This window comes from Bacillus sp. FSL W8-0848 (assembly GCF_038007805.1).
Lineage (GTDB): Bacteria > Bacillota > Bacilli > Bacillales > Bacillaceae > Bacillus > Bacillus glycinifermentans.
Genome location: NZ_JBBOYB010000001.1, coordinates 2,686,040 through 2,743,710, shown reverse-complemented (window position 1 = coordinate 2,743,710; position 57,671 = coordinate 2,686,040). Strand labels below are relative to the sequence as shown.

Below are 57,671 nucleotides of genomic sequence, written 5' to 3'. Positions count from 1 at the left end.
CTTTGGAACGGATTTTCTCCTTGACTGATAAAGTTCGCTTTATTCGTGGAAATGGGGATAGAGAAGTAGCAATGGCTTTTGATGGAAAAAACCTCCCATCTACAATGTCAGAAAAGGGTCGACAAAGAACCCAATGGGTCGCTGATCAGTTAACTCGGTCTCAAAGAGACTTTCTATCAAAATTACCCGAAACAGTAACAGTTCATATTAATGGATTGGGAGATGTGCTATTTTGTCACGCTACACCACGTAGTGATGAGGAAATCATTACACCCAATACCTCCCAGGAACGACTTGCCGCTATTTTTTCAGGCGTTCGGCAACAGATTGTTGTCTGCGGACATACCCATATGCAATTTGAGCCGACAAACAGGCAGTATACGCATTGTCAACTCTGGGAGCGTAGGAATGCCATTTGCTGATGAACCAGGGGCATACTGGCTCCTAATTAGTCCAACAGGTTATGAGTTTCGACATACGGCATACGATGTTGAGGCGGCGGCGCAAGAGATTAGAGCAAGTAAAGACCCAGGAGGAAAGGAATTTGCCGATGAGAATGTGATCAAGGTTCCAACTGCTGCAGAAGCATCGGAATTTTTAGAGCGTATTGCAATGAAAAACTCGTAAAATAGCTGGCTTTTTTCAAAAAAGTGTTTAAGGCAGCTCTTATCAAGCATTGATTACGTAACCTAAATATACGAGAAAACGATTGAAAACGATACTATGGAAAAAGCATTTGAAAGCCAAAAAGGAGATGAAAACTCAAGAAGAAATATTAACATTATCGACTGAGCCGGCCGATAGCAAAATGTTTTATGATATAATGGATATGTTTTGCATTAATCAATACAGTTGGCAACAGAGGAAATTGTATGAAGTGGTATTGGAAAGGTTTAAAAAACTATGCAAATTTTGAAGGGAGAGCAAGGCGAAAAGAATATTGGCTGTTTCATCTCTTTAATGGCATCATTTGTTTTCTTTTATTAATACTATCATTATTAATAGCAGGTTTATTTATTGCAGAATTGCTAGGAGAAGGCGGATATCAAGCAGGATATGTAGTCGGGTATGGAGGGGGATTGCTTGCATACATTTTGATCTTTATTTATCAGTTAGCTGTTTTGGTGCCGTCATTAGCTGTCGGCGTCCGCAGATTGCATGACATCGGGAAAAGCGGTTTATGGATACTCATTGGCTTGATTCCGTTTGTCGGTGCTATTATCCTGCTGATCTTCTACTGCCAAGATAGTGAAACACAAGATAATCAATATGGACCAAATCCAAAAGCGAATTTAAATTAATGGTAAATTGCACCCTGATTGTCAGACAATGAATCAAGCGATCGGGGTGTTTTGATTGTCTTAAGATAAATTTAAAACCGGTTTGGTCGTTCTTTCAAAAGAGGCTACCAAATGTCACTTAAACTGCCGTAAATATCAAAAAAAGAGAGGAAACCACAGGGAGAACTTGAAACAGACGCACAACTGACGCTTTGAAAAATAAATATTTACGCTTATTTTTAAATAACATAATTATAATCCGGAATATGGATTTTCAATGTTTCCTTCTAATTCCTCTATAAGCTCTATAACTTCATCACTAATTTTTTCTTCTCTAATCATTTCCTGTAATGCTTGAAAACTTTCCGGAAGTCCAAAATAAGCAATGATTGCTGTAGCATTATCCATTAGGCCATAAGAATTCACATCCAAGATGTTTTTGATTCAAATATCCGCTTTATGTTTAATTTTGCCGTCCAGCATTTTATATGTATGCCATTGTCTTTCTGAAAGCCGGTATATAGCTTCAGATAATTCAATTTTACTGACAGTGTCTTTTGTACTTTCATACATTTCAATCATTTGATTGAAATACTTTTCTAAAGTATCTTGGGATAAAGAATCGGGTAATTCATCAAACTTAGAAAAATCCATGTTGTTACTGGCATGTATGTATATTCCTCGGCTTTTATGGGGTTTACCATCTCGTCCTAGAGGTTTATTTGACAGTCCGCATATGCTTTCCTTTCAGCTCTGTCCATTTTGATCTTTCAAGCGCGTTCATCTGCTTGAGATGTCTAATAAGACGGTCGTTTTAACGTTATGCGTCTGCCTACTTGTTTGATTTTATCTCCCAAAACCCCCGAATCAATTGGAGAGAACCATAAAGCAGAGAGAAAATAAAAAACCCCAGAATCGTCGGTATATCAACAATTCTAGGGTTTCCTTCAATACTCTTTGCAGAGCATTTCCCTTAACGAGAGTAGAACTCAACGATAAGCGCTTCGTTAATCTCAGCAGGAAGTTCAGAGCGTTCTGGAAGGCGAGTGAACGTACCTTCAAGTTTTTCAGCATCGAAAGTCAGGTATTCAGGAACGAAGTTGTTCACTTCAACCGCTTCTTTGACGATTGCAAGGTTTTGAGATTTTTCGCGAAGCGAGATGGTTTGACCAGGTTTTACTTGGTAAGACGGAATGTCAACGCGGCTTCCGTCAACAAGGATGTGACCGTGGTTTACCAGCTGGCGAGCTTGGCGGCGAGTGCGCGCTAAGCCGAGACGGTACACGATGTTGTCAAGACGTGATTCAAGAAGAACCATGAAGTTTTCACCGTGTTTACCGGCCATTTTCGCAGCTTTGTCAAAAAGGTTGCGGAATTGGCGCTCGTTTACACCGTACATATGGCGAAGCTTTTGCTTCTCTTGCAATTGCAAACCATATTCAGATAGTTTTTTGCGTTGTCCCGGACCGTGCGGACCTGGTGCATAAGGACGTTTTTCTAATTCTTTACCCGTACCGCTTAAAGAGATTCCCAAACGGCGGGATAGTTTCCAGCTTGGACCTGTATAGCGAGCCATAATGTGACTCCTCCTTTGGTTTTATTTTGTGAAAATAAAACCCATCTGTTCAATTCAGCCATGTCCATTTTGTTTTCATGTATCCTCGCTCCAGCAGCAAAGAGTTACACGATACACCTTATATAGTATAAGGAACAAAATGAAACACAGTTGCAGAACAAAAAGGCTGCAATATTTCACACAAAGTCGATTATATAATGTTCAAGGATGAAAGTCAACCATAGGTGATGGGAGTCGAAAATACTAGATGGCAACGAGGATAAAGTCCTGGTTTTGTGATATAATCGGGAAAATAAAATGAGATTTTTGTGGAAATTTTCGGGTGATAATCATGAATAAACAAACGGAAGACCTATATTTGTCTTTTCATCAGGAGTTGCTGCAGTTTTTATTGAAAAAACGGGATGCCTCTTACAGTGAGTCAGTCGCCTGGCTCAAGGGGGCGGCAGAGTCTTTTTTTTCGTTTATGTCCTTAACCTTGAAGGTTTCGTCCCAGCCGGATGACTTGAGAGAACAGCACGAACCTGATAAAGACATCGATAAATATTATATCATAATAACAATTGAAGAAAACAGTAAATATATTAAGATTTCTTGTCAAAAGAATCATAAAATTTTAGAGGATTTGACTGAATCCGTCCGCTTGTTTTTGCAGAACTGCCTAAAAACAGAAGCATCTGCGGAAGAAACGCGCCGCCAAGCGAGGATCTATGAGCAGACAGCGTTGTTCCATGAGCTCATGGATCAGGAAAAAGTTCTCAAGACAATGCTTGAAAGCTTACAAGGAGAGTTTCCTTTCTTGTCATACGGCCTTTTTCTGTCTTATGACCAAGACCAGTATTTGCAATTGCCTGCAAAAGAAATCGACGTCAATGGTGAATCGGCCGATTCTTTCGCACTTGAAGCCTACCTGTCGGGGCAGGTGAAGCTGATCAACGGATCTACCGTCTATGTTCCGCTGAAAGGCAGGCAAGGTACGTACGGCGTTTTGCGTACCGAGGGAGAGAACGCAGCCAAAGCCGCTGCTGACATTGGCGTGATTGCCAATGCTGCGGGAATAGCCTTCGAAAACGCGCGGCTTTATGAACAGGCCAAAAACATGATCTCCAATCTGGAACTTATCAATGAAACGTCTCATCAGCTAAATCAGACAAGGCAGCTTCCGGAAATGATGAAATATTTGTCAGAACGGCTGGTCGGGTCATTTGGCGCCGATGAAGTGGGCTTTTTTTATAACAGCTATTTAGAGGAACAGCAGCTCTTGCCTGGGAGCACCGTCTTTTTTCAAACGGGTGCAGCCGATCCGTACATCCGCTATGTCAAAGAGAAAATTTCAGAAGGGGACGGGGTTTTTGTCGGCAGCGGATCATCGATGTTCGGCCCTGACGGCTATGCGTCATTAATGGGCGTTCCGATGATCCAAAACAGTGAATGCATGGGATTTGCGATCGTTCTGAAGAAAAACGCCTATTCATTTTCTTTTGAAATGTTCAAGCTCTTTCAGACGCTGATCAGGCATTCCACTCTTGCCGTGACGAATTCGATGCTCCGTGACCGTCTGAAGCATATGGTTCAGACGGACCAGCTGACAGAGCTGTATTCGAGAGCCTATCTCGACGAAAAAATACAATACAGCATGGAAGCTCATCAGGAAGGGGTGTTTTTGCTGATTGACATTGATAATTTTAAGCGGATCAATGATACGTACGGGCACCAGACCGGGGATTCCATCCTTATTCAGGTTGCCCGGGTGATACAGCAGAACATCCGCGAACAGGATGTAGGAGCCAGATGGGGCGGGGAGGAACTGGCCGTGTACGTTCCGAAAATCGATATGTCCGCCGGGGAAAAGCTGGCTGACCGCCTGATCGCGCTCGTCAGGGAAAACACGAATCCGAAGGTTACGATTTCCTGCGGAATTTCGCACTGGTCAGCGGATGATCCGAAATCTCTGACATCTCTCGTCAAACAAGCCGATATCGCCTTGTATGAAGCAAAGCGAAACGGAAAAAACAAGCTGATGATTTTTGAAGCCAATTAAAAAAGAGCCGGGATTACCGGCTCTTTTTACTGATGCGCTCCCCGAGCTTTTCGGCGAACTTTTTCAAATATAATTCATCTATTTCGTCGAAGCGGTTTGTAATCGGGCTGTCGATGTCAAGCACGCCGATCACTTCGCCGTCTGCTTCAAGCGGAATCACGATTTCGGATTGTGAAGCAGCATCACACGCGATATGACCCGGGAATGCATTGACATCCTCCACGCGTTCGACCTGTTTGTTGGCGTATGCCGTACCGCAGACGCCTTTTCCGAACGGAATCCTGACGCAGGCCGGAAGCCCTTGAAACGGTCCTAACACGAGCTCTCCGTCTTTTGCAAAATAAAAGCCTGCCCAGTTGACGTCCTCAAGCGAATGGTAAAGGAGGCTTGAGGCGTTGGCCAAATTCGCAATCATATCAGGCTCTCCTTCTGTCAGTGCATCCGCTTGTTTAAGCAGGAGCTCGTATTTTTTTTCTTTGCTGCCTTCTGTTTTTTCGACATGAAACATGTTATTTCCCTCACTTTTTATTTGAAAATGCAAAATCGCGGCTTCGCGTGATGTGATTTGTCGAGCACTTTTTACAGGAACAACTCCGAGTGCGTGGAATTGTTTTTGTAAGAAGGGGTGAACAAGATGGGATCAAACTCATTTTTTACCACAAAGGACAGAATTATCGAATCTGCCGTGCAGCTGTTCAACCAAAAAGGGTTTTCGGGAACATCCGTCCGTGAAATTGCAAAAGCAGCGAATGTCAATGTGGCCCACATCTCTTACTACTTTAATGGAAAAGGCGGATTAATGGAACATTTGGTATCCCGTTTTTATGAAGGATATTTGAGAATCCTTGAACAAGGATACGAGCGCCTTCGCGACACAACTGCAAAGGAATGCCTTCTTCAGCTGATTTTTGATATTCTATCGTATCAGCATGAACACCGTCAATTAACTCGATTCGTCTATCGCGAGGTAACGATCGATTCGACGCTGATTCGTGAAGTGATGTCGACATATTTAACAAAAGAAAAATACATTCTCCATTTGATCATTGAAAAAGGAAAAGAGAACAGAGAATTTTCTCATTTTCCCCTTTCGCATTTTATGATCCAGTTGAAATCGCTTTTGACGATGCCCTATTTGCAGCCTCAGTATATTTCTGAGGTGCTGTATTTGCAGCCCCACGAACCTTACTTTTACAGGGCGTATTATCAAGAGGTCAAAACATGGATCATCAGCTTGTTTGACAGGAAACAGGAACAGATTGCCGCTATTTAGCGATTTGTTCAAAACGCTTATAGCCAAACCCGGCATCCTTTGCTTGATGGGCATCAGACCCATAAACAAGCGGGATGTTTTTTTGTTTGGCTTCTTCGATCATCCACTCCTCCAAATAAATGTCCCCGGCATGGGGTTTGCGGAGGCCTGACGTATTGAAGTCGAGTTCAAGCCCGCGTGCTGCCGCTTCTGTCAGACATGAGGACGCCAATTGGCGGACCTTTTCTGACATGGTATATGGAAAAAGTTTTACAAATTTTTTAACCAATGTAATATGACCGATTCGTTTTGGCTTAAAGACGCCGAGCGATGATACAATAGAAGAAAAGATTTCCTGATAGTATGCGAGATACACCTCTTCGATCGTTCCATAATGCCTGATCAGTTGTTGAAACGCGGCTTCATCATAATCAAGGCAGATATGCGACTCACCCGCCGGCAAAAAGTGAACCGACAGGATGCCGTCGTCAAGAACCGGGCCGAAATCATCAAGAAATGACTGGATTTCGCGTTCAAAGGCGCGGATATAGTCGACTTCAAGACCGATTAAAATATCGATTTGCCCTTCATATTCTTTTTTCAGCGCCGCAAGGCTTTTCAAATAGCGCTCCAGTGACGCCATCGGCATGGCGCTGTCCTTCTCGGGTGTCGGGTCAACGAAAGAAGGCGGCAGGGGGGCATGCTCTGTAAAGGTAACGGAATGAAATCCTTTTTTGCATAATTCTTCTATATATTGTCTGAATTCATCCTTTGATCCGTGAGGGCAAAAAGGAGAGTGGACATGAGCGTCTCGTTTCAGCATAATGTCACCCCGTAAAAAAATAGTCAGATGTTGTCACTTTGATGTAAAAAAATTAAAAATTCTGCTCAAAAAATGTTGGTTACATGGTATCATAAGAACAATGAAAACGATAGCTTTACTTCTTTTTTACATAACAATTTTTCAAAATATCATAACCCTGACAGAACAAGTTAAACAGCAAGGGGGCTCATTATGGAGTTTGTCATAGGCTTATTAGCGGCTTTTTTGATTTTATTCGCTGCAGGCTACTTATTCAGAAAAAATATATATAAAGAAATCGACCGTTTAGAAGCATGGAAAATCGAAATCCTCAACCGTTCGATCGTGGAGGAAATGTCGAAAATCAAGCATTTGAAAATGACGGGACAGACCGAAGAATTCTTTGAAAGATGGCGCAAAGAATGGGATGAAATCGTCACATCGCACATGCCGAAGGTCGAAGAGCTGTTGTTCGAAGCGGAGGACTGCGCCGATAAATACCGCTTTCAAAAGTCAAAGCAGGTGCTTGCCCACATCGAAAACCTAATATCTGCGGCCGAGTCCAATATAGAGGACATTTTAAAGGAAATCGCCGACCTCGTTTCAAGCGAAGAGCAAAACCGCAAGGAAATTGAAGATGTGAAAGAACGGTATACAAAGGTGCGCAAAAACCTTTTGGCGTACAGCCATTTGTACGGTGACCTTTACCCGAAAATCGAAGCCGATCTTGACGAGGTATGGGAAGGGATCAAGCGATTCGAGGCCGAAACCGAAGGCGGAAACTACATAGAGGCAAGAAAGGTGCTGCTTGCTCAGGACCGCTTGCTTGAAGAGCTTCAATCACACATAGACGATGTGCCGAAGCTGCTTGCCAGCTGCAAGCAGACCGTACCGCAGGAGCTGCAGAAACTGAGGGCGGGCTACCAGGAAATGATCGACAAAGGCTACAAGCTTGATCACATTCAGATCGACAAAGAACTGGAAAACCTTATGAAGGAACTGAAGCGCGCCGAAGCAGCGCTCATGGCAGACCTCAATCTTGAAGAAGCATCACAGATCGTACAAATGATCGATGAGACGATACAGACGCTGTATAGCGATTTGGAGCATGAGGTCGAAGCTGGACAGCTCGTATTAGGAAAAATGCCGGAGCTGGCTGTCACGCTTGAAAAGCTTGAATCCAGCAAAGAAGAAACAAAAGCCGAAACAGAGCTCGTAAAAGAAAGCTACAAGCTGACGACGGGTGAGCTGGAAAAGCAGCAGTCATACGAAAAGCGGCTTGAAACGATCAACAAGCAGTTTGAGCAGGTGAAGGAAAGGCTTGATCAGAAGCATGTCGCTTACTCCCTCTTAAAGGAAGAGCTGCTGGACATCGAAAAGCAGATCGAAACGGCTCAAAAAGAGCACGATGAATACAGGGAAATGCTCCAATTGCTGCGAAAGGAAGAGCTTCAGGCAAGAGAGCTTCTTGAACAGTTGAAGCACACCGTCAAAGATACGGCAAGACGTCTGGAAAAAAGCAATGTTCCGGGCATTCCCCAGTCATTGACGGAACAGATTCAAGCGTCCCGCTCCGTCGTTTTGAGAGTGAATGAACAGCTTGATGTACTGCCGTTAAACATGGATGCCGTCAATGAGCGGCTGAAAGAAGCCGAAAAACTTGTCACTGACGTGCAAGAGCAGACGGAGGATCTTGTTGAAAAAGTGTTGATGACCGAACGCATCATTCAGTACGGCAATCGCTTCAGAAGCCAGAACCATATGCTTTCAGAGCAGCTGAAAGAAGCGGAAAGGCGCTTTTATTCATACGATTACGATGAAGCGTTTGAGATTGCCGCAAGAGCGGTGGAAAAAGCCTCTCCGGGTTCTGTGAATCGCCTGAAATCGCAGGCCGATCAGCCCGAAAGCTAAAAGCCGGCATTGTTTAAAACGATTCCGGCTTTTGTTTTCACAAAAGGCACAAAAAGCCCCCCTTCTTTTTGGAAGGGGGGCTTATCATTTCAGCTGACTTTCTTTAAACGGTCCGGACTAACAGGGATAAAGAAAGTCAAAATGTAACCGATCGCTGCGCCGATAATGGCCGGGATGAGCCAGCCGATTCCGACGCTGAATAATGGAATGTGCGCGCCTAAAAATTTGTTTAGCGCTCCTAATGGAATGCTCGCGGCATTCAAGCCGTCGATAATGCTGAAAATGCCTGTTGCGAAAAGCGCTCCGATATACACTTCGCGCCGTTCGTTAAACAGTTTGTCGATAAACGAAAGGAATACAACGACGATCGCAAGCGGATAAAGCGCTGAAAGAATCGGCACTGAAAGCGAGATGATTTCATTCAATCCGAAATTCGCGATCACCAGGCTGAACAGCGAGACAATGATTACAACGGTTTTGTAGGAAAGACCCGGAATCAGCTTTGAAAAATATTCTCCGCACGAAGAGACAAGTCCGACGCTCGTTGTCAGGCAGGCGAACAAAATGGCAACCCCGAGGACGACATTACCAAATGAGCCGAACAAAAAGGTGGAAGCCTTAGATAAGACGGCTCCTCCGTTATCGAGTGATCCGACCGTCTCAACGCTTGTCGCTCCAAGATAAGCAAGTGATACATACACCAGCGCAAGTCCAACTGCAGCCACAACCCCGGCTTTGATACAGGAGGCCGCGATTGATTTTGGATTTGTCACGCCGCGCTCTTTTACTGCTGAAATAACGACGATGGCGAAGACGATCGACGCAATGGCGTCCATTGTTTTATAGCCCTCTAAAAATCCGGTGAAGATCGGAGCGGACTTATATGCTTCCGTAACAGGACCAATGCTGCCCATCGGCGTAACGATTGCTTTGATTACGAGTATAGCGATGACTGCCAATAAGATCGGTGTTAAAATTTTGCCGATGCGGTCAACAAGCTTGCTCGGATTTAAAGCCAGGAAAAAAGTGATACCAAAGAAAATCAGGGTAAAAATAAAAAGGTAAATCCCTGATGAATGGCTGCCTAAAAACGGTTCAACGGCAATGACGTACGAAACGGTTCCCGTTCTTGGAATCGCAAACAGCGGTCCGATCGTCAAGTAAATGCAGACAATTAAAATGGTGCCAAAGACGGGGTGAGCTTTATCCGCCAGCCCTTTTGCACTGCCGGTAAGGGCTACGGCAATCACGCCGAGAAGCGGCAGGCCGACGCCTGTCAGCAAAAAACCGATGATGGCCGGCCATACGTTTTCTCCCGCAGCTTGGCCGAGCAGGGGAGGAAATATCATGTTTCCCGCTCCGAAAAAGAGAGCGAACAGCATCAAACCGATCGCTAACGTTTCCTTAGCGGATAGGGCAGTTTTCATTAAAAAGACCTCCTGTTATTGTTAAAATTTTCTGTCAATTATTTTTGCGATATAATATGACAAAAGTCCATAAACTATTATATTTTAAAAATCAGATAAGTCAAACATTTATTTTAATTTTCAATTTCGGGTTGATATGATAACATATACAGTCATGAAAAAGAACGTTCAATTCCAAAGGAGAAGATTATGATTTATCTTGATAACAGTTCGACAACTCAACCTTATCGTGAAGTGTTGCAAACGTATGAACAAGTCAGCCGGCGTTTCTTCGGCAATCCATCCTCGCTGCATCACCACGGCGTGGAAGCCGATCAATTATTGGCTGAAGCAAGAAAACAAATCAAATCGGCTTTGTCTGTCAACAATTATGACGTCGTTTTTACGTCAGGCGCTTCAGAAGCCAATAATATGGCGCTGAAAGGCATTGCGCTTGCACACGGCCAAAAAGGAAAGCATATTATCACTTCTTCCATTGAACATCCTTCTGTTTCCGAATCTTTGGAACAGCTGAAAACCGCGTTCGGTTTTGACATTACGTATCTTCCCGTCGACGGTCAGGGACGCGTGTCGCTTGAAGAGCTCGAAAAAGCGATCACGAAAGATACGATTCTTGTCAGCATTATGCATGTTAACAATGAAACAGGCGTCATTCAGCCTGTCGGGGACATTGGGAACATCGTTAAAAGGACGAGCCGGGCGTTCTTTCACGTCGATTTTGTTCAAGGGATTCACAAGGTTCCGCTGGACATCGCCAGTGCAAAGATCGACCTTTGCACAATATCCGGCCATAAATTCCACGGCTTAAAAGGGACCGGAGCTCTCATACTAAAAGAAGGAATGACCCTTTTTCCGTTAATTTCAGGGGGCGAACAGCAAAACAGCAGAAGGGCCGGGACAGAAAACACAGCCGGCGCGGTAGCGCTCGCAAAAGCAATCAACTTATCAGCAAAGGATTACTTCGATTATATAGAGGAGATGAAAGCGGCAAAAGCGGATTTCATCAAACAGCTTAAAGGTTTGGAAGGCGTGATGTTAAATACGCCTGAAGATGCGAGCGCACCGCACATCATCAACTTTTCCGTTCCGGGAATTAAAGCTGAAGTCCTCTTGCATATGCTCGAGGAACGGGGTATTTTTGTATCGACGACATCCGCATGTTCATCAAAGCAGCATAAGCCGAGCAAGGTGCTGATGGCTATGGGAAAAGGGGAGCAGGCGGCCGAAAGCAGCATCAGAATCAGCTTAACATACCGGGGAAACAAAGGGGTTGTCGAGCCGTTTATGACAGCTCTGACAGAAAGTGTACACAAACTAAAAGGAATTATGAGGTAGAGAAAAAATGAAATATGACTACATGTTAATCCGCTTTGGCGAAATTTCAACAAAAGGAAAAAACAGACGCCTTTTTGTCGATCGTCTGAAAAGAAACATCAAAATGGTTTTGCGAGATTTCAGAAACATCCGTTATGAAGCAACAAGGGACAGAATGACGCTCACATTAAACGGCGAGGATGCCGAAGCCGTAACCGCCCGCTTAAAAAACGTTTTCGGCATTCAATCGTTCAGCCTCGCCGTCAAATGTCCGACAGACTTGGAGAGCATTAAAGAGACGGCCCTTGCATCCATAGAAGAGCAATACAAGGCCGGTGACACGTTCAAAGTATCAACAAAAAGAGCGTATAAACAGTTTGAATTAAACACCAATGAAATGAATTCCGAAATCGGCGGACATATTTTGCGGAATACTGAAGGCCTGACCGTTGACGTTCACTCGCCTGACATTCACTTGCGGATCGAGATCAGGGAAGATGCGACTTATTTGACGTTCCGCGATGAAAAAGGAGCGGGGGGGCTTCCCGTGGGCAGCGGAGGAAAAGCGATGCTGATGATCTCGGGCGGCATTGACAGCCCTGTCGCCGGATTTTATGCGCTGAAGCGCGGCCTTGAAATTGAGGCTATTCACTTTTTCAGTCCGCCGTACACGAGCGAGCGCGCCAAGCAAAAGGTGATCGACCTTACCGAAAAGCTGACGGCGTTCGGCGGGGACATCAAACTTCACATCGTGCCGTTCACAAAAACGCAGGAGCACATTCAAAAGCAAATTCCCGAAAACTATTCGATGACGGCAACCCGAAGGCTGATGCTGCAGATCGCAGACAAAATACGCGAACAAAACAACGGCCTCGCCATTTTTACGGGAGAAAGCCTCGGACAGGTGGCAAGCCAAACGCTTGAAAGCATGTATGCGATCAATGCGGTGACGAATACGCCGGTTTTGCGCCCGCTGATCGGAATGGACAAAACCGAAATCATCGAAAAGGCGAAAGAGCTCGGCACATACGACATCAGCATCAGGCCTTACGAAGACTGCTGCACGATCTTTACTCCGTCAGCGCCGAAAACGCGGCCTAAAAAAGAAAAAATCGAGCACTTTGAAAGCTATACAGACTTCGAGCCTCTCATCCAGGAAGCGGTAGAAAAAACGGAAACGATCGTTTTAAGCGGCAAAACGGAGGCGAAAGAGAAGTTCGCCGACTTATTTTAAAGGCACATTCCTTAAGGTCGATATCGTCTGTTTTGCATACAATTACCAAACATTCTTTGCATGAAGTCATGTGTTTCTACACAATCTATACTCACAAGGAGGTGAGAACACATGGCTCAAAACAACAGACAAAGCAATTCTAACCAACTATTGGTTCCAGGAGCTGCTCAAGCTATCGACCAAATGAAATTCGAAATCGCTTCTGAATTCGGTGTTAACCTTGGAGCGGAAACTACTTCTCGTGCAAACGGTTCAGTTGGAGGAGAAATCACTAAACGTTTAGTTTCTTTCGCTCAGCAACAAATGGGCGGAGGCACACCTCAGTAACTTAAAAATTAAACAAGTAATGGATAATGAGTGGGGTTTTTTCCCCACTCTTTTATTGTGCGAAAAGAACATGTCAGCAGTACACACTCTTTATATCTGCCGAACATACTGTATTTTCATGGGACAAATCATTTTAGAAAATACACAATATTGTTTATAATGAAATGATGGCAAATGTGAGGAGAGGAAATCGTTGAAAAGAGAAGATTTGATTGCTCCAGAGAGGTATAATGCGGTTGATGAGATTGAAAAATTCAATGCTTTTCCAAATAAGACGGCTTTAATCTGGGAAGATGAATCAGGTAGGACAGCTTCCTGGACATATCGGACGCTGAATCGATAAAACAAACAGGATAGCCAGCGTTCTCGCCGACTCCGGTTTGCAAAAAGGCGATAAGCTGATCGTAATGATGCCGCGCGTTTTGGAAACCTATGCCGTATATATGGCGATTCTAAAAGCGGGAATGGTTGTCATTCCTTGTTCTGAGATGCTTCGTGCAAAAGACTTGGACTACAGAATCGGGCATGCCGGTGTGAAAGGCGCCATTATTTATTCTTCGTTTATTAATTCTTTAGAGGGAGTTCAGTCCAAGGAAAAGCTGAATACTTTCTCTGTCGGGGAAAATGAAGCTGGATGGCCGGATCTTCTAAAAGAGATGGAAACGAGGGACGGAGCATCCTTTCAAGCGGCAGATACGAGCCGCGACGATATCGCGTTTTTATCATATACATCCGGAACGACGGGCCAGCCAAAAGGCGTTGTTCACACACACGGCTGGGCGTATGCCCATTTAAGAACGACGGCTTCCGCCTGGCTTGATATCAAAGAAGATGACCTCGTTTGGGCAACGGCCGGCCCAGGTTGGCAAAAATGGCTGTGGAGCCCGTTTTTGGCTGTGCTGGGAAGCGGAGCGACAGGATTTGTCTACCACGGAAAATTCGATCCAGAGACATATTTGTCGTTAATGGAACGTTATCGGATCAATGTGCTTTGCTGTACGCCGACAGAGTACCGATTTATGGCAAAGGTCAATAATCTGTCAGGCTGGGATCTTTCTTCTATCCACAGTGCCGTTTCGGCGGGCGAACCTTTAAACCGGGAAGTCATCGACGCGTTTAAAAAGCATGTAAACGTTGAAGTGCGGGACGGCTATGGACAAACGGAAAACACTTTGCTCGTCGGCGTCCTGAAGGGAATGAAGGTCAAACCGGGCAGCATGGGTAAGCCAACCCCGGGCAACATCGTCGAAATTATAAATGAAGACGGGGACATCTGCGAACCCGGCGAAACGGGGGATATCGCCGTCCATATCAGTACGCCGGCCCTTTTCAAAGAATATTATAATGACCCTGAGCGGACGCTTCTTCAAAGAAGAGGGGATTACTTCATCACCGGCGATAAAGCGAGGAAAGACGAAGAAGGCTATTTTTGGTTTGAAAGCCGAAACGATGATATTATCATCAGTTCCGGCTATACGATCGGCCCTTTTGAAGTCGAAGATGCGCTGATCAAACACTCGCGTGTAAAAGAATGCGCCGTTGTCGCAAGTCCTGATGAAATCAGAGGAGCCATCGTCAAAGCGTACGTTGTATTAAAGGATTGCTCCGGAGACGAAAGCCTGGTAAAAGAGCTGCAAAACCATGTCAAGGCATTAACGGCTCCGTACAAATACCCGCGGGAAATCGAATTCATCGACCAGCTTCCTAAAACCCCTTCGGCGAAAATTAAACGCTTTGAATTAAGAAATCGGGAGCTTGCCCGAAAAACGAAAGGAAACCGCTAAACGGCAAACTTTTAATGACAGGGGGGATCTCCTTTGAGTCGTGACTCACTCCGAAACATCGAGAAGGAAATCGCGCTTCTGGTACGCTTGACCACGGCCTACAGTCCGCGGTTCGGAATGGATCGTTCAGAATACCTGCTTTTGAGCGAACTTGAGAGCGAAAGTCCTCTTGCGATCAATACATTGGCCGACAAGCTGATGCTGAATCTTTCGACTGCAAGCCGGCAAGTTTCGGCCCTTGAGCGGAAAAAACTGATCAGGCGTTTTCCAGATCCGCAAAACGGCCGGATCAGCCTTGTGGAGATGACTCAGGAAGGAATTGATAAGCTGCATAAGGTGCAAAAGGCCCGCTACGATGTGTATGCCGAGGTTCTCCAAGAATGGCCGGACGAAGAGCTTACCGTTCTGGAGGCCAATTTAACCCGGCTGAACCGGGATTTCAAAAAATGGAGCAAATAAAGAAAGACTGCTGATCCAAAAGTCAGCAGTCTTTTTGCTGATTTAAAGATTGATTTATGTGAGAAAGAGAGTATAATTAACTTGTATTATACAACTTGCATCATGAAATATATTGCAGCGAAAGGAGGAAACGGATATGAATCATTCCGATGCTGCTGAACGGGATGCTAAAAACAGCATTCCGAAATATTTAATTATAACGGTATTAACGATATGTTCGATCGGACCGCAATACTTTCTCAATCTTTCATACACCTTGAACCAAATCGTCATACAAAACGGACTTCATTTGACGTCCCGCGATATGCTGATGCCTTCGATTTTGTCAAATCTCGCTTTTGCCCTCGGGGTGCCGCTTGGACGCGTTTTTTCAAAAAGGTACGGGATCAGGTCCATCTATCTGACCTTTGTCTTCGTTTTTTTATGCGGTTCGCTTATTGATGTTTTCTCAATCGGATTAATTTCCCTTATGGCTGGAAGGACGATTCAAGGCTTAAGCGCGGGAATGTTATTTTTGACGATTTTGCCTGTTAAATTGGTTTCATTCCCGAACAAGATCAGAAATCTGTTTTTATTTTTTGTGATCAGCGGCTTGTTCGGTTCATCTGCTGTCGGTGCTTTTTTCGGCTCTTTATCGCTGAGTTATGATGCATGGCGATGGGTATATGTGATCAATATTATATTTCCGGTTCTTTGTCTGGCTGTCGGGTTTTGGACGCTGCCGAAACAAAAACCGGATCAGCGCGAAAAGCAGCCGATTGATAAGACCGGTGTATTTTTGCTGACCCTTCTGATGTCGGTGCTGGCGTTTCCGCTCATTCACCTGCAGGAAGAAGGCTTTTCATCTGTTTATGTATGGCCTTTCTTTATTGGTGCATTCATTTTACTCATCCTGTTTTTTATAACCGATTGGCGCGCAGAGTTTCCTTTGGTGCCATTTCATTCATTATGGTCTGCGAAATCGGTTTCGGGAACGATCATGGCAGTAGCCTCCCATATTGCACTGATCGTCGCCCTGGCCGGAATCAACGGTTTTCTGCAAAACATTGCCGATGTTTCATTTGCATACCTCTCATGGTTTTATATTTGGTTTTTCATCGGCATTTTGACAACTGCCGTATTCAGCACATTGCTTTATGACAGGCTTGGCGCCGGGGTGCTCGGCTGTATCGGCTCGCTTGCGATGATTGCGGTCGGCCTCTCATGGAGAACGGTCGAACCGGAAGTTTCGATGCATACCCTGTATATTCATGCGGCTTGCCTTGGAGGCTGCGTCAGCATGGTATTGGTATCAGGAGCTTTGGGAACGGCGCTTGCAGGCGATATTCATAAAGCCTCAAACCGTTCGGTCTCGCTTCATTTCATTCGGAATTTCGCCGGCGCGGCGGCAGCGCCTGTGCTCGGCTGGTTTGCATCAATGAAAAACGCCGTCCATTATGAAACGATCAGGGATCAAGTCAGCGGGGCCGATCCGGAAATTCAACTGGAATTATCCAAATTGATCCACCGCTTTATGAATAGCGGACTTCCGTTAGGAGAGGCGAAACATACGGCGGCTTATACCGTAGCGGCAAACGCAAAAAAAGCGTCCGCCCTCGGTGCCTATCACGACCTTTTTACGATTTTGCTCTGGCTTGGCGTGATCATGCTGGCTGCTTCAATTGGAAAAGCGGCTACAGGAAAAGGAAGATCGCTCGTTCAAAAAAAGAAACGGCTTCATCTTCCTGATCCAAACATACATCAACATAAGGAGATGGGTTAGAATGAGCAAAGGACGTTTCATCATCACCAATATGATTGGAGTGATCATCATTTTGGCGCTTCTTGCAGGAGGCGGGTATTATTACTATCAAAATCACAACTACGTGACGACAGATGAAGCAACAGTATATGCTGATATGACGAATGTGACGGCTCCGGCATCCGGAACGCTAAAAGGCTGGAAAGCTAAAGAAGGAGACGATGTATCCCGCGGTCAAAATTTGGGGGAAGTATTCGATGGTCAACAGCCGGTTCCCGTCGATTCTCTTTCAGAGGGAAAACTGATTAAAAACAACGCCGTCAATCATCAATCCGTTCAGGCGGGGGAGGTCATCGGCCAAACCGCCGACATGGACCATCTGTATATTATTGCAAACATTAAAGAAACCGAACTGCACGAAATTGAAAAAGGGGATAAAGTGAATATTACCGTTGACGGTGATCAGGACACAACATTCGAAGGGGAAGTGAAGGACATCGCCAAAGCGACAAACTCTGCATTTTCAATGTTGCCGGAGAATACGAGCGGAAACTATACAAAAGTGACTGAGAAAGTGCAGGTTAAGATCTCTATCGATCATCCTTCTTCAAACGTGCTTCCCGGCATGAATGAAGAAGTTAAAATTTCGATATAACCAAAAATAGGCAGGTGCTTGGCACCCGCCTATTTCATCTTGAAAAGGCTTCCAATATTAAAGAAATGTACGCTTTACTTTTTCCCAGAATGAATTGTCTTTCAGCTTGACGGTTTTCATGACTTTTTCGGACAGGCTGACCTCAACCTTTTTTACATTCATCGTGCTGAATGCTTCGTTATCAAGGCCGATGATCGGATAATCGTTGCCGTCCTGGGCGATTTTAAGCGTCAGCTTACGATCGGCGCTTAGGATAAACGGCGAACCGAGCGTCCTGTAGGTGTTGTTGTTTAATGAAGCGAGCTCAGTCACCTGTATGCATGGAAGCAACGGATCGACAACCGCTCCTTCGACAGATTTATTATAAGCCGTGCTTCCCGTCGGGGTGGATACAATCATTCCGTCCCCGCGGAATGTTTCAAAGTGAAGATCGTCAATATATACATCCATCACAAACGTTTTAATAATGCTTGAGCGGATGGATACCTCGTTCAGACAGTGAAATCGGTTCGTCCCGTCAACCGTCACATCGATGAGCGGGTATTTTCTGACTTCGATTTGTTCCGAGTTTGTCGCTTCGATCATTTTATCTGTATCATGAATATTAAAATCAGCGTAAAGGTGAGCCTTCCCCTTTTTGGCTACCCCTACATACAGACAGTCATCCCTGAAATTCGTTTTTCGCACCGCCTGCAAAAAAGTACCATCGCCGCCGATACTTGCGATAATGTTGGCTTGCCGATGATCGTCGACGACTTGAAATCCGTGTTCTTTGGCAAGCTGCTTCAGCATATTGCACTGTTCATCTGTTTCCGCATTTTGTTTGTAAAAGAAATAAATGTTCCGGCGGTCTGTCACAACCATTCTCCCCTTTGTTTGTGAAATTTAGATTTCTCTGCCATCTAACATATGTGTTAAAATGACCTGTGACCCTAGTTTACCATGTCCTCAGGAGTTTGTTGTATATGAAGCGTCATCATATCGAACTTTTTCTCTTCGTATACGTACTATGACATGCAACATTTTTTTAAAAGGAGGAGAACAAATGAATCCTAAAAGGTGGATAGCGCTCGTGATCGCAGTGGGTATTTTCGGCGTTTCTTTGATCATGAGCCTGATTTTGACGGTATTTGAAAGTTTCAGCGATGACAGCAAGATGCAGTTTGGCCTTACTGACGGCCAGGAAGAAACGGTTTTGGAAAACGGGAGCGGTTCAAATAAAATCGCAGTCCTGGAAGTGGATGGAACGATTCAAGACAATGGCGATGGCTCAAGCCTTCTCGGTTCTGACGGATACAACCACAGATCGTTTTTAAAAATGCTGGAGAGGGCGAAAGATGATTCTGCGGTTAAAGGGATCATTTTACGCGTGAATTCTCCGGGAGGCGGGGTATACGAAAGCGCTGAAATACATAAGAAACTCGAAGAAATCAAAAAGGATGCGAAAAAGCCGATTTACGTATCAATGGGTTCGATGGCGGCGTCCGGAGGCTATTACATTTCCACCCCGGCAGATAAGATTTTCGCGGCGCCCGACACCCTGACAGGCTCTCTCGGGGTCATTATGGAAGGCATGAATTACAGCAAGCTTGCCGAAAAGCTTGGATTGAAAACGGAAACGATCAAAAGCGGAGAATATAAAGACATCATGTCTCCGACGCGCGATATGACGAAGAAAGAGCGTGAGATCATGCAGTCCATGGTCAACGATTCTTATGAAGGCTTCGTTGACGTAATTTCAGAAGGGCGCAATTTATCAAAAGCCGATGTGAAAAAAATCGCCGATGGACGGGTTTATGACGGACGGCAGGCGAAAAAGCTGCATTTGGTCGATGAACTCGGCTACTACGAAGATGCAGTAAAAGCAATGAAAAAAGACCATAAAGATTTGGCTAAGGCGTCCGTTGTCAGCTACAAAGAATCGACAGGCCTTTCATCGCTCCTTTCGATGAGCGCGAACAAAATATTTAAAAGCGAAGCTGACTTTTTGAATATTAAAGAAGCCATTTCGCAATCCGGCGCGCCGAGACTGATGTATCTTTACGCTAAATAGGAGGGGGACCGAAAAATGGATGTGACTTATGATGGAAAGGATCATAACGAAATATCTGCGCCCGCTGACGTTTCTCAAGCCAAATCGGCCCCGCCTTTGGAGCATGCATACGCCGGTTTTTGGGTCAGGTTTTGGGCGTTTCTGCTTGACGGGATTGTGATCGGCAGTATCAACCGCCTGCTCGTATCTCCTGTTTTCAGTTTGCTTCATTTGCCGAAAGAAACAGGGCTTTTCACTTTTTCGCTGTATTCGATTACGTCGGCCGTCGTGTTTTTTGCCTATTTTGCCATTATGACGAAGTTTTTCAAACAGACATTGGGCAAAATGGTATTCGGACTCAAGGTAGTTTCACTTGTTCCTGAAAAAGGGCTTACCTGGGATGTGGTCCTGTTCAGGGAAGTTATCGGCCGCTATATCAACAGCGTGTATATCACCTATCTCATTGTCGGTTTTACGCCGAAGAAACAAGGAATCCACGATTATTTTGCCGACACCGCGGTGATTCACGAAAAGCTGTTTCGGAAAAAGTAAATAAACCATTCAGGAGCCCGGCACCCAGACTGCCGGGCTTTCCTGAGCCATGGCGATCTTCCACGTTTATTTTTTTTGCGTTTATCCCATAATGCCTAGTATAAGAGGAAGTGAAAACATGGTTTACATATGGATAGCAGCCGCCATATCTTTGCTTGCGGCTGTTTGGTTTATGAAAATCCGCGTTTCAATCGAATATGTTCATACACATGACGACGACCGGCTGACCGTTAAGATTCGGACGCTTTTCGGCCTCCTTCATATCAAAAGGGAAATCCCTATGATCAAGGTCAATCAAAAAGATATGACCATTGATGTAAAGGAGCGGATGAGCACTGCTGTCAGCAAAGATAAAAAGAAGCGGAAAGTCGGGTTCAAAGACGTGCTCAAAAGTATGCGGCAGATCAAAAACCTTGTCGAACAAATCCGCAATCTTCAGCCGGTCATCCGCAAATTCATGAAGCGCATACATGTAACAAAGCTTGAGTGGACGTCAGTTCTCGGGCTTCCCGACGCGGCTTTGACCGGTATTGCAACGGGCGGTGCCTGGTCCGTCAAATCCGCCTCGATGGCTATGTTGGACAGGTTTTTAAGTTTTGACCGTCGCCCTGAGTATCAGGTGATTCCCGTTTTTAACAGCCCGTCCTCCAAAACGCACCTGACATGTATATTCCATTTTCGCGTTGGACATGCTATAACCGCAGCTTTCAGAATCGTGGTTAATTGGAAAGGGAACATGCGCGGCTTGTTTAAGCTGCCGAAACATCTGTCAGGTTCAACAAAGAAAGACTCATCTGTATAGGAGGAATGGAGTATGGCTGAACATCCAATTCAAGGTTTGATGAAAACCGCCATGGAAAATTTAAAAGAAATGATCGATGTTAATACCATTATCGGAGATCCTGTAGAAACACCTGACGGCAGTGTCATTTTAACCGTCTCCAGAGTAGGCTTTGGATTTGCCGCCGGCGGAAGCGAATTCAGCGGCGCGAAACCTGCGGAATCGAAAGCAAGCGACGGTGAACGGGAACGAAAAGAAGCGAAGCTTCCGTTTGGCGGAGGGAGCGGCGGAGGTGTATCGATCACACCGATTGCGTTTTTGATTGTCGGCACATCAGGCGTAAGAATCCTCCATTTGGATGAAAACACGCACGTCATTGACAAGATTTTAGATTCAGCCCCGCAAACGATCGAGCGGATCCAGCAAATATTTAAGAAAAACGATAAGCAAAAACAAAAAATGAATCAAAAAGATATGCCATTATAAAACAACGCTCTGAAAGTTAACTGTTTTTAGAAGCAGTTAACTTTTTTTCGTCTCAAACTTAAGCTTTGCAGTTTGGCTCAAACTCTTTTATAGTAGAGTCATACATAAGTGAAGGAGGAATAATGATGGCTTCAATAACATTTAAAGGAAACCCTGTAACATTGGTTGGTTCCGAAGTACGCGTCGGCGATCAAGCTCCTGATTTTACGGTGCTTTCCAATTCGCTGGAGGAAGTGACGCTTCAAGACATCAAAGGCACACCTGCGATTATTTCAGTTATACCATCCATTGATACGGGAGTTTGCGACGCACAGACCCGCCGTTTTAACGAAGAAGCCGCAAGCCTCGGTTCAGTGAAAGTGTACACGATCAGCGCGGACCTTCCGTTTGCGCAGGCGCGCTGGTGCGGATCGAACGGAATTGAAAATGTGGAAACATTGTCAGATCACCGGGAGATGTCATTCGGGGAAGCATTCGGCGTCTATATTAAGGAACTGAGATTGCTCGCCCGCGCCGTATTTGTTTTAGACGAAAACGGAAAAGTCGTTTACACTGAGTATGTAAGTGAAGCGACAAATCATCCGGATTACGAAAAAGCGATTGAAGCTGCAAAGTCGCTTGCAAAGTAAAAAGTACGTTAGAAAGGGCTCCAGGTGAACAACTCCCGGAGCTCTTTTCATGGCTTTACATTTTCATAAGGAGAGACATTGCATGCAAAACAACCAAGTAGAAACGATATACGGATGGCTTGATGATGGAGCGAACATCATCGCCCGCGACCGGGAGATTCCATACATAGAAGCGTTGGCAGATGCCGGAGAAGCGTACTTTCTGGGAGAAGCAAGCCGCACGTTGACAGAAGCGGGCGAACAAAAGATGAAAGAGCTGATCGAAAAAGCGGATTTTTCTCGATGCAGCCACGAATCTATACGAAAAGCCTTTCAGCTTGCGATTCTCAAAGGGCTGAAAAATATCCCGCATCCGAACCGGCAAATGACTCCGGATACGATCGGTTTGTTTATCGGATATCTCGTCAATAAGTTCATGGGCCGGAAAAAAGGACTCACCCTTTTCGATCCGGCAGTCGGCACAGGAAACCTTCTGCTTGCCGTATTGAACCAGCTTGCGGAAACACCCGGCAAAGCCTTCGGTTCCGAGATTGATGATGTACTGATCAAACTCGCCTACGTTCAAGCGAATCTCCAGCGAAAAGAAATTGAATTGTTCAACCAGGACAGCCTGCAGCCCGTTTTTATGGACCCTGTCGATGCGGTCATCTGCGATCTTCCCGTCGGATATTATCCGGATGATGAAAGCGCGCGGTCGTTCCGTCTGAAAGCCGATGAAGGCCACTCTTTTTCGCATCATCTGTTCATCGAACAAAGCCTGACATATACAAAACCGGGCGGATATTTATTTTTCATGATACCGAACCATTTGTTTGAAAGCAGCCAAAGCGAACAGCTCCGGACCTTTTTAAAGGACACCGCGCACATCAATGCAGTCCTTCAGCTGCCGCTTTCGATATTTAAAGATGAAGCACACGCAAAAAGCATCCTTGTGCTGCAAAAGCAGGGGGAAGGGGCAAAAGCGCCGAAACATGTGCTGCTTGCCGAACTTCCGTCCTTCTCCAACAAAGAAGCGATGCTGAAGATGACCGCAAAACTTGACAATTGGTTTAAACAGGAAAAAAGCTAAAACAGTCAGAGATGGGATTCTCTGGCTGTATATTTATTTTCAGAAAATAATAAAATCTCTTTGAAAGCGTTAACAATCAGAATCGTACTTGAAAAGGATTCTTTTGAATGTTTAAATGAAAAAGGCAGATATTTTTTGAATTTACTATGAACGAATTATACATATTTTTTATGATCCGGGTTGAACATAAAATAACCGGACTCTAGGTAAAAAGGAGCGTCATTTATGTCCAAAATTATCGCAATCAATGCTGGAAGCTCATCATTAAAATTTCAGCTTTTCGAAATGCCCAGCGAAAAAGTATTAACAAAAGGTTTAGTCGAACGGATCGGGCTGGATAACGGCATTTTTACGATCTCTTTCGACGATCAAAAAAAGAGTGAAACAACAGACATTCCGGATCATTCCGTAGCGGTAAAAATGCTGCTCGGCAAACTGACGGAATACGGCATCATTAAAGACTTAAACGAAATCAACGGCATCGGCCACCGCGTCGTCCACGGAGGCGAAAAGTTCAACGATTCGGTTCTTCTTACAGACGAAACGATTCGCGAAATTGAAGAAATTTCCGATTTGGCGCCGCTTCACAATCCGGCTAACATCGTCGGAATCCAAGCGTTTAAAGAAGTTCTTCCAAACGTTCCGGCCGTAGCCGTTTTTGATACGGCTTTCCATCAGACGATGCCTGAACAGTCATATTTATACAGTCTGCCTTATGAATATTATGAAAAATACGGCATTCGCAAATACGGTTTCCACGGTACGTCTCATAAGTACGTAACAGAGCGCGCTGCTGAGCTTCTCGGACGTCCGCTTGAGGAATTGCGCCTGATTTCCTGCCATTTAGGAAACGGAGCAAGCATCGCTGCTGTTGAAGGCGGCAAATCGATCGACACGTCAATGGGCTTCACTCCGCTTGCAGGCGTGGCGATGGGAACGCGGTCCGGAAACATCGACCCTGCCCTGATCCCATTCATCATGGAGAAAACGGGACAGACTGTTGACGAAGTGGTCAACACGCTTAATAAAAAGAGCGGTCTCTTGGGGATTTCCGGTTTCTCAAGCGATTTGCGCGATATTCAAGATGCTGCCAAAGAAGGCAATGAGCGCGCGGAAACGGCTCTTCAAATCTTTGCAAGCCGCATCCATAAATACATCGGCTCTTATGCAGCAAGAATGAGCGGCGTTGACGCGATCATTTTCACTGCCGGCATCGGTGAGAACAGCGTTGAAGTAAGAGAACGCGTTCTTCGCGGTCTTGAGTTCATGGGCGTGTATTGGGACCCTGCTTTAAATAATGTCCGCGGCAAAGAAGCGTTTATCAGCTATCCGCATTCTCCGGTAAAAGTGCTGATCGTTCCGACGAACGAAGAAGTCATGATTGCAAGAGACGTTGTCAGACTTGCAAACTAAATACAGCCTTCCCCCCAGGCCAGGGGGAAGGTTTTTTTATATGTTTCAAAAAAGCTTTCTCCTTTATAATGAAAAAGATCGCTAAAAAGGAGGCGGATGTAATATGAGTGTCGAAGAACACAAAAAAGAAGCGCCCGACTGCGTGTCCTGCAAGGTGATCACGGTCAGCGACACAAGAACGGAAGATACGGACAAAAGCGGCCGGCTGATGAAAGAGTTTTTGACAGATGCCGGCCACGAAATTGTTTCCTATGAGATCGTGAAAGACGAAAAGGAAGAGATTCAGGCGGCGGTGCTTGAAGGATGCCGCGATGATCGCGTTGAAGCGGTACTGTTAAACGGAGGGACAGGCATTGCAGCGAGAGATGTGACGATCGAATCGATTGCACCGCTTTTTTCGAAGGAGATTTCCGGCTTCGGAGAAATCTTCCGGATGCTGAGCTATACCGAGGATATCGGATCAAGCGCGATTCTTTCCAGAGCATCAGCCGGCGTCATTCAAAACAAAGCCGTATTTGCGACACCGGGCTCAAGCGGAGCGGTCAAGCTTGCGATGGCAAAACTGATTGTTCCGGAGCTTGCCCACGTGATCAGGGAATTGAGAAAAGACATACAGAACCTGTGGTGAATATGCTGAATACTGACGAAACTTCATTCATAAAAAATGAATGAAGTTTTTTTTATAAAAAGGTTGAAAAAACGAGACTTCCTTGATAAAGTGTATACATATTAAGTGTATTTTTATTAAATAAAATTTATTTTTATACAAAAGACACCGATGTGAGGGGAGTTTTTCAAAATGACGGAAAAGAAAAAAGTGGTTTTAGCATATTCAGGAGGTCTTGATACTTCTGTTGCGATAAAATGGCTGCAAGAGCAGGGGTACGATGTTGTTGCCTGCTGCCTTGACGTCGGCGAAGGCAAGGATCTCGCGTTTGTTCAGCAAAAGGCGCTTCAAGTGGGTGCAGTCAATTCTTACATGATTGATGCAAAAGAAGAGTTTGCCCGGGAGTTTGCGCTGGTCGCCCTGCAGGCCCACACGATGTATGAAGGCAAATACCCGCTGGTGTCAGCCCTTTCAAGACCGCTGATCGCCAAGAAGCTTGTAGAAGTCGCCGAAAAAGAAAACGCAGTCGCCGTCGCTCACGGATGCACCGGCAAAGGAAATGACCAGGTCCGCTTTGAAGTTTCCATTAAATCGCTGAACCCGAATCTCGAGGTTCTCGCTCCCGTACGCGAATGGAAATGGTCGCGGGACGAAGAGATCGCATACGCGGAAAAGCACGGCATTCCGATTCCGATCAATTTAGACAGTCCGTATTCAATCGACCAAAACCTGTGGGGCAGAAGCAATGAATGCGGCATCCTTGAAGACCCTTGGGCAGCGCCGCCTGAAGGAGCGTATGACTTAACAAAGCCGCTTGAAAAAACGCCTGATGTGCCGGCTGTTGTCGAAATTGCTTTTGAACAAGGCGTTCCGGTATCGATTGACGGTGTGTCTTATACCCTCTCGGATTTGATTTTAAAGCTGAACGAGTTGGCGGGGGAACACGGCGTCGGCCGGATCGACCATGTTGAGAACCGCCTGGTCGGCATCAAGTCCCGCGAAGTTTATGAATGCCCGGGAGCCGTGACGCTGTTGAAAGCGCACAAAGAGCTTGAAGATCTGACATTGGTGAAAGAAGTCGCCCACTTTAAGCCGCTGGTCGAACAAAAAATGGCTGAAGTCATTTACAACGGCCTTTGGTTTTCACCGCTGAAAGACGCCCTTTCCGCTTTCCTGAAGGAAACGCAAAAGCACGTAACAGGCGTCGTCCGCGTCAAGCTGTTTAAAGGCCATGCAATCGTGGAAGGCCGAAAATCCGATTATTCCCTTTACGACGAAAAATTGGCGACATACACAAAAGACGATGCATTTGACCATCACGCGGCAGTCGGTTTTATCGAACTGTGGGGGCTGCCGACAAAAGTAAACAGTATCGTCAAACAGAAGGAGAAGGTTAAAGCATGAAAAAGCTTTGGGGAGGCCGGTTCCAAAAAACACCGGAAAAATGGGTCGATGAGTTCGGAGCATCGATCCACTTTGACAAAACGCTTGTAAAAGAAGATATCTCAGGGTCACTCGCCCATGCTTCCATGCTGAAAAAGTGCGGCATATTGACAGAGGAGGAAGCGGAAAAAATAAAAGAAGGCCTCACATCTCTTTGGCATAAAGCCGAAAAAAACGAGCTCGATTTTTCCGTCGATTATGAGGACATTCATTTAAATATTGAAAAGATGCTCATCGATGAAATCGGACCGCTCGGCGGCAAGCTTCATACGGCGAGAAGCCGAAACGACCAGGTTGCAACCGACATGCACCTTTATTTAAAGGAGCACACCGAACACATCCTCGATTTGATCGCGGCTTTTCAAGGCGTGCTCGTCGAAAAAGCGGAAGAACACGTCGGGACGATTTTGCCCGGCTACACGCATTTGCAGCGGGCACAGCCGATTTCGTTCGCCCATCATCTGCTCGCTTATTTTTGGATGCTTGAACGCGATAAAGAGCGCTACCGCGATTCGCTGAAGCGGATCAATACATCACCGCTCGGATGCGGGGCGCTCGCGGGGACGACTTTTCCGATCGACCGCGAATATTCCGCAGAGCTGCTCGGATTTGATTCGATTTATGAAAACAGCCTTGACGGCGTCAGCGACAGGGATTTCATCCTTGAATTTTTAAGCGCAAGCAGCATTCTGATGATGCATCTGTCGCGTTTTTCTGAAGAAATCATCCTTTGGTGTTCACAGGAATTTAAGTTTATCGAGCTTGATGACACATACGCGACAGGCAGCAGCATGATGCCGCAAAAGAAAAATCCGGACATGGCGGAATTGATCCGCGGAAAAACCGGACGCGTGTACGGCAGTCTGATCGGCCTGTTAACGATTATGAAAGGCCTTCCTTTAGCTTACAATAAAGATTTGCAGGAAGATAAAGAAGGCATGTTTGACACGGTCAAAACGGTAGAAGGAAGCCTGGAGATCTTCGCCGGCATGATCAAAACAATGACCGTCAATCAAAACATGATGAAAAAAGCAACCGAGCAGGACTTCTCAAACGCAACCGAGCTGGCCGATTATCTAGCAAAAAAAGGAATGCCGTTCAGAGATGCGCACGAAGTCGTCGGAAAGCTCGTCTATACGTGTATTGAAAAAGGGATTTACCTCAGCGGCCTTCCGTTTGAAGAATTCCAAAAGGCGAGCGGCCTGTTTGAAGAGGACGTATATGTCGTGCTCGATCCGCACCATGCCGTCGAAAAAAGGATGAGCGAAGGCGGCACCGGCTTCAAAAAGGTTGAGGAAGCCCTGCAGAAAGCAAAGCAAAAATTGAACAATTTTTAACACTTCGCGATTCGATTCATAACTGAGAAAGCTCAGACGCAAACTACACGTATGAATCGAAAAGAGGGGTGTGGGAATGAAGCAGGATAAGCTAAAACAGGCTTACATGTACGATGCTGACGGGGAAAAGGAAACCGTCCAGCAAATATCTGATGCTTATTTCAGCGGCTTTGTGAGTTATGATGCCGAACAGCCGTCTGATCAAGACGAACAATAGAACCCTTTCGATAAAGCTGGAGCCTGATGGCTTCAGTTTTGTTATTATGATATTGCAAAAATTGCCGGTGCTCAACATGTGATATCCTCCCGATTTTGTAGTAAAGTATAGATAGAAAAGAATATCATGCCAATGATGGTGAATACAGAGAACCAATGCTTGGGAGGGAAAGATGTGCGCCATGCGTTAATTACAGCCGGCTCAAAAGGTTTAGGGCGTAAAGTGACAGAAGCGCTGCTCGAAAAAGGATATTCCGTGACGGTGAACTACAGACGGGATGAAGAAGCTGTCAAGCGCCTGAAAACCGAATGGCGGTCTTGCCTTGACCGATTGCAGTTTGTAAAGGGAGATGTCACGAAAAAGGAAGATTTGCATCACATGGTGAATGCGGCTCTCGAGCGGTTCGGAACAATCGATCTGCTGATTAACAATGCCGGCCCATACATATTTGAGCGGAAGAAGCTTGCCGATTATACTGATGATGAATGGTATGAGATGCTTGAAGGAAATTTGAGCGCCGTCTTCCATCTGTTTAAAGCGGTCGTTCCGGTCATGAGACGCCAGCAGTTTGGACGCATCATCACATACGGATTTCAAGGGGCTGACCATGCTCCGGGCTGGCTGCACCGTTCAGCTTTTGGAGCGGCGAAAGTCGGACTTGCCTCCCTTACCAAAACGATCGCCATCGAAGAAGCGGGCTCAGGCATTACAGCAAACATGGTCTGTCCGGGCAACATCGTCGGGGACATGAAAGAATCCTCGATCACAGACGCCCGTGCTTCCCTTGATCGGGAAACGCCGATTGGCAGATCGGGAACCGGAGAAGACATCGCAAGGATCATTGCATTCCTCTGTGACGAAAATTCGGACTACATCACGGGAACGGTTATTGAAGCAACAGGCGGCCTGAACGTGATTAACCGTCACTCTCACTAAAAAAGTTTTGTTTCATAAAAAACATGAAATTGGGGTGGATATGATGAAAGTGACATACCATGGTCATTCGGTCATTACAGTTGAAACAGAAAATCACCATTTAATTTTTGATCCGTTTCTTTCCGGCAATCCTTTAACAGACTTAAAACCTGAAAATGTTAAAGCAGACGCCATCCTGCTGACGCACGGCCACAGCGACCATGTCGGCGACACCGTGGAAATCGCCAAGCGAAACGACGCGCTTGTCGTCGCTCCGAACGAGCTTGCGGTTTACCTCGGATGGAAAGGCTTGAATGTACATCCGATGCACATCGGCGGTTCGCACCAGTTTGATTTTGGAAAAGTGAAGCTGACACAGGCATTCCACGGCTCCGCTTATACGGAAGAAGACAATCAAAAAATCGTTTATACCGGAATGCCGGCGGGGATCTTGCTGACTGTTGAAGGTAAAACGATTTTTCATGCGGGAGACACGGGTCTGTTTTCAGATATGAAGCTCATCGGCGAGTTAAACCACATCGACCTCGCATTCTTGCCGATCGGCGACAATTTTACAATGGGACCTGAAGATGCAAAACTGGCTGCGGAATGGCTTAGAGCCAAACAGGTTGTTCCCGTTCATTACTCGACGTTCCCGGTCATCGAACAGGATCCGTACGCCTTTGCCGACAGCCTGCCGGGCGGCGTCGGGAAAGTGCTGGAAGTCGGCGAATCGATCGAATTGAAATCATGAAGGCAGCATGGGGCCCCTTGATCGGGCTCCTTTTTTGTATGTAAATCAAAACATGTGCAGCATGATATAATATCATCACGATATACTTTGGAGGATAAACATGAGGGTACTGAAATACGCAATTTTGGGTCTCTTGGATAAAGGCAGTCTGAGCGGCTATGATATGACGAGCCATTTTAAAGCAGAACTTGGCCAATTCTGGAGCGCGAAGCACAGCCAGATTTACCCCGAGCTGAAAAAGCTTACAGATGAGGGGTTCATCGAATTTGAAACGGTTATACAAGGGGCGAAATTGGAAAAAAAGGTATATTCCATAACAGCCGCCGGAAAACGGGAGCTTCATGAATGGCTGACGGCATATCAGCCGGTTCCTAACACGGTGAAAGATGAATTTATGCTGAAAGCCTATTTCATTTCGGCGATGGAGCCTGGTGAAGCAGAAGGCCTTTTTGCCGACCAGCTCGCCAAACGGAAGCAGAAGGCCGCTTTTTTAAAGGAAAGGCTTGAAAAGCTGAAACAGGAAGCCGGACCGGAGATTTCCTTTCAGTCCCCGCACTTTGGCCACTACCTTGTCCTGACGAGGGCGCTCGAACGGGAAAATGGCTATTGCAACTGGCTAAAGAAGGCGCTGGAGCTGATGAAGCGTAGATGACGGCGGCCATGGGCCCATGAATAGCGTATTTTTATTTTGCGCGGGCCGGATTGCGGCAAAAACGTCCAAGCATTTATAATAAAACCATATCTTGCAGTCAGAGGATGAAGGTGAAACGATTGGCGACAAAACACGAACAGATCTTAAAATATATTGATTCCTTGTCCGTCGGTGAAAAAATTTCCGTCAGGCGGATTGCCAAAGAAATGAAAGTGAGCGAAGGGACGGCTTACAGAGCGATCAAAGAAGCGGAAAACAAAGGCTTCGTCAGCACGATCGAGAGGGTCGGGACGATCAGGATCGAGCAGAAGAAAAAAGAAAATATTGAAAAGCTGACATACGCCGAAGTGGTCAACGTCATCGACGGACACGTACTCGGCGGCAAAGCAGGGCTTCATAAAACGCTGAATAAGTTCGTCATCGGAGCGATGGAGCTCGATGCGATGATGAGATACACCGGAGCCGGCAACCTTTTGATCGTCGGGAACCGGATCGATGCGCACCGCCAGGCGCTTGAAGCCGGCGCCGCTGTTTTGGTAACGGGCGGGTTTGATACCGAACCGTCGATCCTTGAGCTTGCCGACAGGCTTGAGCTTCCGGTCATGTCGACGAGCTATGACACCTTTACCGTCGCAGCCATGATCAACAGGGCGATCTACGATCAGCTCATTAAAAAAGAGGTTGTGCTTGTTGAAGATATATTGACCCCGCTTGAAAAAACAGTCTGCTTATCCCCTCATGAAAGGCTCGAAAGATGGTACGAAAAGAATTTTGAAACGGGCCACGGGCGCTTTCCGGTCGTTGACGACCAGATGAAAATCCACGGCATTTTGACGTCAAAGGATGTTGCAGGATATGACCGCTCCGTGCTTATCGAGAAAGTCATGACGAAAAATCCGATTACGGTCGTCGGCAAAACGTCCGTAGCCTCGGCAGCGCAGATGATGGTCTGGGAAGGAATCGAAGTGCTGCCGGTGGTAGACGAGCGGCAGAAGCTGATCGGCATGATCAGCAGGCAGGATGTGCTAAAAGCGCTGCAAATGATTCAAAAACAGCCGCAAGTCGGTGAAAAACTCGATGATATCGTCACAGGCGGATTCAAGGAATCAGACATTGACAAGCAGAATCCTTCCCCCGTTTATCAATATGAGGTCACACCGCAGATGACAAACCATTTGGGAACGATCTCATACGGTGTATTCACGACAATATTGACCGAAGCGGCAAACCGCGTTTTGCGGTCGCGCAAAAAGGGTGATCTTGTCATCGAAAGCATGACGATTTATTTTTTAAAGCCCGTGCAAATGGAGTCTGTCCTTGAGATTAAGCCGCACATCCTGGAAGCGGGAAGAAAGTTCGGAAAAATGGATATTGAAGTTTTTCATCAGGGAGCTCTCGTCGGCAAAGCGATGATGATGGTACAGCTCATGGAAAGAAGCTAAAGGGATCCGGCCGGATGCCGCTCAAGCGTTTTCCCTCTCGTTTTCCTTTGCGAGCAAAGGGACATAATGTTTATAAGCCCTGTATCCGGCCCACATGCTTCCGATTCCGGTCAGAACGAAAACGACCCCGATGGCAGCGCTTAAAGCGCCCCTGTTTAAAAAGAGCTGATTCAGTCCGAAGAACATAATAAAAAGGCCTAAAGACATGCTCGATTTAGCGGACAGGTATTCTTTCAAAAGGGCCCTTTTTGTTCTTACATATTGAATCTTGTAATACACATAAACAATCGCTGAAACCACAATGAAAAAAACAAAAAACGGCATATTCGACATCCTCCATTGTAAGTTTTACAAACCCATTGTATACATAAACGGGTTTGCTTTCTACAATAAAAAGTCATGACTTTCACTTTCCACCAACTACAGTTTATGATTTAATGGTTAAAAATAAATGTAAAGAAGGGGCACGGCATGAAAAAAGAAATCATCAGAACCATATCATTATATGACACTATCATTATACATAGACATGTGAGGCCTGATCCTGATGCCTACGGATCCCAGTGCGGCCTTACGGAAATCTTGAAAGCAACCTATCCCGAAAAAAATATTTTTGCGGTGGGGACGCCAGAGCCGTCTTTGTCATTTTTATATACGCCGGAAACAATCGAAGACTCCGTCTACGAAAATGCCCTTGTCATCGTTTGCGATACGGCAAATCAGGAAAGAATTTCAGACTCCCGCTACAATATGGGCGCAAAGCTGATTAAAATCGACCACCATCCGAACGAAGACCGGTACGGCGATCTGATCTGGGTCGATACGGATGCAAGCTCAACGAGCGAAATGATTTATGAATTGTATTTGGCCGGGAAAGAAGCGGGATGGAAGCTTCCGGTCAAAGGGGCCGAGCTGATTTATGCAGGCATCGTCGGCGATACAGGGCGTTTTCTGTTTCCGAACACGACCAAGAAGACATTGAAATATGCGAGCGAGCTCATCGAATATCCTTTCTCGTCTCAGGAACTTTTTAATCAATTGTATGAGACAAAGCTGAATGTTGTGAGGCTGAACGGATACATTTATCAAAATGTTTCATTGACGGAAAACGGCGTTGCCTCTGTGCACATTACAGAAGACATATTAAAGCAGTACAATATTACGCCGTCTGAAGCATCGCAGCTCGTCAGCACGCTTGGCAATATTTCCGGAATTAAGGCATGGGTGTTTTTCGTCGAGGAGGCCGATCAAATCAGGGTAAGGCTGCGGTCGAAGGGGCCGATTGTAAATGAAGTCGCGAAAAAATACAACGGCGGAGGCCATCCTCTGGCGGCCGGCGCTTCCATTTACGACTGGAAAGATGCCGAACGCGTCATTGCCGACTTGGAGCACATATGTAAAGAACAAAAATAAGAGGGGATACCCTCTTTTTTTGTGCTGTCTGAATGGTAGCGTTTGCATTTGCAGACAAACAAAACAACGCACATCGCCGGTTTTCATGCGTGTTCATCATGCGGGCGGCCCTCCGTGATTTCGCCTATTCGGGTATAAACCAAGATCCGAAATCCGTCACATCTTCATATACGCTGATGTTTTGTGCCTTTAATTCTTTTTTGATAAGGGACGCGAGAATATCAGTTTCCGCATAAGCCGAATAGCCCAGCTTAATCCGGTTGACTTTATCTCTTGCCAGCTGATGGTAACTGTAAATGTACATTCTGCTTTCCTCCCTTTTTCGATTGTCATCATATCATGTAATGACAGTTTAAAATAAAAAATGGAAAAAAGCGACGAAAGTCTTTAAATAGTTAAAAAAAATCCATATTTTTATTCGGAAAAAGAAATTTTGATCTCGACGGAAAGCCTCGTATAAATCGTCAGCTCCGTAACCTTTGCTTTGTAGGTTTTATCGTTGATCGTGTACACTTTGTTTTCAATCGTCCGTTTCAGAAGCTCCCTCGTTCTGTAAACACTTTCGATGTCCTTCGTAATGACGTCGGAAATATTATCTTTAATATTCTCTTCAACATTCATCTGGTCAGGCTGGGACAGCTTGTATTGCTTGGCGTTTACAAGCTTGACGTCAACGCTTTGGATCAACAGCTTTCTTTTGTTGTCTTCATTCAGTTTATGGAGATCCTCCCGGTAAATGTCGATTTGTTTATTCAAATCCGTGATTCGTTCCTTCTGCTGGCGTATCATGATAACCTGTTTCTCCTGGAATGTGCCGTACGTAAACAGGAATACGAGCCAGCTGATTACTGCTCCGCACATGATTCCCGCGAAAAAACGCTGCCAGCCCGGCTTTTTATGATAAGGAGGGACCCTCATGATGAAATATGCTCCTGTGTGAGCCAGTTGATGATCAGAAATCCCGTCTGCGCTCCTCCCATTGCCGAAAGGATCAGAAGAAGCTGCTTCACGATGTCTCTCGTATTGCCTTCGATGATGCCTCGTTCAAAGCTGTAGACCGCATCGAACGTACCGCCGATTGCGGCCACCAATGCCCAGATCTTAAGACGGTTTGCAAGACTCGTAATAATCGTTAAAGGCGGCTGGCCTGACAAATAAGCGCCGATTCCGCCGATTAATGCACCGCCGAGAAGAACGCCGAGCGCGATAAAGTAGCAGCTGATAAAGTTTGGAAAAAAAGGCTGTTCCGGGTCCATTTCGATCACCTCACCTTTTAACACTATATGGACAATGTAAGACAAGTATGAATGATACGGGGAGAAAGAACATTTGTTTCTAATTCATTCACATCATATAATGAAAGGAGATTGCTCGAAAAGGAAGGGGTGACAGAATGCCTTTTGTTCACCTGCAAGTACATAGCGGCTACAGTTTATTAAGCAGCGCCGCCTCTGTGGAGGATCTCGCTGCCAAGGCCGAAGCGCTCGGATACGGCGCGATGGCCCTGACGGACGATGAGGTCATGTACGGGGCGGTTGAGTTTTATAAAGCATGCAAAAAACGCGGGATTAAGCCGATCATCGGGCTGACCGCTTCAGTTCTTACAGATGAAAAAGAACAGCTTGCATATCCGCTCGTTCTTTTGGCTAAGACGAATAAAGGATATCAAAATCTGCTGAAGATCAGCAGCGTGCTGCAGTCAAAATCAAAATCAGGCATAAAAGAAAAATGGCTGAAAAGCTATCATGAGGATATTATCGCGCTCACAACTGGCGAAACGGGTTATATTGAAACGCTGTTAAAAGGCGGGGAGACCGAAAAGGCAAAAGAAGCCGCACTCCGGTATCAAGCGATTTTCGGCGAGGAGCACTTCTATTTGTCCTACCAGCCGTATAAGGCCGATCCGCTTCTTTCCGAGCGCATCCTGGAGCTTTCGCAGGAGGCGGGAATTCCAATTGCTGCCACCGGAGATGTGCGATACATCGAAAAAGAGGATGTTACGGCTTACACCTGCTTAAAAGCGATTAAAGCTGGGGAGAAACTCGGGGAATCGGTTGAGGATCAAGGCGATCTGCACCTTGATCTGAAGCCTGCCTGTGAAATGCTGGATATTTACCGGAATCACCCGGATGCGCTCGAGAATACCGTCAAGATCGCAAATCGGTGCCACGTCGATTTAAGCCTCGGCCAGACGCGTCTTCCGAAGTATCCGGCTCCCGGCGGCAAACACGCGGATGAATTTTTAGCAGAGCTTTGTTTTGAAGGACTTTCCAAGCGGTTTGTCTCGCCTTCCCGTAAATACGTCGAAAGGCTCGAATACGAGCTTTCCGTCATTAAAGACATGGCGTTCAGCGACTACTTCCTCATCGTCTGGGACTTTATGAAATTCGCACACGAAAACGGCATCATCACCGGCCCGGGCCGCGGATCTGCGGCAGGGTCTCTTGTCGCCTATACGCTGTTTATTACAGATGTCGATCCGATCAGGCACAAGCTTCTGTTTGAACGCTTTTTAAATCCGGAGCGGGTCACGATGCCCGATATTGACATCGATTTTCCGGATACGAGAAGGGATGAAGTCATTCAGTATGTGAAAAATAAATACGGCGCTATGCACGTCGCCCAGATCATTACATTCGGGACACTGGCCGCAAAAGCAGCGCTCAGGGATGCAGGAAGGGTGATGGGCATCAGCCCGAAAGAAGCCGACCAGCTGGCAAAGCTGATTCCGTCAAAGCCGGGCGTGACCTTGAAAGAGGCGAAAGAGCTATCTCCTGAACTCGCAAGGCGACTTAATGAATCAAGGCGGCTGCAGGACATATTTCAAACGGCCCAGAAAATCGAAGGTTTGCCCCGGCACACTTCCATTCATGCGGCAGGCGTCGTATTGAGCGAGGAGCCGCTCACCAATATCGTACCGATACAGGAAGGTCATGACGGGGTGTATTTAACGCAATATTCAATGGGCCACCTCGAAGATCTGGGCCTTCTCAAAATGGATTTTCTCGGCCTCCGCAATTTGACGCTGATCGAGTCAATCAAATCGCTGATCGAAAAAAAAGAGCGGATCACGATCGATTTCTCCGCTATCCCGTATGATGATGAACAAACATTTCAGCTTTTATCAGCGGGCGACACCACAGGCATCTTTCAGCTCGAATCCGCCGGAATGAGAAATGTGTTAAAGCGTCTCAAACCGAACAGCCTCGAGGACATCGTCGCCGTCAACGCCCTGTACCGGCCCGGCCCGATGGAAAATATCCCGCTGTTTATCAGCAGAAAGCACGGTCAGGCGCCTGTTTTCTATCCGCACGAAGATCTTGAGGACATTTTAAAAGATACGTACGGCGTCATCGTCTATCAGGAACAAATTATGATGATTGCCTCAAAAATGGCAGGCTTCAGATTGGGGGAAGCCGACCTTTTGCGGCGGGCCGTCGGCAAAAAAAACAAGGAAATTCTCGATACAGAGAGAAATCATTTTATAGATGGATGCCTGAAGAAAGGATATTCCGTTAAATCGGCAAATGAGGTATATGATCTGATCGTCAAATTTGCCAATTACGGCTTCAACCGCAGCCATGCGGTCGCCTACAGCATGATCGGCTACCAGCTCGCTTATTTGAAGGCCCATTTTCCCCTGTACTTTATGTGCGGCCTTTTGACGAGTGCAATCGGCAATGAGGAAAAGCTCGCCGAGTACATCTATGAAGCAAAGGGTAAAGGGCTTCGCGTTCTGGGGCCTTCGATCAATAAAAGCGGCTACCCGTTCACTGTTGAAAACGGAGCGCTCCGCTACAGCTTAAGGGCCGTGAAAGGCGTCGGAATATCGGCCGTAAAAGAAATATACAGGGCGAGAAAGGAAAAGCCGTTTGCGGACCTGTTTGACTTTAGCGTCAGGACGTCTGCAAAAAGCGTCAACCGCAAGACGATAGAGGCTCTCATATTTGCCGGAGCGATGGATGAATTCGGGGAAAACCGCGCCACCCTGCTCGCTTCCGTAGACATCGCTCTGGAGCATGCCGAGTTGTTTGCGGGGGACAGTGAGCAGCTTGGATTTTTTCTCGATGAAGCGCTGACCATCAAACCGAAATATGCGAAAACGGAAGAGATGCCGCTCGTCGATCTGCTTGCCCGCGAAAAAGAGACGCTCGGCATTTACTTTTCAGACCATCCGCTGACCGTCCACCGCACCATGCTGGACCATGCTGGCGCCCTTCCGATCATTCAGCTGACCGGAAACAGCCGGACGAAAGCCGCTCTCGGCGCTCTTGTAACAAAGATGAAAACGATACGGACGAAAACGGGGCAAACGATGGCATTTCTCGAATTAAGCGATGAAAGCGGGGAGATGGAAGCGGTCGTGTTTCCCGAACAGTTCAGACGGCTTTCTCCGATATTGGAAGAAGGGGTCACGCTTTACGCCGAAGGGCGGCTTGAAACAAGGAACGAAAAACGCCAGCTTATCATCGCCAGGGCTTCTCTCCTTGAGGCGCTGCATACGGAGAAAAAGCCTGCTGTTTATATCAAGGTTGAAGAACATCAGCATTCCCAGGAGATCCTTGAAAAAATCAGCGCGATTTTACGTGAGCACAAAGGGGATACACAGGTCTGCATCTATTACGAAAAGAAAAAGCAAACGATGAAGCTTCCCGAAGGCTATAATATAAAAGCTGATCACGCCGTGCTGTACCGCCTGAAAAGCGTCGTCGGAGAAAAAAATGTCGTACTGCGGTAACAATTTCGTGAGCATTTAGGATTAAAAAAGTCATGAAGTGTGTTATCATTTTTAAGATTCTATTGTTCGTCCAAAAAGAATCTTACAGCAGTATACGAAGCAAAATTTTAGGCAAAATTCCCTTGAAGGAGTGTTTGTTAACATGTCATTGAAAGAAAAAGCGCTGCACATGCATAAAGTCAACCAGGGTAAACTGGAGTCAAAATCAAAAGTTCAGGTTCGAAATGCGGAAGACTTAAGCCTCGCTTATTCTCCAGGCGTCGCCGAGCCTTGTAAAGCAATCTATGATGATAACAGTAAAGTATACGATTATACAATGAAGGGAAACATGGTAGCAGTTGTATCCGACGGAACGGCTGTACTCGGCCTCGGAAATATCGGCCCAGAAGCTGCGCTTCCCGTTATGGAAGGTAAAGCGGTTCTTTTTAAAAGCTTTGCAGGCGTAGATGCTTTCCCGATCTGTCTCAATACAACGGACGTTGATCAAATCGTTGAAACCGTAAAGCTTCTTGAGCCGACTTTCGGCGGGGTCAATCTGGAGGACATTGCAGCACCGAACTGCTTTGTCATCGAAGAACGCCTGAAAAAAGAAACGAAAATCCCGGTTTTCCATGATGATCAGCACGGAACAGCGATCGTTACAGTCGCAGGGCTTGTAAACGCCTTGAAGCTGTCAGGAAAATCAATGTCTTCCGTCAAAGTGGTAGCAAACGGCGCCGGTGCGGCCGGAATCGCAATCATCAAGCTTCTGTATCATTTCGGCGTCCGCGACATCATCATGTGCGACACGAAAGGCGCGATTTACGAAGGCCGTCCGAACGGCATGAACGCCGTCAAAGCCGAAGTGGCGAAATACACAAACAAAAACAGAATAGAAGGATCGCTTCAGGACGTGATTAAAGGAGCGGATGTCTTTATCGGCGTTTCCGTCGAAGGCGCCCTGACAAAAGAAATGGTTGAAAGCATGGCAGACCAGCCAATCATTTTCGCCATGGCAAATCCAAATCCGGAAATCATGCCGGACGAAGCGCATGCAGCAGGAGCCAGCGTTGTAGGAACCGGACGTTCGGACTTCCCGAACCAGGTGAACAATGTACTCGCATTCCCGGGCATTTTCCGCGGAGCGCTTGACGTAAGGGCGACACACATTAACGAAGAAATGAAAATTGCCGCCGTCGAAGCGATCGCATCGCTTGTTTCTGACGAAGAGCTGCGCCCGGAATACGTCATTCCGGCTCCGTTTGATCCGAGAGTCGCCCCTGCCGTTGCCAAAGCGGTTGCGAAAGCAGCTATGGAAACGGGTGTGGCAAGGATTGACGTAGACCCTGAGGAAGTCGCTGAAAAAACAAGAAAACTCGCGATTATCGAAGAAAAATAACACACCGCCATTTGCTTTTATCAGCGCGTGATCACTCGGAACTTTCCTCGAGTTGTCACGCGCTGTTTCTTGAATAAATTGATTGATTTTTTCCTCTTTTTGGACACGCTCCTGAGGGAAATCAGCTCTTGAAAAAATTTTTTTCGGCCAAGCTGTTCCGGACATTTGTATCCGCTCTCAAGGCTTATATATCAGTTTGTCGGTCCAAAAGCTCATAAACGCGGGCTGCGCCATAGCCGATTAAAAATTGTCGAATTGAGGATGACACCGTTTGACAAAAAAAGTACAATAGTTTCGGTATAGTGATGTTCTAGTCTAAGAGTTAGGACAGGCATGTATTGAGGAAACCCTTCAGAAAAGGGAGGTAATCTTTTGTTAAAGGATATATTCAGCAAAAAGAAGAAAAAATACGCTTCCGTTCCCGCGGAGAAAGCGAAACAGGACGTACCTGAAGGCATTATGACGAAATGCCCTGATTGCAAAAAAATCATGCTCACAAAAGAGCTGGATAAAAACTTAAGGGTCTGCATGAACTGCGGCCACCATTTAAAAATGAACGCGAAGCAGCGCTTCAAAAGCCTGCTTGATGACCAGTCCTTTGAAGAATTCAATCAGGACATGGTGTCTGAAAATCCGCTGGGATTTCCGGGATACTTGGAAAAGCTGGAAAAAGACCGGGAGAAGACCTCTTTAAATGAGGCGGTTGTCACCGGAAAAGGCACGATCGACGGGGCCCCTGCTGTCGTTGCCGTGATGGATTCGTCATTCAGGATGGGGAGCATGGGGTCTGTCGTAGGCGAAAAAATTACGCTGGCGATTGAAAAAGCGAGGGAAGAGAAAATCCCTTTCATCATTTTTACCGCTTCCGGCGGCGCGAGAATGCAGGAAGGCCTTCTCAGCTTGATGCAGATGGCGAAAACAAGCTCGGCCTTAAAGCTGTTCAGCGAAGAAGGCGGCTTGATCATTTCCGTCATGACGCATCCGACAACCGGCGGCGTTTCGGCAAGTTTTGCATCCCTTGGCGATTACAACCTTGCCGAACCGGGCGCCCTGATCGGCTTTGCCGGCAGAAGGATCATCGAGCAGACCATTCGCGAAGAGCTGCCTGAGGATTTTCAAACCGCGGAATTTTTGCTCAAGCATGGTCAGCTTGATGCCGTCGTTCACAGAGCCGACATGAAAAAAACGCTCGGCAGCATTTTAAATATGCATCAAACTGGAGGTGATCTCGAGTGGCTGGAGAATTAGAATTTGAAAAACCGGTAATCGAACTGCGTGAAAAGATTGCCGAACTGAGAAAATTCACGCAGGATTCAGATATGGATTTAAGCTCTGAAATAACAAAGCTTGAAGCACGTCTTGAAAAACTTGAAGAAGATATTTACACAAATCTGAAGGCATGGGACAGGGTGCAGATCGCAAGGCATCCGAACCGTCCGACAACGCTTGACTATATAGAACATCTCTTTACCGATTTCTTCGAATGCCACGGAGATCGTTATTTCGGTGATGATGAAGCGATTGTAGGCGGTATCGCCAAGTTTCGCGGCCTGCCCGTGACGGTGATCGGCCACCAGCGCGGCAAGGATACAAAAGAGAACATCCGACGCAATTTCGGCATGCCGCATCCTGAAGGATACCGGAAAGCGCTCAGGCTCATGAAGCAGGCTGACAAGTTTAACAGGCCGATCATCTGCTTTATTGATACGAAGGGTGCCTATCCGGGCAAAGCTGCTGAAGAAAGGGGACAAAGCGAAGCCATTGCGAAAAACCTTTTTGAAATGGCCGGACTTTCCGTACCCGTCATCTCGATCGTCATCGGTGAGGGTGGCAGCGGGGGAGCGCTTGCTCTCGGCGTAGCGAACCGTTTATTTATGCTGGAAAACTCCACATATTCGGTGATTTCTCCGGAAGGAGCGGCAGCGATTTTGTGGAAGGATTCAGGACTTGCGAAAAAAGCGGCTGAAACGATGAAAATCACGGCTCCGGACCTGAAAGAATTAGATATTATTGATCATGTTATAAAAGAAGTGAGAGGCGGAGCGCACCGCGATGTGAAGCAGCAGGCAGCATATATTGACGAGACGTTAAAGCAGGCCCTTCAATCGCTGATGAAGCTGGATAAAAACGAGCTCATCCAGCAGAGATACGAGAAATACAAATCAATTGGAAAAATTTCGACTGAAAGCCAATATGTTGGGATAAAATAAATAAACGTGAGGCCTTTTGGCTCACGTTTATTTTTTGTGTGCAGCATAGAAAGTGAAAGGATTGTGTCATTACCTCGAATTTTCCATGAGTTTATTTAAAATTTATTTAAAAACTTTTTGTTTAATTGTATAATAAATAAGGTTTACAAGGGACTCGGGCAAATTTGCATCCCTTTTCATTGTTTTTGCGGCAATGAACATGGTAAGGTAATTTATATATGTTTTCGAGGTGAAAAAGATGAAGCGAATCGGAGTATTGACAAGCGGCGGGGACTCCCCGGGAATGAATGCGGCTGTTCGGGCGGTTGTCAGAAAAGCGATCTATCATAACGTAGAGGTTTACGGAATTTATAATGGGTATTCAGGTCTAATCAGCGGAAAGATAGAAAAGCTGGAAATCGGTTCAGTCGGTGATATCATCCACCGCGGGGGAACGATGCTTTATACGGCAAGGTGTCCTGAGTTTAAAACTGTTGAAGGACGGGAAAAAGGAATAGAGAATTTAAAAAAATACGGGATAGAAGGATTAGTTGTCATCGGAGGCGACGGTTCATATATGGGTGCCAAAAAGTTGACCGAGCACGGCTTTCCTTGTGTGGGCGTGCCGGGAACGATCGACAATGACATTCCGGGAACCGATTTGACGATCGGCTTTGATACGGCATTGAATACCGTTATTGATGCGATTGACAAGATCAGAGATACAGCAACATCCCATGAACGTACATATGTGATTGAAGTAATGGGCCGTCATGCAGGAGATATCGCTCTGTGGTCAGGATTGGCCGGAGGAGCGGAATCCATTCTGATCCCTGAAGCAGATTACGATATGGATGAAATCCTTGCCAGACTGCAAAGAGGACACGAACGCGGCAAGAAACACAGCATCATCATCGTTGCCGAAGGCGTCGGCAGCGGAGTTGAATTCGGAAAACGAATTGAAGAAGCCACTAATCTCGAAACTAGAGTATCAGTGCTTGGTCACATTCAGCGCGGAGGTTCGCCGACAGCTGCTGACCGCGTATTGGCAAGCCGGCTCGGTGCATTTGCAGTTGAGCTGCTGCTCGAAGGAAAAGGCGGCCGCTGCGTCGGTATTCAAAATAACGAACTTGTGCATCATGATATTATCGAGATTCTTGATGAAAAGCACACCGTTGATCAAAGCATGTACCGGCTGTCTCAAGAACTGTCAATCTAGTGTATAACCCGAGGAGGAAGTAGCAAATGAGAAAGACGAAAATAGTTTGTACGATTGGCCCGGCCAGTGAAAGCGTTGAAAAGCTTACCCAGCTGATGGAAGCGGGAATGAACGTAGCGCGCCTTAACTTTTCCCACGGAGATTTTGAAGAACACGGCGCAAGGATTAAAAATATCCGTGAAGCAGCAAGCAAGCTTGGAAAAGATATCGGGATTCTTCTTGATACAAAAGGGCCGGAAATCCGTACGCATACAATGGAAAACGGCGCAATCGAGCTTGTCACAGGCTCCGAACTGATCGTTTCAATGGATGAAGTCATCGGAACGGCCGAAAAAATTTCAGTGACGTATGAAGGTTTGGTTCATGACGTTTCCAAGGGTTCGACGATTTTGCTTGATGACGGACTGATCGGCCTTGAAGTTCTGGAGGTGAACGCAGACAAGCGCGAAATCTTGACGAAAGTGCTGAACAGCGGAACATTAAAAAATAAAAAAGGCGTCAACGTGCCGGGTGTCAGCGTCAACCTTCCGGGAATTACGGAAAAAGACGCGAAGGATATCGTGTTCGGCATTGAACAGGGCGTTGATTTTATCGCCGCATCCTTTGTGCGCCGTCCGTCCGACGTTCTTGAAATCCGCGAATTGCTGGAAGAGCACAATGCGGCGGATATTCAAATCATTCCAAAAATCGAAAATCAGGAAGGCGTCGATAACATTGACCGCATCCTTGAAGTGTCAGACGGCCTGATGGTTGCGCGCGGAGATTTAGGCGTTGAGATCCCTGCGGAAGAGGTTCCGCTCGTTCAAAAAGAGCTGATTAAAAAATGCAACGCGCTCGGCAAGCCTGTTATTACGGCTACGCAGATGCTTGACAGCATGCAGCGCAATCCGCGCCCGACGCGGGCCGAAGCAAGCGATGTTGCGAATGCGATTTTTGACGGAACTGACGCGATCATGCTTTCCGGGGAAACCGCAGCCGGAAACTATCCGGTTGAAGCCGTTCAAACGATGCACAATATTGCATCCCGTTCTGAACAGGCGCTCAACCATAAAAAAATCCTGTCTGCGAGAAGCAAGCAGGTAGGCATGTCGATTACGGACGCCATCGGACAGTCTGTTGCACATACGGCAATCAATTTGGACGTTTCTGCGATCGTGGCGCCGACCGAAAGCGGCCATACGGCGAGAATGATCTCCAAATACCGTCCAAAAGCGCCGATTGTAGCGGTTACGGTCAATGACTCCGTATCGAGAAAGCTGTCCCTTGTATTCGGCGTTTTCGCAAAAAGCGGACAAAATCACAGCACAACGGACGAAATGCTCGAAAATGCCGTGCAGAAGTCGCTTGACAGCGGCATCGTTCACCACGGCGATTTGATCGTTATTACGGCCGGCGCTGTCGGTGAAGCTGGTACAACGAACTTGATGAAAGTGTATGTTGTCGGCGATGTGATCGCAAAAGGCCAGGGGATCGGACGCAAATCAGCATACGGAGAAGTGGTCACGGCTCAGAATGCGAATGAAGCGGCCGAAAAAATGAAAGAGGGCGCTGTTTTGGTCACGAAAAGCACTGACCGCGATATGATGGCTTCCCTTGAAAAAGCGTCTGCCCTGATTACTGAAGAAGGCGGGTTGACAAGCCATGCGGCAGTCGTAGGCTTAAGCCTCGGCATCCCTGTCATCGTCGGATTAGAAAACGCGACTTCGATTTTGACAGATGGCGACGACATTACGGTCGACTCTGCCCGCGGAGCGGTGTACAGAGGACACGCAAGCGTGCTTTAATCGCATATACTGGAAAGAAGGGGAATCATATTTCCCTTCTTTTTTTACACGGTAGAAAGGACTTTAGTCCGGCCGTTCTGTTCCTTACAGAATTTGAGGTGAAAACGATGAAGTTTTTCCTGTTGTTTCTCATTATTTTTCCGGCATGTGAAATCGGTCTGTTCCTATTGTCCGCAAAATCGATCGGCGTTTTGCCGACCGTGCTGCTGATCATTTTGACGGGTTTTCTCGGTGCGGCTCTCGCTAAAAAACAGGGCATAGAGATTTACCATAAAGTCCAGCGTGATCTGCAATACGGGAAGATGCCGGGTGATGCGATGTTAGACGGGCTGTGCATTTTTGTCGGCGGCATGCTGCTTTTGCTTCCCGGGTTTTTATCCGACATGATCGGCTTGTTGCTCCTGCTTCCGCTGACGCGCAATCGGCTAAAACCGTTTTTATCACGCAGGCTGAAAAAAATGTCTGAAGGAAGACGGATAAAAATTATTAAATAATGTATAGCGGCAGCCTGCTGTATAGCGGATTGTCGTTTATTTTTGGCTTCCTTTAATAAAAAACCAGATTTCCTTGAATATACCTGTTGTAAAGAGGGCCTGAATCAGAACGAAAAGAGCGGGCCCCATGATCAATCCGAGAAAACCAAACAGCTTGATGCCGGCAAAAAGGGCGATCAATACGCCCAAAGGATGAATTCCGATCGACCTGCTCAATATTTTAGGCTCGGCAAGCTGCCTGAATGTCAGGACAACGATATACAAAACGCCGATGCCGATGGCAAGCGGAAGCTGCTTCGTGATCACCAAATATAAAATCCAGGGGACAAATACCGATCCTGCTCCTAAATACGGAAGAAGATCGACAAGCCCGATAAAAAAAGCAATCGCCACAGCGTGATTGATGTTCAGTATGATAAGGCCGATCAGGACGAGGAGCATCGTGATCGAAACGAGCAAAGCTTGAGCTTTCAAAAAGCCGGCCACCGCTTTTTTTAGTTCGGCATAAACCGCCATTCCCCCTCTGATCAGACGGCCAGGCAAAACCGTCTGCACCCATTTTTTCAATTTGTGCAAATCCTTGCTGATGAAAAAGGTGGCAAGGAGCGAAAAAATCAGCACGGCCGCCATGTTCGGCAAAAAGGCGAAAAAGAGCGGGACCATTTCTAAAATTTTGGAAAGAAATGATGCGGTGCCGGAAGCGAATTCGCTTCCTACATTCTCGATCTGGGCAATGATCGATTCCTGCTGGCCGGCATCCAGTCCGTCAAAAAATGCGGCAAGCTGGTTATAAAGCGGCATAATCTGATCGGTGAAAAAACGCTCGGCATAAAAAGCTGCTTTTTGAAATTGAGCGGGCAGCACTTTGGCCAAATATGCGGCGCCGGAGACAATTTCGGCAACGACGAGTGTCATAAAGCCGGCCCCCGCGGTCAAAAAGCCGACGAGAACGATGCCCACATTAACGCCCCGCGGAAATCCCGTCCATTTTTCCAGCCATTCCACAAAAGGGTTGATGATGATGGCCAGAATAAGAGCGATCACAAAGGGATAGGTTAACGGAAAAGAGTAGTATCCGGCTATTCCGGCCGCTGCCGCCAAGAAAAGCACACAGCATGCCCGGAGCGCAATTGTTACATAGGATTGATTCAATTCTAAAATCCTCCCGCGAAAAAAGCGTGTCCTTTTTTTCATTTTATTCATGAGTCTTGCGATTATGAGACAGGTCATTAAAAAATGGAGATGAAACACATGTTTACACAAGCCAATTTATTTTTGCTTCTTTTGCTGGCGGTCGCTTTAATAGCGAAAAACCAGTCTCTCATATTTGCCGTCGCAGTGCTTTTGGTCATCAAGCTGATCGGGCTCGACCAAAAGCTGTTTCCCGCGATTCAGTCAAAGGGAATCAACTGGGGCGTTACGGTCATTACGATTGCCGTTCTTGTACCGATCGCCACCGGGGAGATCGGGTTTAAGCAGCTCGGAGAAGCGATGAAATCGTATTATGCGTGGATCGCCCTTGGAGCCGGGATTCTCGTTGCATTGATCGCCAAAAACGGCATCACGCTGCTGGCGGACGACCCGCATATCACCACCGCCCTTGTTTTCGGAACGATTTTGGCTGTCGCGTTATTCAAGGGCGTCGCAGTCGGCCCTTTAATCGGGGCGGGCATCGCATACCTTGCTATGCAGATCGTCCAGTATTTTACATCATAGATCCTGAATTTTTTCGACATCCCCTTTGTGAAAAGGGGATGTTTTGTTTCGTCTCTAAAAAAATTTCAGGGCCGTATTTTTTCAAAAAAACATAATTGAATATAAATAAAACGGCTGAAACTACTAAAAATCTGTAAATAGAAGACAGCAATCTCAAAAAATAAGAAAAAAAAACTATAGTTAAACATTTAACAAATGTCTGATAATTGTTATAATATAAATACGCTTAATCTTTATTAAGCATATCGGAGTATTGAATGGTATAAAGACGCACGATTGTTTTATTTGAAAAACAATTAAAATGTAAGCATTTTCTTTTTGGGACAAAGAGGGTGCATACAGTCTGCGTTGTGTTTGCTCCAAGGTTTTGGTTTAATTTTAAAAGGGGAAATTTTTAAAAAAAGGGAGAGATGTATATGACAGCAACACGCGGCCTTGAAGGGGTAGTCGCTACTACGTCATCCGTAAGCTCAATTATTGATGATACTCTTACATACGTAGGGTATAACATCGATGATTTGACAGAAAACGCAAGCTTTGAAGAAATCGTATACCTGCTTTGGCATTTAAAGCTGCCAAACAAAGCCGAGCTTGAAGAACTTAAAAAGCAGCTTTCTGAAAATGCCGGTATCCCCAACGAATTAATTGATCATTTCAAATCCTATTCAAATCGAAAAGTCCATCCGATGGCAGCGATCCGCACAGCCGTTTCTTTATTGGGGCTGTATGACGATGAAGCTGACCAGATGGATGCGGAAGCAAACTACAGAAAAGCGGTTCGCCTGCAAGCCAAGATGCCGACTCTTGTCGCTGCTTTTTCAAGAATCCGCAAAGGGCTTGAGCCAATCGAACCAAATCCTGAACTCGGCGTTGCCGCCAATTTTCTCTACATGCTGAACGGAAAAGAGCCTGCCCCTGTGGAAGTGGAAGCCTTTGATAAAGCATTGATTCTCCATGCGGACCATGAACTGAACGCCTCTACATTTACGGCACGGGTATGCGTGGCTACGCTTTCAGACGTGTATTCCGGAATCACGGCTGCGATCGGAGCCTTGAAAGGCCCGCTTCACGGCGGTGCAAACGAAGGAGTTATGAAAATGCTTACAGAGATTGGCGATGTAGAAAACGTAGATTCCTATATTCATGCCAAGCTCGAAAAGAAAGAAAAGATCATGGGATTCGGCCACCGCGTATACCGTCAGGGCGATCCGCGGGCCAAGCACCTCAAGGAAATGAGCAGACGGCTGACGAATTTAACCGGTGAGAGCAAATGGTTCGACATTTCTGAGCGGACTGAGCAAATTGTCACAACTGAAAAAAAGCTCCCGCCAAACGTAGACTTTTACTCTGCTTCGGTTTATCATAGCTTAGGAATCGACCATGATTTATTCACTCCTATCTTCGCGATCAGCAGGGTGTCAGGCTGGCTGGCGCATATTCTCGAACAGTATGAAAACAACCGTCTGATCCGTCCGCGAGCCGATTATACGGGGCCGGACATGCAGAAGTTCATTCCGATTGAAGAAAGAAGCTGAACGGATGGAGGAAGAGGCTGTCCGCACTTCACGGGGGGCGGCCTCTTGCACCCGCGGTTTGCAAATGAACGTATGAATCTATGAAAAAACATGCTTGTCCTCTTGTTTAGGAGGAAACAAATGTTTTTCAATATTGCATTACATAACATGGGAGGTTTTATTGTGGCACAAGGTGAAAAAATTACAGTCTCTGGCGGAGTATTAAACGTTCCAAATAACCCGATCATCCCGTTTATTGAAGGAGACGGAACCGGTCCTGATATTTGGAGAGCGGCTTCAAGGGTTTTGGAAGCAGCCGTTGAAAAAGCATACAAAGGCGAAAAGAAAATCACTTGGAAAGAAGTCTATGCCGGTGAGAAGGCATTTAACAAAACGGGCGAATGGCTTCCGGAGGAAACGCTTGACACGATCCGCGAATATCTCATCGCCATCAAAGGTCCTTTAACGACACCGGTAGGGGGCGGAATCCGCTCGTTAAACGTTGCGCTCAGACAGGAGCTTGACCTGTTCACATGCTTACGTCCTGTCCGCTATTTCAAAGGCGTTCCTTCTCCGGTTAAACGCCCTGAAGATACAGACATGGTCATCTTCCGCGAAAATACTGAAGACATTTACGCGGGCATTGAATACGCCAAAGGCTCCGATGAAGTGAAAAAGCTGATTTCCTTCCTGAAAGACGAGCTCGGCGTCAATAAAATCCGTTTCCCTGAAACGTCAGGCATCGGCATCAAACCGGTTTCTGAAGAAGGAACATCAAGACTTGTCAGAGCGGCAATCGAGTATGCGATTGAGCACGGCCGCAAATCCGTGACCCTCGTTCACAAAGGAAACATCATGAAATTCACTGAAGGTGCCTTTAAAAACTGGGGATATGAAGTGGCTGAAAAAGAATTCGGCGATAAAGTATTTACATGGGCCGAATATGACCGCATTGCCGAAAAAGACGGAAAAGACGCTGCCAATAAAGCGCAAAGCGAAGCTGAAGCGGCTGGAAAAATCATCATTAAAGACAGCATCGCCGACATTTTCCTTCAGCAGATTCTGACGCGTCCGGCAGAATTTGATGTCGTAGCGACAATGAACCTAAACGGGGATTATATTTCTGACGCTCTTGCCGCCCAAGTCGGGGGAATTGGGATTGCGCCTGGAGCGAACATCAACTATGAAACAGGACATGCCATTTTTGAAGCGACTCATGGCACGGCTCCTAAATATGCAGGTCTTGACAAGGTCAACCCATCCTCAGTCATCCTTTCCGGCGTCCTGCTTCTTGAGCATTTAGGCTGGAATGAAGCCGCAGATCTTGTCATTCAGGCGATGGAAAAAACGATCGCATCAAAAGTCGTCACTTACGACTTTGCCCGTTTGATGGACGGAGCGACAGAAGTGAAATGCTCTGAGTTCGGAGACGAGCTCATTAAAAACATGTCTTAAACGGCAAGTTTTATCCAAATACAATCATTTAAAGGGGTAGAAAAAATGGGTAAGAAGCGAAATAAAGTATCTGTTATCGGAGCGGGTTTCACGGGTGCAACCACTGCATTTCTGACGGCGCAAAAAGAATTGGCCGATGTCGTATTGGTCGATATTCCGCAGCTGGAAAACCCTACGAAAGGAAAAGCGCTCGATATGCTTGAATCGAGCCCGGTCCAAGGGTTTGACGCCAATATCACTGGCACGGCAAATTACGAAGATACGGCTGATTCCGACATCGTCGTGATCACCGCGGGTATCGCAAGAAAACCCGGAATGAGCAGGGACGACCTGGTCGCTACAAACGAAAAAATCATGAGAAGCGTCACGAAAGAGGTCGTCAAATACTCTCCGGACTGTATCATCATCGTCTTGACGAACCCTGTTGATGCGATGACTTATGCCGTATACAAAGAATCCGGTTTTCCGAAAGAGCGGGTCATCGGCCAGTCCGGCGTTTTGGATACGGCCAGATTCAGAACGTTTGTCGCTCAAGAGCTGAATCTTTCCGTCAAGGACATCACGGGCTTTGTACTCGGCGGCCATGGGGATGATATGGTGCCGCTTGTCCGCTATTCATATGCGGGCGGTATTCCGCTTGAAACGCTTCTTCCAAAAGACCGCATCGATGCGATTGTCGAAAGAACGAGAAAAGGCGGGGGAGAAATTGTCAATCTGTTAGGGAACGGAAGCGCGTATTATGCGCCGGCCGCTTCGCTGACGGAAATGGTTGAAGCGATCTTGAAAGACCAGCGCCGCGTATTGCCGACGATCGCCTACCTTGAAGGCGAATACGGCTATGAAGGAATCTATCTCGGCGTACCGACCATCATCGGAGGAAACGGTCTTGAGAAGATCATTGAGCTTGAATTGACGGATTTCGAAAAAAGTCAGCTTGATAAGTCTGTCCAATCTGTGAAAAACGTCATGAAAGTTCTCTCATAGGTCAATCACCGCAGGAAGGCTTCTTACACGGGCCTTCCTGTTTTTTTGCCTTCCAAACGGGCAAAAATGAAAACGGAAAGACATAAATACAGGCTCCCGGCATATACCTAATGATAATGAGCTTCCCGTACATTTTCGTCTTTTACGTTCTCGCAATTTTTCGTACTTACGGGACCGGCGCCGGCTGTTTTACCGAAATTATAAAGTTTATGTAATACACAGAAAAAATCAAATTGTCGAACAGACAGGCTTTCGTTACAATAAGAGTGAAAACGTTTATGAATCAAAAAAGAGAGATAGAGATGTCGGGGAAATATGAAGCCTGGAGGCGTGTCATGAGCAAAAAGATATTAGTTGTAGACGATGAAGAATCAATTGTTACCCTTCTAAAATATAATCTTGAACGGTCCGGCTACCAGGTCGTCACGGCCATGGACGGAGAAGCCGGCTTATTAAAGGCGATAGAGGAGAAGCCGGATCTGATCGTGCTCGATCTGATGCTCCCTAAAATGGACGGAATCGAGGTCTGCAAGGAGCTCAGGCAGCAGAAGCTGATGTATCCGATATTGATGCTTACCGCAAAAGACGATGAATTCGATAAGGTGCTTGGCCTTGAACTCGGTGCGGACGACTACATGACAAAGCCGTTCAGCCCAAGGGAGGTTACGGCAAGGGTCAAGGCGATCTTGCGGAGAACGCAGACGGTGCCTGTTCATCAGGAGGAAGCAGAGGAAGCGGATGCCGGCGAACTGATCATCGGCGAGCTGAAAATACTGCCTGAACATTATGAGGTGTATTTCCAAAATGAGCGGCTCGAGCTCACGCCGAAGGAATTTGAGCTCCTTTTATATCTTGGAAAGCATAAAGGAAGAGTGCTGACGAGAGACCTGCTTTTGAATGCTGTCTGGAATTATGATTTTGCAGGGGATACGAGGATCGTCGACGTCCATATCAGCCACCTGCGCGATAAGATTGAAAAAAACACAAAAAAACCTGAATACATTAAAACGATCAGAGGTCTTGGCTACAAAATGGAGGAGCCGAAACTGAATGATTAAATTCCGGACCCGGCTTCTGGCTGCCCTGCTGTCGCTCTTGATTCTCGTGTTTGCTTCACTCGGCTTTCTGCTCGTGCACTTGTTTCATACGTCTTACGATGAAAAGCTGGAAAGCCGCATCAAAAAAGAAGCAGAATTCATCGCCGGCCTTTCGGACACCGATCACCTTCAGTCTCCGGAGCAAGGCGAACGATTGCAAAAAGCAAGCCGTGAACTCGACAGTGCTGTATCGCTGATAGATACAAAAGGTCAGGTTCTTTTTCATTTTGGCGGCCGTCCTGATCAATCCGCCATAAAAAAAGCGGTTCAATCAAAAAATAGAGGTGAAGGCGTCCGGATCAACCCGGATGATGACTCGCGCTTCAGCTTTGCACAGCCGCTGGAAAAAGGAGGAGAGATCTACGGTTATGTCCTGATCGATTCGCCTGTCGATCCCGACGCCGGCATCAACCAAAAGATCTGGATTCTTCTCGGCGTCAGCCTCGGAACGGCGTTTCTGATCATAGCGGGCCTCGGGGCAAGAATCACCTCGCAATATACCAATCCGATCGAATCCGCGACTCAAGTTGCGATTGAGCTTGCAAAAGGAAACTATAATGCAAGAACATTTAACGAAGATGAAACGATGCTGAGCCAGTCGATCAATATGCTGGCCCAGAATTTGCAGGATATGACAAGGGCTCAGGAAATGCAGCGCGACCGGCTGCAAACCGTGATCGAAAATATCGACTCCGGACTGATTTTAATCGATGGGAAAGGCTATATTCATCTTGTGAACAGAGCCTACCAAAAACAGTTTCACGTTCAAGCCGACCAGCTTCTTTACCATTTTTACCACGAGGTGCTGGAGCATGAGGAAATTATCAATCTTATAGAAGAAATTTTCATGACCGAAACAAAGGTCCGCAAAATGTTTCATTTGCCGATCCGGATTGAAAGAAGATATTTTGAAGTCGACGGGGTTCCGATCATCGGCATGAATGATGAATGGAAGGGAATCGTCCTCGTGTTTCACGATATGACGGAGAGAAAGCAGCTTGAAGAAATGAGGAAGGATTTCGTCGCCAACGTCTCCCATGAGCTGAAAACGCCGATTACATCGATAAAGGGGTTCACTGAGACGCTGCTTGACGGAGCCATGAACGAACGGGAAACCCTGCAGCAATTTCTCTCGATTATTTTAAAAGAAAGCGGGCGTCTGGAAACCCTCATTCAGGACCTATTGGACCTTTCCAAAATCGAACAGCAAAACTTCACCTTGAATATCCAGGATTGCGACATCGGTGAAATCCTTGCAGAGATTGAAATGCTGTTAAAAAATAAGGCGGAGGAAAGAGGAATCGCGCTGAAGCTCGAAAAGCCGGAAGAATCGGCCATCGCATCGGGAGATCCGCACAGGCTGAAGCAGATTTTTTTAAATCTGGTCAACAATGCCCTCACATACACGCCGGAGGCCGGCAGTGTGACCATTTCTGCCGAGGTGCTTGAAGATGCGGTCCAAGTGAAGGTGAAGGATACGGGCATCGGCATCAAAAAAGCGGAAATCCCGAGAATTTTTGAACGGTTTTACCGGATCGATAAAGACAGAAGCAGAAATTCGGGAGGCACGGGGCTCGGCCTTGCAATCGTCAAACATTTGGTTGAAGCGCATCACGGAGAAATCGATGTTGAAAGCGAGCAGGGGAAAGGGACCGTGTTTACAGTCCGCTTGAAACGCGCGCCACATTGAGAATGAGCAATCTTTACAAAGGCTTTACAACTTTTATATACACTTTTAAAACTTGATTGATAGGATCATAAGTGAACCCCTTCATCCAAGGAGCCAAATGGACGGACGCGAGATCATCACGCGTCCCTTTTTTTGTTTGTTTTAAAAGGACTCCCGATTTTCCTTTCAAAATGAACTTTGCTAAAATAAAATAAGCAAAATATGAGCATGAAGTGAATGGAAGCTTCCATACCGGCTTCTTAGGAGGATAAAAATGACTGAGAGAAAAAAATTAGTATTGGTTGACGGAAACAGCCTGGCATACCGTGCGTTCTTCGCTCTGCCCCTTCTCAGCAATGAAAAAGGGATACATACGAACGCGGTGTACGGTTTTTCGATGATTTTGCTGAAAATGCTCGAAGAAGAAAAACCGACACACATGCTTGTCGCATTTGATGCGGGAAAGACGACGTTCAGGCATAAAACGTTTAAAGAATATAAAGGCGGCAGGCAAAAAACGCCGCCGGAGCTTTCCGAGCAATTCCCGTTTATTCAGGAGCTTTTGGACGCCTACCGCATTTCCAGGTACGAGCTTGAAAACTACGAGGCTGACGATATCATCGGAACGCTTGCCAAATCAGCAGAAGAAGACGGTTTTGAAGTCAAGATTTTTTCCGGTGACAAAGATTTGACGCAGCTTGCGACAAAAGGAACAACGGTGGCCATCACGAAAAAAGGGATTACCGATGTCGAATATTATACGCCTGACCACATTCAGGAAAAATACGGCCTTTCCCCCGGCCAGATCATCGACATGAAAGGCTTGATGGGCGATGCCTCAGACAACATTCCCGGAGTGCCGGGCATCGGCGAAAAAACGGCGATCAAGCTGTTAAAGCAGTTCCATACGGTTGAAGAGCTATTATCGTCAATAGACGAAGTGAGCGGCAAAAAGCTGAAAGAAAAGCTGAGCGAATTTAAAGAACAGGCGCTGATGAGCAAGGAGCTTGCGACGATCATGACAGACGCGCCGATCGAAGTCGGTCTCGACTCGCTCGGGTATGAAGGCTATGACAGAGAAGCGGTCATCAAGCTCTTTAAGGACCTCGGCTTTAACTCTTTGCTTGAGCGGCTTGGCGAAGAACCGGCCGAAAAAGAGGAAGAGCGGTTTGAAGACATCAATGTGACGATTCAGACGTCCATCACGGAGGAATTGTTTGCATCACCTGCTTCGTTTGTCGTCGAACAGCTCGGGGACAATTATCATGAAGCGCCGATCCTCGGTTTTTCCATCGCCAATGGAAACGGCACATTCTTCATTCCGACTGAAACGGCCATAGGTTCTGACCGCTTTAAGGAATGGGCTGAGGATGAGTCGAAAAAGAAATGGGTGTTTGACGCAAAACGCGCCGCCGTCGCCCTGCGCTGGCACGGAATCGAGCTGAAAGGGGCCGAATTTGACGTCCTTCTTGCAGCCTATATCATCAATCCGGGACATACGTATGACGATGTCGCAAGCGTGGCAAAGGAACATCAGCTGAACGTCGTCTCCACCGATGAAGCGGTCTATGGAAAAGGCGCCAAACAGGCTGTACCCGGCGAGGATGAACTTGCCGACCATCTAGGCAGAAAAGCGGAGGCGATTACGATGCTCCGCGAAACGCTGCTTGACGAATTGGAAAAAAACGAGCAGCTTGAGCTGTTTGAAGAGCTCGAAATGCCGCTTGCCCAGATCCTTGGCGAAATGGAATCCACCGGCGTCCAGGTCGATGTCGACAGGCTGAAAAAAATGGGTGAAGAGCTGTCGGGAAAACTGAAGGAATACGAAAAGAAAATCCATGAGTCAGCCGGTGAAACGTTCAACATCAACTCGCCAAAGCAGCTCGGCGTGATTTTATTTGAAAAGCTCGGACTGCCGGTCGTAAAAAAAACAAAAACGGGCTATTCCACATCAGCGGATGTTTTGGAAAAGCTCCGCGATAAGCATGTCATCATCGAGGACATTCTTCATTACAGGCAAATCGGCAAGCTGCAGTCAACATATGTCGAAGGGCTGTTAAAAGTCATCAGGAAGGATACGCATAAGGTGCACACCCGCTTTAACCAGGCTTTGACCCAGACCGGACGGCTCAGCTCGACGGATCCGAACCTGCAAAATATCCCGATCCGCCTTGAAGAAGGCCGGAAAATCAGGCAGGCATTTGTTCCGTCGCAAAAGGGCTGGCTCATGTTTGCGGCGGATTACTCGCAAATCGAGCTGAGGGTGCTTGCCCACATTTCAAAAGACAAAAACTTGATCGAAGCCTTTACAAATGACATGGACGTTCACACGAAAACGGCGATGGATGTGTTTCACGTACCTGAAGATGAAGTCACGCCTGCCATGAGAAGGCAGGCGAAAGCCGTCAACTTCGGAATCGTATACGGCATCAGCGATTACGGGCTTTCCCAAAATCTCGGGATCACAAGGAAGGAAGCCGCTGCGTTTATTGAACGCTATTTCAACAGCTTCAAGGGAGTCAAAGAATACATGGACGAAACCGTTCAGGAAGCAAAGCAGAAGGGCTATGTTACGACTCTGCTGAGCCGGAGACGATACATTCCGGAATTAACGAGCCGTAACTTCAATTTGCGCAGCTTTGCCGAACGGACAGCAATGAACACCCCTATCCAGGGAAGCGCCGCTGATATCATCAAAAAAGCGATGATCGCCATGGCGCAAAAGCTGAAAGAGAAAAATCTCAAGGCAAAACTGCTATTGCAGGTGCACGATGAATTAATATTTGAAGCGCCCGAAGAGGAAATCAAAGAGCTTGAAAAGCTGGTGCCCGAAGTGATGGAAAACGCATTGCAGCTTGATGTGCCGCTAAAAGTCGATTATGCCTCAGGGCCTTCATGGTATGACGCGAAATAATGAAAAGGAAGTGATGATGTGCCGGAGTTGCCAGAAGTCGAAACCGTCCGGCGCACTCTTGCCGGACTTGTCGCAGGAAAAACGATCGATTCCGTGGAAATCAGATGGACGAATATCATTAAACGCCCGGCAGAACCTGAGGAGTTTGCAAGGCTTCTTATAGGCGAAACGATTCAGTCGATTGACAGAAGAGGGAAGTTTTTGTTGTTTCATCTCGATCATTTTGTCATGGTCTCACATTTGAGAATGGAAGGAAAATACGGGCTTCACAAAGGCGATGAGCCTATTGATAAGCACGTGCATGTCATTTTCAGATTTACGGACGGAACGGAGCTCCGCTACCGGGATGTCAGGAAATTCGGTACGATGCACTTGTTTGCGCCGGGTGAAGAACAAACTGAGCTGCCTCTCCGGCAGCTCGGTCCGGAGCCGTTCAGCGGCGAGTTTACCGCCCAGTATTTAAGAGAGCGTCTCAAGAAAACGAGCCGATCTGTGAAAACGGCGCTGCTCGATCAGCGGACAGTCGTCGGACTGGGAAACATTTACGTAGATGAAGCGCTCTTCAGGGCCGGCATCCATCCGGAAACTACCGCGAACAAGCTGACAAAAAAACAGACCGCCCTTTTGCATGAAGAAATCGTCAAAACGCTGAAAGAAGCTGTTGAAGCAGGCGGAAGCACGGTCAGGTCTTACATCAATTCGCAAGGAGAAATCGGCATGTTTCAGCTTAAGCTCTACGTCTACGGCCGAAAAGACGAACCTTGTAAAAAGTGCGGATCCGCGATCGAAAAAACGGTCGTCGGAGGAAGAGGCACGCATTTTTGCATGAAGTGCCAAAAAAAATAAATAGGGCAAATCTGTCCAGGCATTCACAGCCGGTTAAAAACTTTCTAAGTGAAACAATACACGGACGGTTCTTATCACTCATATATATAAGAAGCCTATAAAGCTGTTAAGGCTAAAACTACACCGCCG

56 protein-coding genes and 1 pseudogene (2 of these 57 running past the window's edge) are annotated in these 57,671 nt (G+C 46.5%); 45 read left to right on the top strand and 12 right to left on the bottom strand.

Going from position 1 to position 57,671, the window contains the following annotated elements:
* The 3 genes from NSQ39_RS14405 to NSQ39_RS14395 form a co-directional block, all read left to right on the top strand.
* Nucleotides 1–422 carry the 3' portion of a metallophosphoesterase family protein gene (locus NSQ39_RS14405; RefSeq protein WP_236809821.1) on the top strand. It extends 136 nt beyond the left edge of the window, so the window shows 422 of its 558 coding nt (coding positions 137–558); its start codon lies off the left edge, out of view; the stop codon is at nucleotides 420–422.
* A complete protein-coding gene (locus tag NSQ39_RS14400) occupies nucleotides 409–627 on the top strand; it encodes a hypothetical protein (RefSeq protein ID WP_236809820.1) in 219 nt (72 codons plus the stop codon). Before NSQ39_RS14405 ends, NSQ39_RS14400 begins: the two co-directional genes overlap by 14 nt.
* 245 nt (nucleotides 628–872) lie before the next feature.
* Nucleotides 873–1,301, top strand: a complete 429-nt coding sequence (locus NSQ39_RS14395; protein ID WP_175076818.1) for a DUF805 domain-containing protein — start codon at nucleotides 873–875, stop codon at nucleotides 1,299–1,301.
* A 231-nt stretch (nucleotides 1,302–1,532) separates the two neighbouring features.
* Here the strand turns inward: NSQ39_RS14395 and NSQ39_RS14390 are convergent, their stop codons facing one another.
* From NSQ39_RS14390 to rpsD, 3 genes are all read right to left on the bottom strand, one after another.
* Entirely contained in the window at nucleotides 1,533–1,712 is a 180-nt protein-coding gene (locus NSQ39_RS14390) for a hypothetical protein (protein WP_341015605.1), read from the bottom strand.
* A 12-nt stretch (nucleotides 1,713–1,724) separates the two neighbouring features.
* Nucleotides 1,725–1,934 carry a hypothetical protein gene (locus NSQ39_RS14385; protein WP_175076816.1) on the bottom strand — a complete coding sequence of 70 codons (210 nt, stop codon included), beginning with the start codon at nucleotides 1,932–1,934 and terminating at the stop codon, nucleotides 1,725–1,727.
* 319 nt (nucleotides 1,935–2,253) lie between these two features.
* Nucleotides 2,254–2,856 (bottom strand): 30S ribosomal protein S4, encoded by a 603-nt coding sequence (rpsD, locus tag NSQ39_RS14380; protein ID WP_046130819.1) that lies wholly within the window; start codon nucleotides 2,854–2,856, stop codon nucleotides 2,254–2,256.
* Between the two features lie 331 nt (nucleotides 2,857–3,187).
* On the opposite strand from rpsD, the gene NSQ39_RS14375 reads away from it, so the two are divergent.
* Nucleotides 3,188–4,897, top strand: a complete 1,710-nt coding sequence (locus NSQ39_RS14375; protein ID WP_046130820.1) for a sensor domain-containing diguanylate cyclase — start codon at nucleotides 3,188–3,190, stop codon at nucleotides 4,895–4,897.
* A gap of 13 nt (nucleotides 4,898–4,910) precedes the next feature.
* On the opposite strand, the gene NSQ39_RS14370 is transcribed toward NSQ39_RS14375, so the two are convergent.
* A complete protein-coding gene (locus tag NSQ39_RS14370) occupies nucleotides 4,911–5,405 on the bottom strand; it encodes a GAF domain-containing protein (protein ID WP_046130821.1) in 495 nt (164 codons plus the stop codon).
* 126 nt (nucleotides 5,406–5,531) lie between these two features.
* Here NSQ39_RS14370 and refZ point away from each other — a divergent pair, with 126 nt between their 5' ends.
* Nucleotides 5,532–6,170 carry a forespore capture DNA-binding protein RefZ gene (refZ, locus tag NSQ39_RS14365; RefSeq protein ID WP_046130822.1) on the top strand — a complete coding sequence of 213 codons (639 nt, stop codon included), beginning with the start codon at nucleotides 5,532–5,534 and terminating at the stop codon, nucleotides 6,168–6,170.
* Here the strand turns inward: refZ and hisJ are convergent.
* Nucleotides 6,163–6,972: a histidinol-phosphatase HisJ gene (gene hisJ / locus NSQ39_RS14360; RefSeq protein WP_046130823.1), complete on the bottom strand. Its 810-nt coding sequence runs from the start codon at nucleotides 6,970–6,972 to the stop codon at nucleotides 6,163–6,165. The two genes, refZ and hisJ, sit on opposite strands and share 8 nt — an antisense overlap.
* A 192-nt stretch (nucleotides 6,973–7,164) precedes the next feature.
* Between hisJ and ezrA the strand changes: the two genes are divergently transcribed.
* Complete coding sequence (gene ezrA, locus NSQ39_RS14355; RefSeq protein ID WP_046130825.1) at nucleotides 7,165–8,862, top strand: septation ring formation regulator EzrA; 1,698 nt, start codon at nucleotides 7,165–7,167, stop codon at nucleotides 8,860–8,862.
* A gap of 89 nt (nucleotides 8,863–8,951) precedes the next feature.
* Here the strand turns inward: ezrA and brnQ are convergent, their stop codons facing one another.
* On the bottom strand, nucleotides 8,952–10,289 hold the full coding sequence (gene brnQ, locus NSQ39_RS14350; RefSeq protein WP_046130826.1) for a branched-chain amino acid transport system II carrier protein: 1,338 nt from the start codon (nucleotides 10,287–10,289) through the stop codon (nucleotides 8,952–8,954).
* A 189-nt stretch (nucleotides 10,290–10,478) separates the two neighbouring features.
* Here brnQ and NSQ39_RS14345 point away from each other — a divergent pair, with 189 nt between their 5' ends.
* From NSQ39_RS14345 to NSQ39_RS14315, 7 genes and pseudogenes are all read left to right on the top strand, one after another.
* Nucleotides 10,479–11,624, top strand: a complete 1,146-nt coding sequence (locus tag NSQ39_RS14345) for a cysteine desulfurase family protein (RefSeq protein WP_046130827.1) — start codon at nucleotides 10,479–10,481, stop codon at nucleotides 11,622–11,624.
* A 7-nt stretch (nucleotides 11,625–11,631) separates the two neighbouring features.
* Entirely contained in the window at nucleotides 11,632–12,837 is a 1,206-nt protein-coding gene (thiI, locus tag NSQ39_RS14340) for a tRNA uracil 4-sulfurtransferase ThiI (protein ID WP_175076814.1), read from the top strand.
* Between the two features lie 111 nt (nucleotides 12,838–12,948).
* Nucleotides 12,949–13,164 (top strand): alpha/beta-type small acid-soluble spore protein, encoded by a 216-nt coding sequence (locus NSQ39_RS14335; RefSeq protein ID WP_006638006.1) that lies wholly within the window; start codon nucleotides 12,949–12,951, stop codon nucleotides 13,162–13,164.
* Between the two features lie 193 nt (nucleotides 13,165–13,357).
* Nucleotides 13,358–14,948, top strand: a pseudogene (mbcS, locus tag NSQ39_RS14330) (acyl-CoA synthetase MbcS).
* A gap of 33 nt (nucleotides 14,949–14,981) precedes the next feature.
* The gene (locus NSQ39_RS14325; protein WP_046130830.1) at nucleotides 14,982–15,407 is read left to right on the top strand and encodes a MarR family winged helix-turn-helix transcriptional regulator; all 426 of its coding nucleotides are present in this window, start codon (nucleotides 14,982–14,984) and stop codon (nucleotides 15,405–15,407) included.
* A 136-nt stretch (nucleotides 15,408–15,543) separates the two neighbouring features.
* On the top strand, nucleotides 15,544–17,169 hold the full coding sequence (locus NSQ39_RS14320) for an MFS transporter (RefSeq protein ID WP_175076813.1): 1,626 nt from the start codon (nucleotides 15,544–15,546) through the stop codon (nucleotides 17,167–17,169).
* Nucleotide 17,170: 1 nt separating this feature from the next.
* On the top strand, nucleotides 17,171–17,803 hold the full coding sequence (locus tag NSQ39_RS14315; RefSeq protein WP_175076812.1) for an HlyD family secretion protein: 633 nt from the start codon (nucleotides 17,171–17,173) through the stop codon (nucleotides 17,801–17,803).
* 57 nt (nucleotides 17,804–17,860) lie between these two features.
* Here NSQ39_RS14315 and NSQ39_RS14310 read toward each other — a convergent pair whose 3' ends face one another.
* Nucleotides 17,861–18,661, bottom strand: coding sequence for an NAD kinase (locus NSQ39_RS14310; protein ID WP_046130832.1), 801 nt, complete (start codon nucleotides 18,659–18,661; stop codon nucleotides 17,861–17,863).
* Nucleotides 18,662–18,848: 187 nt separating this feature from the next.
* On the opposite strand from NSQ39_RS14310, the gene sppA reads away from it, so the two are divergent.
* The 15 genes from sppA to NSQ39_RS14235 all read left to right on the top strand — a co-directional run bounded on the left by sppA (nucleotide 18,849) and on the right by NSQ39_RS14235 (nucleotide 32,132).
* On the top strand, nucleotides 18,849–19,856 hold the full coding sequence (sppA, locus tag NSQ39_RS14305; protein ID WP_046130833.1) for a signal peptide peptidase SppA: 1,008 nt from the start codon (nucleotides 18,849–18,851) through the stop codon (nucleotides 19,854–19,856).
* Between the two features lie 15 nt (nucleotides 19,857–19,871).
* A complete protein-coding gene (locus NSQ39_RS14300) occupies nucleotides 19,872–20,387 on the top strand; it encodes an RDD family protein (protein ID WP_046130834.1) in 516 nt (171 codons plus the stop codon).
* 118 nt (nucleotides 20,388–20,505) lie between these two features.
* Entirely contained in the window at nucleotides 20,506–21,189 is a 684-nt protein-coding gene (locus tag NSQ39_RS14295) for a DUF2953 domain-containing protein (RefSeq protein WP_046129683.1), read from the top strand.
* Nucleotides 21,190–21,201: 12 nt separating this feature from the next.
* Nucleotides 21,202–21,654 carry a GerW family sporulation protein gene (ytfJ, locus tag NSQ39_RS14290; RefSeq protein WP_046129682.1) on the top strand — a complete coding sequence of 151 codons (453 nt, stop codon included), beginning with the start codon at nucleotides 21,202–21,204 and terminating at the stop codon, nucleotides 21,652–21,654.
* Between the two features lie 125 nt (nucleotides 21,655–21,779).
* Nucleotides 21,780–22,283: a thiol peroxidase gene (tpx, locus tag NSQ39_RS14285; RefSeq protein WP_046129681.1), complete on the top strand. Its 504-nt coding sequence runs from the start codon at nucleotides 21,780–21,782 to the stop codon at nucleotides 22,281–22,283.
* A gap of 82 nt (nucleotides 22,284–22,365) precedes the next feature.
* Nucleotides 22,366–23,352 (top strand): class I SAM-dependent methyltransferase, encoded by a 987-nt coding sequence (locus tag NSQ39_RS14280; RefSeq protein WP_046129680.1) that lies wholly within the window; start codon nucleotides 22,366–22,368, stop codon nucleotides 23,350–23,352.
* Between the two features lie 225 nt (nucleotides 23,353–23,577).
* Complete coding sequence (locus NSQ39_RS14275) at nucleotides 23,578–24,765, top strand: acetate kinase (protein ID WP_046129679.1); 1,188 nt, start codon at nucleotides 23,578–23,580, stop codon at nucleotides 24,763–24,765.
* 103 nt (nucleotides 24,766–24,868) lie between these two features.
* Nucleotides 24,869–25,393 (top strand): MogA/MoaB family molybdenum cofactor biosynthesis protein, encoded by a 525-nt coding sequence (locus tag NSQ39_RS14270; RefSeq protein ID WP_046129678.1) that lies wholly within the window; start codon nucleotides 24,869–24,871, stop codon nucleotides 25,391–25,393.
* 171 nt (nucleotides 25,394–25,564) lie between these two features.
* Nucleotides 25,565–26,776, top strand: a complete 1,212-nt coding sequence (locus NSQ39_RS14265; protein ID WP_046129677.1) for an argininosuccinate synthase — start codon at nucleotides 25,565–25,567, stop codon at nucleotides 26,774–26,776.
* Entirely contained in the window at nucleotides 26,773–28,152 is a 1,380-nt protein-coding gene (gene argH / locus NSQ39_RS14260) for an argininosuccinate lyase (RefSeq protein WP_341015574.1), read from the top strand. The genes NSQ39_RS14265 and argH overlap by 4 nt, the downstream gene beginning before the upstream one ends.
* Before the next feature lie 76 nt (nucleotides 28,153–28,228).
* Nucleotides 28,229–28,369, top strand: coding sequence for a hypothetical protein (locus tag NSQ39_RS14255; protein WP_164918170.1), 141 nt, complete (start codon nucleotides 28,229–28,231; stop codon nucleotides 28,367–28,369).
* Between the two features lie 174 nt (nucleotides 28,370–28,543).
* Nucleotides 28,544–29,305, top strand: a complete 762-nt coding sequence (locus NSQ39_RS14250) for an SDR family oxidoreductase (RefSeq protein ID WP_046129675.1) — start codon at nucleotides 28,544–28,546, stop codon at nucleotides 29,303–29,305.
* Between the two features lie 43 nt (nucleotides 29,306–29,348).
* Nucleotides 29,349–30,038, top strand: a complete 690-nt coding sequence (locus tag NSQ39_RS14245; RefSeq protein WP_175076805.1) for a metal-dependent hydrolase — start codon at nucleotides 29,349–29,351, stop codon at nucleotides 30,036–30,038.
* Between the two features lie 100 nt (nucleotides 30,039–30,138).
* Nucleotides 30,139–30,690 (top strand): PadR family transcriptional regulator, encoded by a 552-nt coding sequence (locus tag NSQ39_RS14240; protein WP_175076804.1) that lies wholly within the window; start codon nucleotides 30,139–30,141, stop codon nucleotides 30,688–30,690.
* A gap of 119 nt (nucleotides 30,691–30,809) precedes the next feature.
* On the top strand, nucleotides 30,810–32,132 hold the full coding sequence (locus NSQ39_RS14235) for a CBS domain-containing protein (RefSeq protein ID WP_175076803.1): 1,323 nt from the start codon (nucleotides 30,810–30,812) through the stop codon (nucleotides 32,130–32,132).
* 21 nt (nucleotides 32,133–32,153) lie between these two features.
* On the opposite strand, the gene NSQ39_RS14230 is transcribed toward NSQ39_RS14235, so the two are convergent.
* Nucleotides 32,154–32,456, bottom strand: coding sequence for a YtpI family protein (locus NSQ39_RS14230; RefSeq protein ID WP_046129671.1), 303 nt, complete (start codon nucleotides 32,454–32,456; stop codon nucleotides 32,154–32,156).
* 147 nt (nucleotides 32,457–32,603) lie between these two features.
* Between NSQ39_RS14230 and NSQ39_RS14225 the strand changes: the two genes are divergently transcribed.
* On the top strand, nucleotides 32,604–33,545 hold the full coding sequence (locus NSQ39_RS14225) for a DHH family phosphoesterase (protein ID WP_175076802.1): 942 nt from the start codon (nucleotides 32,604–32,606) through the stop codon (nucleotides 33,543–33,545).
* Between the two features lie 124 nt (nucleotides 33,546–33,669).
* On the opposite strand, the gene NSQ39_RS14220 is transcribed toward NSQ39_RS14225, so the two are convergent.
* From NSQ39_RS14220 to NSQ39_RS14210, 3 genes are all read right to left on the bottom strand, one after another.
* Nucleotides 33,670–33,849: a hypothetical protein gene (locus NSQ39_RS14220; protein WP_046129669.1), complete on the bottom strand. Its 180-nt coding sequence runs from the start codon at nucleotides 33,847–33,849 to the stop codon at nucleotides 33,670–33,672.
* A gap of 110 nt (nucleotides 33,850–33,959) precedes the next feature.
* Nucleotides 33,960–34,463: a sporulation membrane protein YtrI gene (gene ytrI, locus NSQ39_RS14215; protein ID WP_046129668.1), complete on the bottom strand. Its 504-nt coding sequence runs from the start codon at nucleotides 34,461–34,463 to the stop codon at nucleotides 33,960–33,962.
* Nucleotides 34,460–34,801: a YtrH family sporulation protein gene (locus NSQ39_RS14210; RefSeq protein WP_046129667.1), complete on the bottom strand. Its 342-nt coding sequence runs from the start codon at nucleotides 34,799–34,801 to the stop codon at nucleotides 34,460–34,462. Before NSQ39_RS14210 ends, ytrI begins: the two co-directional genes overlap by 4 nt.
* 137 nt (nucleotides 34,802–34,938) lie before the next feature.
* On the opposite strand from NSQ39_RS14210, the gene dnaE reads away from it, so the two are divergent.
* The 7 genes from dnaE to NSQ39_RS14175 all read left to right on the top strand — a co-directional run bounded on the left by dnaE (nucleotide 34,939) and on the right by NSQ39_RS14175 (nucleotide 45,347).
* Nucleotides 34,939–38,283 carry a DNA polymerase III subunit alpha gene (gene dnaE, locus NSQ39_RS14205; protein ID WP_175076801.1) on the top strand — a complete coding sequence of 1,115 codons (3,345 nt, stop codon included), beginning with the start codon at nucleotides 34,939–34,941 and terminating at the stop codon, nucleotides 38,281–38,283.
* Nucleotides 38,284–38,425: 142 nt separating this feature from the next.
* Nucleotides 38,426–39,661 (top strand): NAD(P)-dependent malic enzyme, encoded by a 1,236-nt coding sequence (locus tag NSQ39_RS14200; protein WP_175076800.1) that lies wholly within the window; start codon nucleotides 38,426–38,428, stop codon nucleotides 39,659–39,661.
* Nucleotides 39,662–40,033: 372 nt separating this feature from the next.
* Nucleotides 40,034–40,909 carry an acetyl-CoA carboxylase, carboxyltransferase subunit beta gene (gene accD, locus NSQ39_RS14195; protein ID WP_175076799.1) on the top strand — a complete coding sequence of 292 codons (876 nt, stop codon included), beginning with the start codon at nucleotides 40,034–40,036 and terminating at the stop codon, nucleotides 40,907–40,909.
* The gene (accA, locus tag NSQ39_RS14190; RefSeq protein ID WP_046129663.1) at nucleotides 40,894–41,871 is read left to right on the top strand and encodes an acetyl-CoA carboxylase carboxyl transferase subunit alpha; all 978 of its coding nucleotides are present in this window, start codon (nucleotides 40,894–40,896) and stop codon (nucleotides 41,869–41,871) included. Before accD ends, accA begins: the two co-directional genes overlap by 16 nt.
* A gap of 238 nt (nucleotides 41,872–42,109) precedes the next feature.
* Complete coding sequence (pfkA, locus tag NSQ39_RS14185) at nucleotides 42,110–43,069, top strand: 6-phosphofructokinase (protein ID WP_046129662.1); 960 nt, start codon at nucleotides 42,110–42,112, stop codon at nucleotides 43,067–43,069.
* 26 nt (nucleotides 43,070–43,095) lie between these two features.
* A complete protein-coding gene (gene pyk, locus NSQ39_RS14180; RefSeq protein ID WP_046129661.1) occupies nucleotides 43,096–44,853 on the top strand; it encodes a pyruvate kinase in 1,758 nt (585 codons plus the stop codon).
* 107 nt (nucleotides 44,854–44,960) lie between these two features.
* Nucleotides 44,961–45,347, top strand: a complete 387-nt coding sequence (locus NSQ39_RS14175; RefSeq protein WP_046129660.1) for an FxsA family protein — start codon at nucleotides 44,961–44,963, stop codon at nucleotides 45,345–45,347.
* A gap of 36 nt (nucleotides 45,348–45,383) precedes the next feature.
* Here NSQ39_RS14175 and ytvI read toward each other — a convergent pair whose 3' ends face one another.
* Nucleotides 45,384–46,499, bottom strand: a complete 1,116-nt coding sequence (gene ytvI / locus NSQ39_RS14170) for a sporulation integral membrane protein YtvI (RefSeq protein ID WP_175076798.1) — start codon at nucleotides 46,497–46,499, stop codon at nucleotides 45,384–45,386.
* Between the two features lie 99 nt (nucleotides 46,500–46,598).
* On the opposite strand from ytvI, the gene NSQ39_RS14165 reads away from it, so the two are divergent.
* The 9 genes from NSQ39_RS14165 to ytaF all read left to right on the top strand — a co-directional run.
* Entirely contained in the window at nucleotides 46,599–47,063 is a 465-nt protein-coding gene (locus NSQ39_RS14165) for a DUF441 domain-containing protein (RefSeq protein WP_048353875.1), read from the top strand.
* 416 nt (nucleotides 47,064–47,479) lie between these two features.
* Complete coding sequence (citZ, locus tag NSQ39_RS14160; RefSeq protein WP_175076797.1) at nucleotides 47,480–48,598, top strand: citrate synthase; 1,119 nt, start codon at nucleotides 47,480–47,482, stop codon at nucleotides 48,596–48,598.
* Between the two features lie 162 nt (nucleotides 48,599–48,760).
* Nucleotides 48,761–50,032: an NADP-dependent isocitrate dehydrogenase gene (gene icd / locus NSQ39_RS14155; protein WP_175076796.1), complete on the top strand. Its 1,272-nt coding sequence runs from the start codon at nucleotides 48,761–48,763 to the stop codon at nucleotides 50,030–50,032.
* A 45-nt stretch (nucleotides 50,033–50,077) separates the two neighbouring features.
* A complete protein-coding gene (gene mdh, locus NSQ39_RS14150; RefSeq protein ID WP_046129656.1) occupies nucleotides 50,078–51,016 on the top strand; it encodes a malate dehydrogenase in 939 nt (312 codons plus the stop codon).
* A gap of 335 nt (nucleotides 51,017–51,351) precedes the next feature.
* A complete protein-coding gene (locus NSQ39_RS14145) occupies nucleotides 51,352–52,074 on the top strand; it encodes a response regulator transcription factor (protein WP_046129655.1) in 723 nt (240 codons plus the stop codon).
* Nucleotides 52,067–53,803 carry a two-component system histidine kinase PnpS gene (pnpS, locus tag NSQ39_RS14140; RefSeq protein ID WP_175076795.1) on the top strand — a complete coding sequence of 579 codons (1,737 nt, stop codon included), beginning with the start codon at nucleotides 52,067–52,069 and terminating at the stop codon, nucleotides 53,801–53,803. Before NSQ39_RS14145 ends, pnpS begins: the two co-directional genes overlap by 8 nt.
* A 253-nt stretch (nucleotides 53,804–54,056) precedes the next feature.
* Nucleotides 54,057–56,696, top strand: coding sequence for a DNA polymerase I (gene polA / locus NSQ39_RS14135; protein WP_175076794.1), 2,640 nt, complete (start codon nucleotides 54,057–54,059; stop codon nucleotides 56,694–56,696).
* 18 nt (nucleotides 56,697–56,714) lie between these two features.
* Nucleotides 56,715–57,542 carry a DNA-formamidopyrimidine glycosylase gene (mutM, locus tag NSQ39_RS14130; protein WP_175076793.1) on the top strand — a complete coding sequence of 276 codons (828 nt, stop codon included), beginning with the start codon at nucleotides 56,715–56,717 and terminating at the stop codon, nucleotides 57,540–57,542.
* Nucleotides 57,543–57,645: 103 nt separating this feature from the next.
* A protein-coding gene (ytaF, locus tag NSQ39_RS14125) for a sporulation membrane protein YtaF (protein ID WP_202049374.1) crosses the window boundary here: on the top strand, nucleotides 57,646–57,671 show its 5' portion. Its footprint extends 658 nt past the window's final position; only the first 26 of its 684 coding nucleotides appear in the window; the start codon lies at nucleotides 57,646–57,648; its stop codon lies beyond the right edge, outside the window.

Bases quoted from the DNA above. Each gene is read 5' to 3' on its own strand.
- NSQ39_RS14385 (WP_175076816.1), bottom strand. From the start codon at position 1,934: ATGGATTTTTCTAAGTTTGATGAATTACCCGATTCTTTATCCCAAGAT.
- dnaE (WP_175076801.1), top strand. From the start codon at position 34,939: ATGCCTTTTGTTCACCTGCAAGTACATAGCGGCTACAGTTTATTAAGC.
- NSQ39_RS14280 (WP_046129680.1), top strand. From the start codon at position 22,366: ATGCAAAACAACCAAGTAGAAACGATATACGGATGGCTTGATGATGGA.
- NSQ39_RS14275 (WP_046129679.1), top strand. From the start codon at position 23,578: ATGTCCAAAATTATCGCAATCAATGCTGGAAGCTCATCATTAAAATTT.
- mdh (WP_046129656.1), top strand. From the start codon at position 50,078: ATGGGTAAGAAGCGAAATAAAGTATCTGTTATCGGAGCGGGTTTCACG.
- NSQ39_RS14145 (WP_046129655.1), top strand. From the start codon at position 51,352: ATGAGCAAAAAGATATTAGTTGTAGACGATGAAGAATCAATTGTTACC.
- NSQ39_RS14175 (WP_046129660.1), top strand. From the start codon at position 44,961: ATGAAGTTTTTCCTGTTGTTTCTCATTATTTTTCCGGCATGTGAAATC.
- hisJ (WP_046130823.1), bottom strand. From the start codon at position 6,972: ATGCTGAAACGAGACGCTCATGTCCACTCTCCTTTTTGCCCTCACGGA.
- ytfJ (WP_046129682.1), top strand. From the start codon at position 21,202: ATGGCTGAACATCCAATTCAAGGTTTGATGAAAACCGCCATGGAAAAT.
- NSQ39_RS14375 (WP_046130820.1), top strand. From the start codon at position 3,188: ATGAATAAACAAACGGAAGACCTATATTTGTCTTTTCATCAGGAGTTG.
- refZ (WP_046130822.1), top strand. From the start codon at position 5,532: ATGGGATCAAACTCATTTTTTACCACAAAGGACAGAATTATCGAATCT.
- NSQ39_RS14395 (WP_175076818.1), top strand. From the start codon at position 873: ATGAAGTGGTATTGGAAAGGTTTAAAAAACTATGCAAATTTTGAAGGG.
- NSQ39_RS14230 (WP_046129671.1), bottom strand. From the start codon at position 32,456: ATGCCGTTTTTTGTTTTTTTCATTGTGGTTTCAGCGATTGTTTATGTG.
- ytrI (WP_046129668.1), bottom strand. From the start codon at position 34,463: ATGAGGGTCCCTCCTTATCATAAAAAGCCGGGCTGGCAGCGTTTTTTC.
- NSQ39_RS14370 (WP_046130821.1), bottom strand. From the start codon at position 5,405: ATGTTTCATGTCGAAAAAACAGAAGGCAGCAAAGAAAAAAAATACGAG.
- NSQ39_RS14255 (WP_164918170.1), top strand. From the start codon at position 28,229: ATGAAGCAGGATAAGCTAAAACAGGCTTACATGTACGATGCTGACGGG.
- citZ (WP_175076797.1), top strand. From the start codon at position 47,480: ATGACAGCAACACGCGGCCTTGAAGGGGTAGTCGCTACTACGTCATCC.
- NSQ39_RS14240 (WP_175076804.1), top strand. From the start codon at position 30,139: ATGAGGGTACTGAAATACGCAATTTTGGGTCTCTTGGATAAAGGCAGT.
- sppA (WP_046130833.1), top strand. From the start codon at position 18,849: ATGAATCCTAAAAGGTGGATAGCGCTCGTGATCGCAGTGGGTATTTTC.
- NSQ39_RS14265 (WP_046129677.1), top strand. From the start codon at position 25,565: ATGACGGAAAAGAAAAAAGTGGTTTTAGCATATTCAGGAGGTCTTGAT.
- NSQ39_RS14245 (WP_175076805.1), top strand. From the start codon at position 29,349: ATGAAAGTGACATACCATGGTCATTCGGTCATTACAGTTGAAACAGAA.
- ezrA (WP_046130825.1), top strand. From the start codon at position 7,165: ATGGAGTTTGTCATAGGCTTATTAGCGGCTTTTTTGATTTTATTCGCT.
- NSQ39_RS14165 (WP_048353875.1), top strand. From the start codon at position 46,599: ATGTTTACACAAGCCAATTTATTTTTGCTTCTTTTGCTGGCGGTCGCT.
- NSQ39_RS14200 (WP_175076800.1), top strand. From the start codon at position 38,426: ATGTCATTGAAAGAAAAAGCGCTGCACATGCATAAAGTCAACCAGGGT.
- tpx (WP_046129681.1), top strand. From the start codon at position 21,780: ATGGCTTCAATAACATTTAAAGGAAACCCTGTAACATTGGTTGGTTCC.
- NSQ39_RS14320 (WP_175076813.1), top strand. From the start codon at position 15,544: ATGAATCATTCCGATGCTGCTGAACGGGATGCTAAAAACAGCATTCCG.
- NSQ39_RS14300 (WP_046130834.1), top strand. From the start codon at position 19,872: ATGGATGTGACTTATGATGGAAAGGATCATAACGAAATATCTGCGCCC.
- pfkA (WP_046129662.1), top strand. From the start codon at position 42,110: ATGAAGCGAATCGGAGTATTGACAAGCGGCGGGGACTCCCCGGGAATG.
- NSQ39_RS14400 (WP_236809820.1), top strand. From the start codon at position 409: ATGCCATTTGCTGATGAACCAGGGGCATACTGGCTCCTAATTAGTCCA.
- NSQ39_RS14210 (WP_046129667.1), bottom strand. From the start codon at position 34,801: ATGGACCCGGAACAGCCTTTTTTTCCAAACTTTATCAGCTGCTACTTT.
- argH (WP_341015574.1), top strand. From the start codon at position 26,773: ATGAAAAAGCTTTGGGGAGGCCGGTTCCAAAAAACACCGGAAAAATGG.
- NSQ39_RS14335 (WP_006638006.1), top strand. From the start codon at position 12,949: ATGGCTCAAAACAACAGACAAAGCAATTCTAACCAACTATTGGTTCCA.
- brnQ (WP_046130826.1), bottom strand. From the start codon at position 10,289: ATGAAAACTGCCCTATCCGCTAAGGAAACGTTAGCGATCGGTTTGATG.
- NSQ39_RS14225 (WP_175076802.1), top strand. From the start codon at position 32,604: ATGAAAAAAGAAATCATCAGAACCATATCATTATATGACACTATCATT.
- NSQ39_RS14270 (WP_046129678.1), top strand. From the start codon at position 24,869: ATGAGTGTCGAAGAACACAAAAAAGAAGCGCCCGACTGCGTGTCCTGC.
- NSQ39_RS14220 (WP_046129669.1), bottom strand. From the start codon at position 33,849: ATGTACATTTACAGTTACCATCAGCTGGCAAGAGATAAAGTCAACCGG.
- thiI (WP_175076814.1), top strand. From the start codon at position 11,632: ATGAAATATGACTACATGTTAATCCGCTTTGGCGAAATTTCAACAAAA.
- polA (WP_175076794.1), top strand. From the start codon at position 54,057: ATGACTGAGAGAAAAAAATTAGTATTGGTTGACGGAAACAGCCTGGCA.
- pnpS (WP_175076795.1), top strand. From the start codon at position 52,067: ATGATTAAATTCCGGACCCGGCTTCTGGCTGCCCTGCTGTCGCTCTTG.
- rpsD (WP_046130819.1), bottom strand. From the start codon at position 2,856: ATGGCTCGCTATACAGGTCCAAGCTGGAAACTATCCCGCCGTTTGGGA.
- NSQ39_RS14315 (WP_175076812.1), top strand. From the start codon at position 17,171: ATGAGCAAAGGACGTTTCATCATCACCAATATGATTGGAGTGATCATC.
- NSQ39_RS14345 (WP_046130827.1), top strand. From the start codon at position 10,479: ATGATTTATCTTGATAACAGTTCGACAACTCAACCTTATCGTGAAGTG.
- pyk (WP_046129661.1), top strand. From the start codon at position 43,096: ATGAGAAAGACGAAAATAGTTTGTACGATTGGCCCGGCCAGTGAAAGC.
- NSQ39_RS14295 (WP_046129683.1), top strand. From the start codon at position 20,506: ATGGTTTACATATGGATAGCAGCCGCCATATCTTTGCTTGCGGCTGTT.